We start from the raw sequence: 57671 nt of genomic DNA on the forward strand, positions 1-57671 counted from the left end.
CAGAGCCCAGAGCCCAGAGCCCAGAGCCCAGAGCCCAGAGCCCAGAGCGACCATCGTTTGCGAAAAAAATTACAGATATTCATATTTATATTTAATATATATAGAAGTTAACAAAATAACCTCCATACGATCATCGAAGAAACATCCCGCAACAAAGGGGTTGTTATGTTATAACGTTTCACTTAATCTGCCGCCGAAACCAACGCCGTACCGGATGTCTGCATGAGCGCGCCTTACTCCACCGTTCGTCTTCCTGTTCTTGCCGCGAGCGCGCTTCTGCTCGCCTCCACGACGCTCGCACGCGCACAGACGCTTTCGCCCACAACCGCAGCAACGCCTACGCACGCAACCACGAAAAGCGTAACGAAAGCAGCAACCCAAACGGGAAGCGACGGCGAATCCGCATCACACTCTTCGTTCATCGACGGCCAAAGCCGCGAAATCACGCAGACGACGCGCAATACCCTGGACGCAAACGGCGAAGAGCACATCACCGTAAATGCGCATCTCGACGCGCTTCGCTCCGCCATGCAGCCGTCCACAGGCGCTACCGTCTATCGTTTTTCCCGTAAAGATATCGAGACGATTCCAGGCGGCGATAACGCGCCGCTCAACACGGTGCTTTTGCAGGCCCCCGGCGTAGCGCAGGACAGCTACGGTCAGATTCATGTCCGCGGTGATCATAACGAAGTGCAGTTCCGTCTCGACGGCGTGCAGCTGCCTGAGGGACTGAGCGTGTTCGGCCAGAGCCTGATGACGCGTTTCGCGCATTCGATGTCGATGACCACAGGCGCCTTGCCGAGCGAATATGGTTTCCTTCAGGCTGCCGTGATCGACATTACCACCAAAAACGGCAGCGCTGATCGCGGCGGCGACGTCTCGATTTACGGCGGCGCGCGAGATTACTTCTTTCCGTCGATCCAATATGGAACACATGCTGGAAAATGGGACTTCTTCGCCACCGCTGACTATGTCCATAACCGCGTGGGAATCGAAAACCCGACCCCCAAATTCAACGCGATACATGATCTGAGCAACCAATATCATTTCCTCGGTCATCTGCGTTACACGGCCGACGAGAACACGCGGATCAGTTTGATCGCCGGCGTCTCCAACGCAGAGTATCAGCTTCCGAACAACCCAGGACAACAAAGGCAGTTCGCAAACCCTGATTTCCTGAACAGTTCCCTGTCACAACAGGTTTACGGCAGCGTCAACAGCGCAAGCCTCAACGAACGGCAGAAAGAAATTACCGATTTCGGCATTCTTTCCCTTCAGAAGGAAATGGGAAAGTTCAGCCTGCAATCATCCGTCTTCACTCGCTACAGCTCTCTTGGCTATTCTCCAGACCCGGTCGGGGATCTTGTCTATAACGGCATCGCCCAGCGCGCGCAGCGTTCGGTCATGTCCACGGGCTCCCAAAGCGACGTCACATGGCGCGTGAACGGCCAGCACACCGTTCGTTTTGGATATCAGGTTTACGTCGAACGAAATTCCTCCAAAACAGATTCGACCGTCTATCCGCAAACCGGAACCGATTCAAACGGCGATGCGGTGTACAGTGGTTCGACAATCTCGATTCATGACGGTTCCGGGCGCACCGGATGGATGTACGGGCTTTACGCGCAGGACGAATGGCGCGTAACGAAAAACCTGACCATAAACTACGGCCTTCGCTTCGACGGCGTCGATGAATACACCCACTCGAAACAGGTCAGCCCCAGACTGAACATTGTCTACACTCCATGGCATGGCGGCACATTCCACGCTGGATATTCACGCTACTTCACGCCCCCGCCGTTCGAACTGGTGGGCGGAACGCAGCTCAACAAGTTCGCCAACACGTCGGCGGCGCCCGGCACCTTGCAAGACACGACCGTGAAGGCGGAACGCGATCATTACTTCGATATGGGGTTTGCTCAGGCGATTACGCCGCACTGGCACGCCTCGTTCGACGCTTATCTGAAAATCGCGAAGAATATGATCGACGAAGGTCAATTCGGTTCCCCGGTCATCCTGTCGGCTTTCAACTATCGTCGTGGTCAGGTCAACGGTTATGAATTCGCCACCGATTACGAAGCTGGGCCCGTCACCCTTTATGGCAACTTCGCGTGGTCGCGGGCGATCGGTAAAGACATTACGACCGCACAGTGGAATTTCGACCCCGACGATCTTGCATACATCAAGCAGCACTGGATCCATCTCGATCACGACCAGCGCTGGACGGCATCCGCCGGAGGCAGCTACACCGCCTTCCGCCGAACCGGACACCCGACGCAGATTTCAGCGACTATGGTGTTCGGCAGCGGTCTCCGGGCGGACAGCAACATCCCCAACGGTCGTTCGGTGCCCATCTACGCGACATTCAACATGTCCGTCGTGCAGTCGTTCCAGGATCTGTTTCGCATACCCTTTCTCAAGCGCACGCAACTCCGTCTCGACGTGATCAATCTGTTCGACAAGCGTTACGAACTGCGCGACGGCAGCGGTATCGGAGTTGGCGCACCGCAGTACGGCCTTCGTCGTACAATTCTCACCGGAATATCTCAGCGCTTTTAAATCTCTCCTGATCCTGAGATTTTTACTCGGACTTCTTTAAGCAACCGCTCCGTTGCCTCTGTTCTCCATATCGTGACCACCGCGCGCCGTGACGCGCGGTTTCCCACCATGCCAATATCTCGCCCGACTTTCAGTGGCCGCGTTTTCTTCCTGAACGCGGCGTTTCTCAAGCTCCCCCAATCGGGCAGGAACGCTGGTGAGCCCGGACGTAAAGAGACATCGCATGGTCGCATCTACTCAATCCCTGACCACTACGGGTGTGGCGGGGCACGACCGCAAGACGGCGGCGCATGTCGTCGCCGCGTCCTTTCTTGCGTGGACACTCGACGCCTGCGATTTTTTCATTGTTCTATTCACGCTGGACAATGTGGCGCGCAGTTTCAACGTATCCCTTGAGAACATACTGCTCGCCCCCACACTCACCCTGATCACCCGCCCGATCGGCGCATATCTGTGTGGACGCGCCGCCGATAAATACGGGCGCAAGCCCATCATGATCACAACCATACTCGTCTACTCCGTCATCGAAGTCGCCTCCGCCGCAGCGCCAAACCTCTTGAGCTTTCTGGCGCTGAGAACGCTTTTCGGGGTAGCACTCGGCGGCGAATGGGGCGTAGGAACCTCATTGATCATGGAAAGCGTGCCGGCGTCATGGCGCGGCCTATCGTCGGGGCTTTTGCAAGCAGGTTACCCGGCGGGCTATCTGCTGGCGTCACTCGCGTTTTTGCTCCTTCCGCACATCGGATGGCGTGGACTTTTTATTCTTGGCGGCAGCGCCGTCTTTTCGGCGATCTATATCTGGCTGCGTGTTCCGGAGAGCCCGGACTGGCTCGCGCGCAAGCGCTCCGGCGTCGACACTGCTGAAGATGCCCCAGGTATGTGGCGAATCGTTTCCAGCAACGCCGCGCTGTGCATTTTCGCCATAACCCTCATGGCGTCGTTCAATTTCATGAGCCACGGATCGCAGGACTTGTATCCGAAGGTATTTCTTGGGCTTGAGCGTAAAGTTCCCTACCCATCCATCACGCTGATGGTCGTCCTTTACAATATAGCGGCTATCGCAGGAGGACTCTTTTTTGGCTTTCTATCCCAACATATAACACGACAATACAGCATAGCGCTTGCGGCGTTGCTCACCCTGCCTCTCCTTCCATTGTGGACGCTGCCGCATTCCGCCGTGTGGCTTACCATTGGCGCTGTTTGCATACAGTTTTGCATCCAGGGTGCATGGGGTGTCGTACCCGCCTATCTCAGCGAACTGTCTCCGCCTGCAATCCGCGCCACTTTCCCCGGCCTCGCCTACCAGTGCGGCAACCTGATCGCGGCGAGCAACGCGTTACTACAAACAGCTATCGCATCAGCACTTGGAACCGGACTGGGTCCGGCGATGATGCTGACTGTCGGCGTCGCTGCGTTCAGCGTTCTGACTCTGACGCTTCTGAACGCTCGACGAGTACGTCGTATGGGTGAAACTGCGCGCCCTCGTATTTAAAGAACGCCCGGACGATTTCATGCGTGCGTTTCACGAGCCAGTTCTGCCCTGCTGACGGCAGAGTTGTTCCAGGGGTCCTGACTGTAACACTTCCGTGACGCAGATCGATTAACGTTCGTGGAAGCGACGTAACATCCTCAACACACACTGGAGGCGTCGCCGATCATCAGACCACCGTCGCGCTCTTCAAATCGAAAGTTTGTTGGCCAGCGCCAGCCAGCCTTCAGGCTCATCTATCAAAGCGAGCCAGTCATATTGATGTCCCTGACTGCCATAGGTGGAACTGAACACCGTCTTGATAATGCGGGTGGCTGGCCCGGCATCGGCCCGCCCGGCCTCTTCTTTGGCGTAACTCGCCCCAGCCTGCGCCACAACATCACGTCGCTGCGCCTGATAGGCCGTTTTCGCGAAATGCCGCGTCAGAAGCCCTCCAGCACCCTTGTTGCGAGCCAGGTATTGCGCCTCCTGCTGGGATTGCTGCGGAATATGCCGACGCGCAGCCCCGGTCGTGTTCTGGTCCAGATCGTGATTGAACTCAGCCTGTTCGATCGTCGCACGAAAATGAATGTAAGCCGCAGCCACGTAGATATTCGTCGATTCATCCGACGGAACCGGGCTGTTGTGATTTTCCTGATCGAAGATTTTTTTGAAGAATTTCAGCCAATCCGGAGAGAGTTTATCGAGAGATTTATATGTGCTGGCCGTAATCTGCACACCTCCGCCGACCTGTTTGGCGACGGTGCTGATATCCACCCCCTGCCCGTAGACGAGGCCGGCGCCATGCGGGGAAGCTCCGGCGAAGAAATCAGCCGTCTTTTTGAAGATTTTTTTTGTCTTTGATTCCTTTACGTTATTCAAGGAATCTTTCAGTTTTTTATCTTCACCCGCATCTAACTGGATATTGTGAAGTTTATAACGTTTTACGGAAGTACTCGTGAGCGACAGCATCGCCTTGGTCAACTGCGCGACATCGACCACAGTTTTTGGGCGCAGAAAAATACTTAGCAGCGACGCCAGAGAACTTGCCGTCTGTCGCTTCGAACGACGCTTGAAATACGAAATGGTGTTGTATGGCGTGGAAGACTGCGCTCCCTTATACGGCTCCATGCTGAGATAAGGGTTGGGAATATATATTTTGGCGTCACCATAGATCGTGGCGTGAGCCCATCCACCTTTGCAATACCCACGAACGCGAGTGTATGCATCTTCGAATGCGGTAAAGACTCCCAGACCGGACGAGGACATATTGAATGCAGTGGCCACCTGATCCGGCGTCTTGCCGAAAAAGCTCGCGAATCCGATAATGCTAAATACCTGCGAAGAATAATCACAATAATCGATGATGCGCTGATTAATGTCGCCACGCTCCGCCATCACGCTCTTATGTTTGATGATGCGTTCGACAATGGCCTTACAGTCCGGCGCGGTCGTCAACGTCATTCCGGGCGTGAAGGCCGCTTCCAGAGCCCCTACCTTCCGCGGCCCTGCATTGATGGTTCCCCACGCGGAACTGCCGCCGATCGTGCTGACCATCCTGTCTCTCCCGCTATCTATCGGACCGTTTTCACAACTCGGTGCGCAGCTTAACGACACATTATCGTAAGCTGCTATTGTAATTGCGTTACAATCGTCAGATTCAGAAGATTAATGATCTCAACGGGAGACTGGAGCGCCCACTGCCGAAGGGCCGGTGAACCGCGACGGTCCATAGACCTCTCGCGCACGACGAATGAATGCCGAGACCATCAAGCGCACAGCCTCGTTGAACACCACGCCGATCGCCGCCTGCAACAATCTCGAACGAAACTCGAAGTCGACAAAGAAATCGACCAAACAACCGTTCGGATCCGGCGAAAACGTCCAGACGTTGTTCAAATACCGAAATGGCCCCTTCTCATAGGTCACTCGGATACATTTTGGCCGGTCAAGCGACACACGCGACGTGAACGTCTCACGAAACGGCCCGAAACCAACGGTCAGATCCGCGACAAGCTCGCTCGTCGTGCGCGTACGCACGCGCACATTGACGCACCATGGAAGGAATTGCGGATAACGCCCAACATCCGCAACAAGATCGAAAACTTCTTCAGGGGTGTAATTAAGAACCCGCCGCTCGGCATGCGTAGGCATCAGACAGCGCCCACCCCCGGCGCTGTCTTCCTGTCACGGAGCAGCGCCTCGCGTGCGGCGCGCAGGGCGGCGAAATCGGCGTCGGCATGGTAGGAAGAGCGCGTTAACGGGGTCGCGCTGACCTGCAGGAAGCCTTTTACCCGCGCCATGGTCGCATACTCGCCAAACTCATCGGGCGTCACGAACCGGGCGACGGCCGCATGCTTCACTGTGGGCTGCAGATACTGACCCATCGTGATGAAATCGACGTCCGCGATGCGGAAATCGTCCATCACCTGCGCCAGTTCCATTTTCTCTTCGCCAAGCCCGAGCATCAGGCCAGACTTCGTGAAAATCGACGGATCGATCTGCTTGACGCGATCGAGCAGGCGCAGCGACTGATAATAGCGGGCGCCAGGGCGGATGGTCGGGTACAGGCGCGGCACCGTCTCGATGTTGTGGTTGAACACGTCCGGCTTCGCCGCGACGACCACTTCCAGCGCGCCGGGCTTGCGCAGGAAGTCAGGGGTCAGAATCTCGATCGTCGTTTCTGGCGACGCAAGACGTATCGCTGCGATCACCCGGGCGAAATGCTCTGCTCCACCATCGCGCAGATCGTCGCGGTCGACAGAGGTGATGACGACATGGCGCAGACCGAGTTTGGCGACCGCATCGGCCACCCGCTGCGGCTCGTCATGATCCAGCGCGTTCGGCAGGCCGGTCGTGACGTTGCAGAAAGCGCAGGCGCGCGTGCAGATCTCGCCCATGATCATCATGGTCGCGTGACGTTGCGTCCAGCATTCGCCGATGTTCGGGCACGCAGCCTCTTCACAGACCGTCACGAGCTTGTTGTCACGCATCAACTTGCGCGTCTCGTGATAGGTCGGATGATTCGGCGCCTTGACCCGTATCCAGTCCGGCTTACGCGCAATCGGGTTGTCGGGCCGATGCGCCTTCTCGGGATGCCGCGCGCCAGCGCCGCTCTTACGATGATCGATCAGAACGCGAGTGCTCATGAGACCCCAGTTGCCGCAACGCCAATCCAGCCTGAGAAGTGCGGCGGCGGGCGTCGATCGTCAAGCGCCGACTGGACCGCAAGTGTTCGCCAGCGCATTGCCGCTGCGCCCAAGACGCCCACAAGCCGCGGAATTCCGCCGCCCGGCAGTGCTCCGGCGTAAAGTCGCGCACGCAAGCTTGAGCGGTTCGCCGAGCGCGTTCGCGTCGTTTGGCTCCCGCCCTCGGCCATTCTATAGTGCTTGAGTGACTACGCCATCCCATCTTGATCGCCTGAACCCGGAACAACGCGCCGCCATTGAAACGACGGAAGGGCCGCTGCTCGTCCTCGCAGGCGCGGGAACCGGCAAGACGCGCGTCCTGACCACCCGCTTCGCCCATATCCTCCTGTCGGGACGGGCCAAGCCATGGCAGATTCTCGCCGTCACCTTCACCAACAAGGCGTCGCGCGAAATGCGCGAACGCATCGCGACGTTGCTGGGGGAGCCGGTCGAAGGGCTCTGGCTCGGCACGTTCCACGCGTTGTGCGCGCGCATGTTGAGGCGTCACGCCGATTATGTCGGACTGACAAGTTCATTCACGATCCTCGACACCGACGATCAGCTCCGTTTGCTGAAGCAGGTCGTCGAGCCATGGCGCGTCGACGTGAAAAGATGGCCCCTACCGGGCCTGCTTGGAGTCATCCATCGCTGGAAAGACCGCGGCCTGACGCCCGAGCGGGTTACACCCTCCGAAGATACTGAATACGCCGACGGCAACGCGCGGGCGATCTACGCCGCCTACCAGACGCGGCTGCGGGAACTCAACGCCTGCGATTTCGGCGACCTGATGCTCCATGTGACGGAGATCCTCCGCTCCCGTCCCGACGTGCTCGAGCAATACCAGCGCTCTTTTCGCTATATTCTGGTGGACGAGTATCAGGACACCAACACGATCCAGTATCTCTGGCTCCGTTTGCTCGCCAAACGCCCGGACGGATCATCCAACATCTGCTGCGTCGGAGACGACGACCAGTCGATCTATTCCTGGCGCGGCGCCGAGGTCGAAAATATCCTACGCTTCGAGACCGACTTTCCCGGCGCGAAGATCGTGCGCCTCGAACGCAACTACCGCTCCACCGCCCAGATTCTCGGCGCTGCGTCCGGGCTGATCGCCCATAACGACGGGCGCTTGGGCAAGACCCTTCGTCCCGGACGCGACGACGCCGAAGGCGAACCGGTTCGCATTGTCGGCGTATGGGATTCCGACGCCGAAGCGCGAACCGTGTGCGAACGCATCGAAGCCTGGCGACGCGAGGGGCACGCGCTGGGCGAATTCGCTATCCTTGTTCGTGCAGGGTTCCAGACCCGCGCCTTTGAAGAGCGGCTGGTCCAGACCGGTATCCCCTATCGTATCGTCGGCGGCCTGCGTTTCTACGAACGCGCCGAAATCCGCGACGCAATGGCCTACATGCGCGTCATGCATCATCCCGCCGACGATCTGGCCTTTGAGCGCATCGTCAACACGCCGAAACGCGGCGTCGGGCCAGCGGCGTTACAGAAGCTGCACGCCGCCGCCCGTCCTGCCCGCATGGGGTTGACGCAGGCGGCGCGCGACCTGATCGGCGGCGGTGCGATGCACGGCAAGACGGCCGAAAACATCACAGCCCTGCTCGACAGGCTCGACGAGGCGCGGACACTGATGGAACGCGAGGGCCACGTGGTCGCGATCGGCGCGCTGCTTGAAGAAAGTGGCTATCTCGACATGTGGCGCAACGACACGTCTCCTGAAGCGCCCGGACGTCTGGAAAACCTCAAGGAACTTGTACGTGCGCTGGCGGATTTCGGATCGCTGGGTGAATTTCTGGAGCATGTTGCGCTCGTAATGGACGCGGAAGGCGCGGCGGAAGAAGCCCGCGTCTCCGTGATGACCCTGCACGGTGCGAAAGGCCTCGAATTCGACACGGTGTTTCTCCCCGGCTGGGAGGAAGGCGTCTTTCCCTCCCAGCGAACGCTCGACGAGGGCGGCGAAAAGGGACTGGAGGAAGAGCGCCGCCTCGCCTACGTGGGCGTCACTCGCGCCCGCCATCGGGCGATCATCCTACACGCGGCCAACCGGCGTATCTACGCGAACTGGCAGGAATCAACGCCAAGCCGCTTCCTCGACGAATTGCCTGACGAGTATGTCGAGCGCGAAGGCGAGGTCGCCTCCCGGCAGGCCCGACGCGATTACAGCGGCTATTTCAGCACCAGCGTTTTTTCGGACGGCGGATCCACATCCCTGTCCCCGCTTGTCGCCAAACGCCGCAAGCTGGCGGAGGCGCTGGCCGCCGAAGCGCCGACGCTTGAAATAGGCTCACGCGTGTTTCACCAGAAATTCGGCTATGGCGTCGTGATAGACGCTGATCGTGGCGCCGCCGAGGTCGCGTTCGAGAAATCAGGGTCCCGCCGCGTCATGGCGTCGTACCTTGAACTCGCGCCCGATTAAACGCTGTTTTTCGTATACTTCCCCCGATCGTTGTTCCGTTTCACCAACAAGGAGCCTTCCATGACTGTCACGCGCCGGCGGCACGCGACCGAGCTTGAGACCATCGCAGTGACCGTTCGCGAGGCGTCCGTCGAGGCGTATGAGAGCGCCATCGGCATGATCTGCACGACTGTCGGCATATTCGAAGTCGACGAGGCTGAACGCTTCTGGCGCGTCGAGGGCGTGAAGGACGTGGGGTATGGCGAAGAGGAACTCGCGTCGGCTCTGGCGATCGCGGCGCTGACCAGCGGTGAAGACGCCACGCTGGAGCGGACGCGTACCGAGACTGAAGGGTGGCTGGCGCGCACCTATGAATCCTTCCCAGCCCAACCGGTGGGAAACCGTTTCCTTGTGCAGGGGTCGCACCTCGATACGGCCCCGGAGGCCGGGCGCATCACCATCACGCTCGACGCGGGTGTCGCCTTCGGGTCGGGAGAGCACGGCTCCACGCGCGGGTGTCTTCGCGCACTGGAACTGATCGCATATCGCAAACCTCGCCGCATTCTCGATCTTGGTTGCGGTTCCGGCATCCTCGCCATGGGCGCCGCCGCGCTGCTAAAACGGCCAGTTCTGGCGACGGACATTGATCCGTGGTCGGTGCGCGTCTCGGCGGAAAACGCGGTGCGCAACCAGTTGTCACGCCGCGTCACCTGCCGCCTCGGCAATGGGTGGTCCACCCCAGCGATCCGCCACGCGGCGCCATACGATCTGGTGTTCGCCAACATCCTCGCCCGCCCGCTGTGCCTGATGGCCCATAGCCTGGCGGCCAATCTGGCGCCCGGCGGCACCGCCATTCTCGCCGGGTTGCTGAACAAGCAGGTCCGCATGGTGCTCGCCGCTCATCGGCGACAGGGGCTGGTTCTTGAGAAACACCTGCGCGAGGGCGACTGGGGCACGCTGATCCTCCGCAAACCCTATGGCAGGAAACCCCGATGACCGTCACGACGCGACCAGCGACGACCGAGGATGTCGCCGACATCCTGTGGCTGACCAATCAGGCGATCAACGAGACGACCGCCATATGGGTCTCCACGCCGATGACGTTGGAACAACGTCTCTCCTGGTTCGAACAGCGACAGCGCGACGGATTTCCTGTAATTATCGCGGAAGAAAACGGAAAAACCCTTGGCTTCGCGTCATACGGCGCGTTCCGCCCTTACGAAGGTTACGCCCATACCGTCGAACATTCCGTCTACGTCCACCCGGAATCACAGGGCAAAGGTGTGGGGCGCACGTTGCTGGAAACGCTGATCGCCGAGGCGCAACGCGCCGGGCTTCACGTCATGGTGGCCGCGATTACTGCGGACAATGCGGCGTCAATCGCGCTCCATGAACGCTGCGGCTTCGAACACGCCGGGATAATGCCCGAGGTGGGAACGAAGTTCGGTGGCTGGCTGGATCTTCTGTTCATGTATCGCCGCCTGTCGACGCCATGACCACTCCCGCCCCTTTTCGTTGCCGGTGGGCGGAAACGAACGACCTTCTACGCGTCTATCACGACGAGGAGTGGGGTGAGCCGGTGCGGGACAGCCGGGCGCTATGGGAAACCCTCATGCTCGAAGGGTTTCAGGCGGGGTTGTCGTGGCTCATCGTGCTTCGCCGTCGGGAAACCCTGCGCGCGGCCTTTCGTGGTTTCGATCCAGAGATCGTAGCGCGCTTCGGGCCTGAGGATGTCGAACACCTGATGGGTGATCCCGGCGTCATCCGCGCGCGGGCGAAGATAGAGGCCGCGATCGGCAACGCGCAGGCCTATCTCGCCATGCGCGAGAAAGGCGAGGATTTCGCCGCTTTCACATGGGGCATGGTTCCTGACGCGCCAATTGTAAACAGGACGGGTGTCGTCCTTGCCCAGTCGCCCGCGTCCGTTGCTATGTCGAAGGCGTTGAAAGCGCGCGGGTTCCGTTTCGTCGGACCGGTGGTCGTCTATGCGTGGATGCAGGCCGTGGGCATGGTGGACGACCATGACCCGAACTGCTTTCGCTGCGAAGCGAACCGCGTGAAGCACGCCTAGGCGCTTTTTTTCGAAACTATCGCGACCCGACCTGGGCTGTCAGTTCAATAATCCGCCTCAAAACAACGCCCACCGGAACAGCCTGAACCACGCTCCAGACTGCGTGCTAACTGGGCACACAGGAAAACATAGCTTACGTCAGCGCAATCCCAAACGAGGCCGTGTCACCCATACTGCATGACGACCATCCACCCGCTCCCTCCGTCACCGCCATTCTGATAAGTTGTGCCCGGAGACACGCAAGCGCCGGAACCGCCCGAACCCAATTCGCCCGCATTACCGGTCTGGCCCGCTCCCGCTTCCTCTCCGCCACTATAGGGAGAACGATTGCCTCCCATACCGCCATATCCGAAGAAATAATTTTCGGAAATGCCAACAGCAAGCCCAGACTGCCCGCCCTGCCCCTTGGACGATACGATAACGGTGACGCCTGATGTCGTAACAACCTGCGGGTTTCCGCCCACGCCCGCACCGCCGATCACTGCCTCTCCGGATCCTGTGCCAATCACGCCCCCGAAACCGCCGCCGAGCGTTACGAAGCTGCCTATGGACGAAGGACCACCACTGTTACCGCTCATCGCGCCCGCGGAAGACTGCCCGCCCCGACCACCGCAACCAAGCGATACGGTCAGGGGAAATGAGACAAGCGACGGGTCGATCGCCAGCAGAGCATAAGCGCCGGCGCCGCCGCCGCCGCCGATCCCCGCCTGCGTAGCAGTACAGGTCGGGCAACCGCCGCCCCCGCCGCCGCCTGCCGACACAGCGATGATAACCCTCTTGCAGCGCGACTGAACGCTCAGCGAAAATGTATTCGCACCGCCCGTCGTCGCAGACGGACCGACATACGACTGAATGCTCAAAAGATTTCCCGAAGCCCACGACCCGACGAAAGCGGTCGTGGCCAGTAAAGTGGACTGGTCGCCTGCAGTCGGCGTCGGCGCACGCGGCGAACCAGTGAACAACGGCGAGTCTTTTGGCGCCAATTGCGGAATTGTGGGATAAAACAGCGCACTATTGGCCAGAGAAATCATGGACTGCGTCACCGCAGTCGCATTCGCAGGCAGCACAACGCTCCAGATCAGAATGCCGCCATCAACCGGGGGCGCTGTCGTAACCTCCAGAGTAGCGATTGCTGCCCTGATCGTCGCCTGTGAAGCGCCGTCTCCATTCTGTCCCGCAAGTGTCAGACTGTCGTCCGACGCATCGACATAACGCAGTAAAGTCGCGTTCGTATCTGCTGATGACAACGATGCAGAAATATAAAACGTCTGGGCTGCGCTCGTAGCGCTGAGCGTGAAGGAGGCTCCGGGGCTCACATATTGCCGGACAACCTGCGCGCTGTCCGCCGCCATAGATCCATATGCATCAGCGTCAATGACGGCGACTTCGTTGATGTGACCACTCGCAACAGTAACGACAAGATCCTGCCCGTTGCACGTCGCGGCGAACCCGACGGCAAAAGGCCCCGCCGTTCCGATTGTTGCGCTAAGCGCGTTTCCTATAGCAATTTCGGCGTTGCGCTGAGCGATAAGCGTGTCAGTATCGGATATCACCTGACCTGGATAAACGATTACGCGATCCATGTTATCTTTAAATCCACTATAAAAGGAAAATTTTATGGAAATCGCGGTTAAGGCCAGCATAACCAGCACCGCAGAAATTCTTGGAAATATTTATTAGCAGTACAGAGGGAGGTTCTTGAAATATTTCTCGGCCTGAGCAATCTCAATCAGCGTTCTGTCTCCGAACTTGACCGCCGAAATTTTTCCCTCTGCGAGCAACTTGTAGCAAGACGTTCTACCAATACCAAATATTTCGCAAAACTGCCTAACGGAACAGTATTTCTTATAAATATCATTGGAAGCAACTTCAATCATCTGAATCTTTCCGGTGAAATGAAATGACCGCAACCTTCCGGTCGCCCCAAATTCCGCGCACATGTTGCTGACGTTCAGGCAGCGATTATTCTCGAAAAAATCAGCCATGCCCGAAGCGGCCAAACGCGACCGCACCTGTATATTGAACGTCCCTAACGGGCAGTGATGAAAAAACGTTCGATAGCGGACAATGCCGGAAACATCCGATCACGTAACCACAGGCGAACGGCGCCTTGCTGCCCTTGAAAGAAGGCAGCGCCCCCTCAACCGGCCATCAGCAAAGCCACGCCAGCTTTACGCTGCTTCAAACCCAGTTTCGCCGGATGATTCGGCGATGCTCACAACACGCCACGAAGTCGAGAAATCTCTTTATCAAGATTTATGATTACTCATACGGCGATAAATCAACGGCGCATCGGCGCTCTCGGCGATCGCGGCGTCGATCAGACCTCTGTCTGGTGAACGGCGACAAACCGGGTCGGTAGCGCTCGCGTCTCCCAACAGGGCAAGAGCCTGACACCGGCAACCACCCCAGTCTTCCTCTCGCCTGTCGCAGGTGCGACACGGCGCAGGCATCCAGTCTACGCCGCGAAAGCGGTTGAATAGATCAGACTTTGTCCAAATGGATTCGAGACTATCCTTAAGAACCGTTGGGAAGCTGACGCCCGGAATCGTTTCCGCGGCGTGACAGGGCAGCACACGACCGGATGGGCTAATGTTGATGAAGCGCTGGCCCCAGCCACCCATGCATGGCTTGGGCTCGTCCGCATAATAATCCGGCGTGACGAAGTCGATCGCCATCTCCCTGCCGAAGCGCGCTCTCGCGGAAGCGACGTCCTTTTCGCTCTGCTCGAGTTGCGCCCGCGTTGGCAAGAGCGTCGCGCGATTCTTCAACCCCCAGCCGTAATACTGCGTGTGAGCGATTTCCACCCGACGCGCGCCCAATTCCCCCGCCAGATCGAACATCTGCGGAATACGTTCCACATTCAGACGATGAACAACAAAATTCAATGTCAGCGGCACGCCCTGAGCGACAATCACCCGCGCCGCCTCCAGCTTCCGCCCCTGTGCGTTTTTCATGCCCCCGATCAGATCTGCGCCTTCCGGCGTGACGTCCTGAAATGAAAGCTGAACATGATCCACGCCCGCATCGACCAGCGGAATGAAAGACGCCTCATCCAGAAGAATACCTGACGTGATCAGGTTCACATACAGACCTGCTTTCGCCGCCCCTCGCACCAGTTCTGGAAGATCCTTCCGCGCCATTGGCTCGCCACCGGAAAAATGCGCCTGAAGAACACCCAGATCCGCCGCTTCGTTCAGGACACGCATCCACACATCCGTCGGAAGCTCGTTCCGGACGTTTTCAAGCGCGAGCGGATTGGAGCAATACGGACACTGAAGCGGGCAGCGATGCGTCAGCTCCGCCAGAAGACTCATAGGAAACGGAATTGTCATGATTTGCACACGAGGACCTGACGCGCCGTCAGGTCCTCAACCATGTCGATTACATCACGCGCAATCACGTCTCGAGGCGCATCGTAAGCCGTCGCCAGAGCGTCAATGATCGCCGCCAGCGTTGCGTCCCCGTCAACGCGCTGAAGAATAGAAGCCGCGATAGTATCGACAATGAAAGCGCGCTCCGGCGCCTGCACAATCCATTGGTCGCGAACCCTGTCGCGCTGCAAACGAACGCCCCGCAGAAAACCGGGAATTCTGGCCTCCAGATCAGCGCTCATCGTATGGACTTACCCTGCGTTCGGCGCGAACGCGCCGGGCGGGACCAAGCCAGGCGTCACATACGCATAATCCAGAGCGTCCAGCATCGACCACAATACGCCGCACTTGAAGCGCAACGCGTCCATTACCGCCTGCTGCCGCTCGATCGTCCGGGCATGCTCCTTCACATAAAAAAGCGCAAAATCAGAATCACGGGGCGCCTGAGTCAGACGCGGCGTGAAATAGGCGAGCGTTTCTTCTGTGATGAAACTGTAATTTCGCAACATCCCCGACACACGTTCGCTGATGATGCTCGGCGAGAAGAGTTCAGTCAGAGACGACGCAATCGCCTCGAGTGTGGAGCGTTCTCCGACGAAATGGACGTATGCGTCGACAGCGAAACGCGTACCCTGCAAAAGACCGTCCAGCGACTCAACATAGTTCCTGTCCAACCCCAACCCGTCGGTCAGACGCAGCCAGCGCGCGACGCCGCCCGTTCCGGGCTCCGTGCCGTCGTGATCTTCGATGCGGCGGCGCCACTCCCGCCTCAACTCAGCAGTCGGCAAACGGGCCAGTAACGTGGCGTCCTTGGCCGGAATACGGGCCTGATAATAATACCGGTTGAGCGCCCAGGCCTGCACCTGCGCCTTGCTCAGCTTGCCGTCATGCAGCGCCCGGTGAAACGGATGCAGGTTGTGATAACGTTCGGCGCCGATGGCGCGAAGAGCGGCCTCGAGTTCGTCCGGGGTCAGAAGTCTGTCACTCACAACTCGATCCTCATGCCATCAAAAGCCACGTCCCAACCATCGCTTTCCACTTGCGTCCGTTCAGGCGAGTCCGCAAGCAGGATGGGATTCGAATTGTTGATGTGGACAAAAACCTTGCGTTTCACATCGAGATCACTGAAGGCGTCGATCACGCCATCCTGTCCACTCACCGACATATGCCCCATACGGCGCCCCGTCTTCTGCCCCAGACCAGCACGGATCATTTCGTCATCCTGCCAAAGCGTGCCATCGAACATCACAAGGTCCGCGCCCTTGACCCTCTCGCGAAGCGCATCGGTCATACGCGCGCAGCCCGGTATGTAAAACGCCCGAACATCTCCGTCGGTGATTTCCAGACCGGTCGTCTCGCCATTTTCAACCACGGCCGCCGGATTTTCGCCCTTCTCCGCATAAAGCGGCACTTTCCCCGGAGCCGCGAACAGGCGAGCTTCTAGGGTCTGCAACGTCAAAGGCTCGTCGAGCGCCATGGCGTGGCGGCCAACGATCTCCCGGCTCAAAGCTTCAAAAATGGGATTTGCGTCGATTTGTTCAAGAACCTGAGCCGTCGCAAACAGATCAAACGGTTCGCGCTCACGGAGCGTCAACAACCCCGCAATGGTGTCGACCTCCGCGCCAGTCAGAACGACGCTGGCGATAGGGGTAGACCGCAGTCCATGCTTCGGCTGCAACTCCCGCGTTGAGTTGATCTGTTGCCGGATATCGGGAGAAGCGTTCACCACATGCCACCGCTCTCCATCACCAGAAAAAGCGATTGATGCCTGTGTTCTGGCCGGCGCGGCGGGATCGCCCGATCGCGCACGATTGCAGGGGGAAGCATTGGAGTTCCACTGGGGGAAACCGCCTCCGGCGGCAGCGCCGAGCACAATCACTTTAAGCATGCCGGTGGCTATAAACGTAAAACGCCGCCAGCGCGAGGCGCCGACGGCGTTTCAAACCTTAAACGCTGTGTTCGGGTCTTACTTCTTCTGACCGCAAACATAGCTGTTGATCTCCGCGCCCAGGGGCACTTCGGTGATCTTCGGTGTGTTCCATGCCATAGCTGTGATCCTCCTTCGAAGTTAAACTCCAGCGAACTATAATCCGCCGCCTGTCGGCATGGCGTCACGAAGTCGTGAACTCTGTCGAATACTCCCCACCCCACACTCAACAACTCACAACACCCTCAACGACAAGACGGTCAGACCCGACACATCGCCACGCCTCTCCCCTTTGCTCTAGGGTCTTGTCATGGGGCGCTTCCGCGCCTGATCTCGCTTTGCCGTACCAGGAGTTGACCCACCGCCATGCCCGACGCTTCACCGGCCCGAACCACCGAACTTTCCCATCGGCTCACCGCCTTGCGAGCCATTATCGCTGAAGAGGGGCTCGACGGGCTGATCGTCCCGAGGAGCGACGAGTATCTGGGAGAATACGTACCGGCCAGCGCCGAGCGACTGGCGTGGATCAGCGGCTTCACCGGCAGCGCCGGTGTTGCCGCGATTTTGAAGGAGCACGCCGCCGTTTTTTCCGATGGTCGCTACATCACCCAGATGGATGACGAGGTCGACGCCTCCCTTTGGGAAAAGCAGCATATCACGGAGACCCCGCCCCGTGACTGGCTGTCCTCCCAGACTCAATCGGGGGAGTTGGCACGGATAGGTTACGACCCGCGCGTGATGAGCCGCGCCGCGCGCGACGCCTTGCAAAGCAGCCGCATCGAACTCGTCCCCACGTCCCGCAATCTGATCGACGCTATCTGGTCCGATCGCCCGACGGAACCGCTCTCGCCTGCCATTATCCAGCCTCTGGAGTTCTCCGGAGTAAGCAGCGCCGAAAAGCGGGCCGAACTGGCGGAGGCGCTTGCCGCCTCGGAGCACAATGTCACGGTCATCAGCGATACAACATCTATTGCTTGGCTACTCAACATCCGCGGCGCTGACGTGCCCAGTACGCCCGTGACCCTCAGCACCGCGTTGCTTCACCGCGACGGTCGGGTCGACCTGTTCATCGACGAGCGGAAGCTCAGCCCGGAAATTCGCCAATGGCTTGGTAATGAGGTCGGCATCCGTGCACCGAAAGAGTTGGCCGAAGCGTTGTCCGCACTATCCGGCAAGACGGTCGCTCTCGATCCAGCCGGAACGCCCGTCTGGTTCGAGCAGACCCTCGCCGCCGCCGGGGCCAAGACTGTCGACGTTCCCGACCCGTGCGCATTGCCGCGTGCGCGTAAAAATCAAGTCGAGCAGCAGGGCGCGCGAACAGCTCACCTCCGCGACGCGGTAGCGGTCTGCCGTTTTCTGCACTGGCTTGAAAGCTCCGCCGTTGGCTCCACGGAGTTGGACGCCGCCGCACGCCTGCAGGCTTTTCGCGCAGAGGCGCCGGAATATCGCGACGATTCTTTCACGGCGATCTCCGGCGTAGGGCCGAACGGCGCGATCATGCATTACCGGGTGACGCCGGAGTCCAACCAACCGATTGGCGCGGACATGGTCTACCTGATCGATAGCGGTGGGCAGTATCCGGACGGCACGACCGACATCACGCGCACGGTCTGGATCGGCCCGAACGAGCCGCCAGCGGAGATCAAATCCTGCTTTACCCGCGTTCTCAAGGGTAACCTGCTGCTGGCGCGCGCCATATTCCCAGTCGGAACCACGGGACATGCGCTCGATTCGCTTGCGCGCTACGCATTGTGGCAGGCCAGACTCGATTTCGACCATGGAACCGGTCATGGCGTCGGCAGCTACCTTTCGGTTCACGAAGGGCCACAGAGAATCGCAAAGGCGCCTAACGCCATCGCGCTGGCCCCGGGCATGATCGTCTCCAACGAGCCCGGGTACTACCGACCCGGCTCCTTCGGGATCAGACTCGAGACCCTGCTTCTGGTCTGCGAACCGGAGATAGGTCCGGACGGCAAAGCCTTCCTTTCATTCGAAACGCTGACTCTCGCGCCCTTTGATCAGCGTCTGATCGACATCGACGTTCTTGGTGAGGAAGACGCCCGGATCCTCGACGCGTATCACGCTCACGTCCTCGCGAGCGTTGGGCCGCTTCTGCCATCCGGCGAACGGTCGTGGCTCGCGCATGCCTGCTCTCCCATCAAGAGGAAGTGAAAACACGCGATTGCGCATCGCGCTCCGACGCGATGCAAGGCAGAACAGGCGGCGGATGCAAGGGAGCTTATAGATGACGAACACCAAGACTATCCCCGCCACGCTGATCGCCGGCGATGGCATCGGCCCCGAGATTATGGATTCGGTGGTCGAAATCCTCGACGCGGTCGACGCGCCGTTCGCTTGGGAAGCCCACCTGGCGGGCATGGCCGGCGTTGACGCCGTCAACGACCCTCTGCCGAAGCAGACGATCGAAAGCATCCGCAAGACAGGTCTGGCCATCAAAGGCCCGCTCACCACCCCGGTCGGCGGCGGCTTCAAGTCCATTAACGTCACGCTGCGTCAGGAGTTCGGCCTTTATTCGAACCTGCGTCCGACGAAGTCCATCATCCCGGGCAGCCGCTTCGAGAACATCGATCTGGTGATCGTCCGCGAGAACCTCGAAGGTTACTACGCAGCGATCGAGCATGTGATCCCTCTGGAAGGCGATCCGCGCGCCATCGCGATGAGCGGCGGCTTCCTCTCCCGCAAAGAGTGCAACCGCATCGTCCGTTTCGCCTTCGACTACGCCCTGAAAAACGGCCGCAAGAAGGTGACGCTGGTCCACAAGGCCAACATCATCAAGCAGATGTGCGGTCTGTTCCTCGAAGAAGGCCGCAAGGTCGCCGAAGAGTACAAGGGCCGCGTCGAGGTTGACGAGCGTATCGTCGACGCTTGCGCGATGCAGCTCGTCACAAACCCGTGGCAGTTCGACGTTATCGTGACGACGAACCTGTTCGGCGACATCCTCTCCGACCTGACGGCGGGCCTCGTCGGCGGTCTGGGCATGGCCCCGGGCGCGAACATCAGCGAGAAGGCCGCGATCTTCGAGGCCGTCCACGGCTCCGCTCCTGACATCGCGGGCAAGGGCGTCGCGAACCCGCTGGCGCTCCTGCTTGCCGCCGTCATGATGCTCCGTCACGTCGGACGTCAGGATCTGGCAGATCGCATCGACGCTGCGATCGCCAAGGTCATCACCGCCGGTGAAGTTCGCACCCGCGATCTGGGCGGCACGGCCGGAACGAAGGATCTGACCGCAGCACTGAAGCAGGCTGTGTCCTAAGCTTTTTCGCCACGGCCAAGCCTACTTTGAAGCCGCGTCGACGTCTGTCGGCGCGGCTTCGTCGTATACGGCGCCTGATTGCCGCATCATCGATCCGGGTCGGCCAAATAGATGAAAATCAAGCATATTTACCTGACGGTTACGCTTCCGTGACAGGCTTTCGCCACATAAGCGACACGGAGCCTAAAGTCAGTGAAGACCGCCCACGGGCTCACCGGATCATCGCGTAGACGCCTCACGCGCTTAACGTCCGCCAGTTCCGAAGATCGTTTCCTTTCGCCGATGCTGGCCCCACGGTTTGCTCTGGATACAAAGACGCTTAGCGGCGCCGACCTTCACCTCGATATCGCCGGACTGACGGCGCGCAGCGCACGGCGAAAACGGCGCGACGCGTTGTGGGCCTCCATAGTTGAAAGTGGCTGCTCCATCGCTGCGCGACTTCCGCCTCACTGTCGCCTTGCGCTGCCACTCGACTCAGTTGAGACGCCACCTGACGACCTGATCCTTCATCTTGCGACCTCACTCACCGCCACGAAGCTGGACGCCTCACGGCTTGAACTCGAATTTGGTGAAAACACTCTCGCGTCTGAAAACGACACCCTGTTCTACGCTTTGGCGGCCCTGCACGACCTCGGTGTGGGGTTGGTGTTCGCCGGACTGGGCGCAGGCGTGACAAGCCTCACTCTTTTACGAGACCGTGCTTTCACCGGTCTGCTGAGCGCTCTGAAACTCGACCGGCAGATTCTCCTGCGGCTTCATACCGTCGCGGAAGCCGAGCCGCCGCTCATCCGCGCCATTGTCCGATTCGGCGCCGACTTCGGACTCACAACCCGCGCAGACGGCGTCGATTGCCCCGAGACACTCGCCTTCCTGACGGACATCGGTTGCGCCGAAGGACGGGGCGCGGCGTTAGGGCGTGCCGAAACTGTGTCCCGCTTTCTCTCCACCCATGGGTTCGGCGACAAAGCGCACGACGAAGGGTGAAGCCACACGGCTGATACTGGACAGGGCGAATGACGCTCTCTATCCCCGCCGCCCATGAACGACATCGCATTCTCTGAAAAAACGCGGATCGGGATCGACTTCGGCACGACGAACAGCGTCGTCGTCATACGTCAGCCCGACGGCACAACACGCACCGCAAGCTTCAAAAGACCGGACGCAACGTCCGCAGAGACATGCCGCACTCTGCTATGCTTTTGGCATGAGGAAAGCCGAGGCCGCTCGACGCGCCAGCACGCCATTGGCGCGGAGGCGATCGAAGCCTATCTCGACGATCCCGCCGAGAGTCGGCTGATCATGTCGATGAAGTCCTATCTCGCGCAGGCGAGCTTTCGCGAGACGCAGATATTCGGGCAGCGGATGACCCTTGAAAGTCTGATCGCCTCGTTTCTGCGTGAGCTGATGGCCCAGGCTGGCGTCTCCCCCGATTCTTGCGCCGTGACGGTTGGTCGACCGATTCGCTTCGTCGGAGACGGCGCGGATGACGCGCTGGGTGAACGCAGATTGCGCGAGAGTTTCTCGCAGGCCGGCTTCACCGACGTCTCCACTCTTATGGAGCCTGAAGCCGCCGGGTGGAAATTCGCCCAACGCCTCACCAGCCCCGCAACCGTGCTGGTCGCCGACTTCGGCGGCGGCACAAGCGATTTCTCCGTCATGCGCTTCGACCCGGCGTCCGGGAAGCCTCCCGAAGCTCTGGGCCACGCTGGCGTGGGACTTGCCGGGGACCAGTTCGACTATCGGATCATCGACAACATTGTCTCGCCGCTGCTCGGTCGCGACAGCGTCTATCGCGTCATGGGCGGCTCTCCGTTGCCTGTCCCCATCGAATGGTACACCGCGCTGGCGCGTTGGCATCGGCTGTCGCTGATGCGCACCCCCAAAACTCTCAACGACATGGCGGAGGTGGCGCGCGGCGCAGCCGAACCGGAATTGATTGCGCGACTGATCGAACTGGTTCGCGAGCAGAATGGTCAGTCCCTTTACCGCGCCGTGTCCGACGTCAAAAGCGCGCTGTCCTCATCCGACCGCGCGACTCTCCGTTTCAGTCAGAAAAATTTCTCCATCGAGCAGGAAGTGACGCGAGAGGCGTTCGAGCAGTGGATCGCACCCGACCTTGCACAATTTGAAGATAGCGTATCCCGGGCTCTGGCCCGCGCCCAGATCGACTCGAACGCTATAGACAGGGTGTTCATGACAGGCGGAACGTCCTTCGTTCCGGCAGTTCGGGCATTGTTCACACGTCGTTTCGGGGAAGAGAAGGTCGAACTGGGCGGGGAGTTCGTCTCGGTTGCGGAAGGGCTGGCTCTGGCGAACCACGCGTAACCATTCCGAAAGCCCGACTTATGCACAACGGTGACTGGCGCCGGACGACGGTTGCCAAGGCCGAGCGGCGCGGGCGAAATTGCCCGCCATGAGACTCGCCGCCCGACTTCGCTCCCCCCTCCTCCGCTACTGCCTTATGGCGCGGCGCCCCTCGAACCAGCGTCCTTCAGACCTGAGATTTTCCAGCCCTAACGGTGCGAGGCTCGTCGATCTGGATCAGAGCGCCTTGGCGCGAATCTCGCCACCTCAACATGATCAATGCGGAAGCATCCCGGCTAAAGCCACTATGCTCACGAACAGCCGGTCTCCGATCAGACGGCTTTCGAGCCTGTGGCTGCCCGACACACGCCCACGAGCCTTCCGCTCTTCGGGCGCTCTGGCGCTCGTGGCTAGCGCCGCAGTGGCCACACTACTCCCGACGGACGTCCACGCCGTGCCTATGCCAACTGCGCCTGAGGCCGCGGCAGCAGACCTCACGCCCGTTTTTACTTCCAGCTCCCAGCTTTGGGACGCGGTTGTGGCCCTGCCAGATGGACGCGTGGCGTTGCAAGCTCCGCGCTGGCTCGGCGGCAATGGCCCGCAACTCAGCATCGCGCGCGAGAGCGAAATGCCTGCGGCCTACCCGAACGCTGCATGGAACGCCTCTGACGGCCCGGTCGACGAACATTTCGTGGCTTTGGCCGGGATAACTCTAGCTCCAGACGGACAACTCTGGGCTGTGGACAGTGGCGTCCCTGACCGCGAGAAACCGCCGACCGCTGACGCCCGGCTGGTCGAGATCGACACGCACAGCGACAGCGTCACACGCGTATTGTCCATCGATCCGGCTGTACTGCGCCCGGGCAGCGTGCTTGGCGGCATAGCTATCCATGGACGGACAGCATACGTACTCGATTCCGGTGCCGCAGGTCTTCTCGTCATCGATCTGGGAAGCGGCGTCGCACAACGCTTCATGGACCATCATCCTGCGCTGACCGCAGGACGGCCGATTCAGACCAGGGACGGCGTCGTCGCGGCGCCGGATGGACGCCCCATCGCCATCGACGCCAGCCTTATCGCCGTCAGCCCCGATGGAAAATGGCTGTATGTTCAAGCCTATTGCGGACCGCTCTATCGCGTGAACACCGCTTTCCTTGACGATCCCGCGTCCACCGGAGCGGCGTTTCAGGAAGCGGCGACCCTTTGGTACAAAACCGGCGCCCTCGGAGGGTTGGCGGTTGGTCACGACGGAACGCTTTACTGGTCAGACGTCGCTACAGGCAGCGTCGACAGTTACACGCCCGGTCGTATCCCTCATCATCTGATCACCGATCCTCGTCTGACATGGCCGGGCGGCCTTGCGCTCGCGCCTGACGGGCGGCTCATCATTCCAGCGGCGCAACTCGATCGCGCCCCGCGTTTCCATCAGGGACATTCCACGGTCGTGTGGCCTGAAACAGTATACGCTCTTCGCACCCCGGCGGACGCGACCTCCGACGTCCTGCGTAAATAGGACGTCACCGCCTATTCGCGGGCGAGGCCAGACGGGTTATATTGGAGCCATGCGTTATCTCTCCACCCGCGGACGCGCGCCAGTTCGCTCCTTCTCCGACGTTCTCCTCGCTGGCCTCGCCGATGACGGAGGGCTCTACATGCCCGAAAGCTGGCCACAGTTTTCCGCCGAGGAATGGCGGGACATGCGCGGCCTGCCCTACCCGGAGCTGGCGGCCCGCGTCATTGCGCCTTTCGCTGAAGGCTCCATCTCGCACGAGACCCTTCTGGAGCTGTGCCGCGACGCCTACGCGCGGTTCGACCATGCCGCCATCGTGCCGCTGGTGCAGGTCGAGGACGGCCTGTTCGTGCAGGAACTGTTTCACGGCCCGACCCTCGCGTTCAAAGATATGGCGATGCAGTTGCTCGGGCGGCTGTTCGACCATGTGCTGACGGAGCGTGACGAACGCGTAACCATCGTCGGCGCGACTTCTGGCGACACGGGTTCGGCGGCGATCGAAGCTTGCCGTGGTCGCGACCGCCTCACCGTCGTGATTCTGCATCCGGAAGGAAGGACGTCGGAAGTCCAACGGCGGCAGATGACGACCGTGCTGGACGCCAACATCGCGAACATCGCCGTGCAGGGCACGTTCGACGACTGTCAGGATCTGGTGAAGGCCATGTTCGCGGACGCTCCGTTCCGCACGGAGATGCGCCTTTCCGCAGTCAACTCCATCAACTGGGCGAGAATTGCAGCCCAGATTCCCTATTACGTATACTCCGCCCTCGCGCTCGGTGCGCCGGACCGGGAGGTGTCGTTCGCCGTGCCGACCGGCAATTTCGGGAACGTCCTCGCCGCATGGGCAGCGCGTCAGATGGGGCTGCCGATACGGCGCCTCTGCGTCGGTTCGAACCGGAACGACATCCTGACCCGCTTTCTCAATGCGAACGACATGTCCACGCGAGAAGTCGCGCCCAGCCTGTCTCCGTCAATGGACATTCAGGTCTCTTCGAACTTCGAGCGCCTGTTGTTCGAACTTCTGAACCGCGACGCCGCAGCGTGCGAACGTCTGATGACCGGTTTCAGAACAACAGGAAAGATGGACGTGCCTGACGGAGTGTGGGCCTCCGCGCGTGAGCTGTTTTCAGGCCTCGCCCTTGACGATCAGGCGACCGAAGCCGAGATTCAACGTCTCTACAAAGACAGCCTCTACCTTGCCGACCCGCACAGTGCGATCGGCGTCGCTGCGGGCCGCAAATATCGGGAGGCAGGCTGCCCCATGGTCGCCATGGCGACCGCGCACCCGGCGAAATTTCCCGACGCGATGCGTTCGGCTATCGGCGTCACCCCGGCGCTTCCTCCGACGCTCGCCGATCTTTACGAGCGGGAAGAGCGCTATCGCGTCGTCACCAATCGCCTTGACGTCGTGGAAGACGCCGTGCGGATCGGCGCCCTGCACAACGCCCGTTGATTTCCCCGAGGCGGCGCGCCGCTTCTTTCAGGATCACCATGACCGACCCTATTCAACAGACCCGCCTGCCTTCCGGACTGACCGTCGTCACCGAGCGCATGGAGCGCGTCGAGACGGTGTCATTCGGAGCTTACGTCGCCACCGGAACCCGTAACGAACGTCAGGAAGAAAACGGCGTCTCGCACTTTCTGGAACATATGGCGTTCAAGGGCACGGCCTCCCGTTCGGCGGTGCAGATCGCCGAAGAGATCGAGAATGTCGGCGGGCACATCAACGCGTACACCGCGCGGGAGCAGACGGCGTATTACGTCAAGCTGTTGAAGGGCGACCTTGCTCTGGGCGTCGACATCATCGGCGACATCCTGACGCACTCCTCGTTCGAGGCCGAGGAGGTGGAGCGTGAGCGCGGCGTCATCCTGCAGGAAATCGGACAGGCTAACGACACGCCCGACGACATCATCTTCGATCATTTTCAGGAAACGGCGTTTACAGCGCAGCCCATGGGCCTGCCGACGCTCGGCACCGAGGACCTCATCCGCGAGATGAGCCGCGAAACGCTGATGTCCTACATGCGTACGCATTACACGCCAGAAAATATCGTGGTCGCCGCCGCCGGCAATCTTGAGCACGAGCGCGTCGTCGATCTCGTCGCGCAGCATTTCGCGGATCTGCCGACCTCAAGCCTGCCTCCGCGCCTGCCCGGCCTTTATACCGGCGGCGAGTTCCGCCGCGAAAAGGATCTCGATCAGGCCCACATCGTGCTGGGTTTTCCGTCGGTTGGCTACGGCGACGACGACTATTATCCGGCGCTCCTGCTCTCGACCCTGCTCGGCGGCGGCATGTCGTCGCGGCTGTTTCAGGAAATACGCGAGAAGCGCGGGCTCGTGTATTCGGTGTATTCCTTCAACGCACCTTTCCTCGACAGCGGCCTGTTCGGCATCTACGCCGGAACGGGAGAGAAGGAGGCGAGCGAACTTCTTCCCGTCACCATGGCTGAACTCCGCAAGGTCCAGCGTGAGGTAGGCGAAGGCGAACTGGCCCGCGCGCGCGCGCAGCTCAAATCCTCCCTGCTTATGTCGCTGGAAAGCACCGGCAGCCGCTGCGAGCAAATCGCTCGACAACTCCAGATTTTCGGCCGCCTCATCCCAATCGACGAAACAGTACGCAAGATCGACGCCGTGACGGCGGCGGACGTCTGCCGTGTTGCGACACGAATATTCGGCGGCTACCCAACCCTGGCCTCCATTGGCCCCGTGAGCGGCGTGCTTTCGCTCAGTGCGCTTCAGGAGCAACTCGCCGCATGACCGACGCGCCTCTTGACCTTGCCTGTGACCTTGTCACGCGCGCGAAGAAAGGCGGCGCCGACGCGGCTGACGCCGTATTCATCGGCGGAACGTCGCTGGGCGTAGGCGTCCGCAACGGCGCTACTGAGGAATTGGAGCGGTCGGAGACCACTGACCTTGGGCTACGTGTATTCCTTGGGCGTCGCGCAGCCATCGTCTCGACCTCAAACCTCGATCCTGCCGGATTCGATGCTCTTGTCGAGCAGGCTCTGGCGATGGCGCGTGTCCTGCCCGAGGACGCCTATGCCGGTTTGCCGGACAGTTCAGCGCTGATTGGGCGTATCAACCAGAACGACCTCGATCTCGTCGACGCAACTGAGCCAACGGTCGATGCTCTTCTTGACCGCGCGCGTGCAGTCGAAGACGCGGCGCGCGCCATTGACGGCGTAACCAACACGTCAGGCGCCAGCGCAAGCTGGGGCCGTAGTGAAGTGGCGCTGGCGAGCACTCTTGGCGCCGCCGGTCACTACGCCCGCACGAGCCATTCCATCTCCATCAGCGTTCTGGCAGGCGAAGGTACGGGCATGCAGCGGGATTACGATTACGATTCCGCCGTACATCTCAACGATCTTGGCGACCCAATCGCCGTCGGTACGAGCGCGGGCCGCAAGGCAGTTGCTCGTTTGAATCCTTCGCGACCGCGCACTGGCGCATTTCCCGTCGTCTTCGACCCCCGTGTCGCAAACAGTTTCCTGGCGCATCTGAGCGGCGCGATCAACGGGGCTTCGATCGCACGCGGCACATCCTTTCTCAAGACGAAGCTGGGAGAGCGTATTTTCGCAGAAGGCGTCTCCGTCATCGACGATCCGACGCGCAGGCGCGGCGCGCGCTCTCGCCCGTTCGACGGCGAAGGCCTTCGCTGTGAGAAGCTGTCGCTTGTCGAAGATGGCGTCCTGCAAACCTGGGTGCTGGACAGCCGCAGCGGCAGGCAACTGGGATTGCGTAGCAATGGCCGTGCTACGCGAGGGGCTTCCTCGGCTCCCTCGCCGGGATTGACGAACCTGTTCTTTGCGCCCGGTCAAGAGACGCCCGAAGCATTGATGTCTGATATCCAGGAAGGCCTTTACATCACCGAGATGATGGGCTCCGCCATCAACGGCATTACCGGCGACTACAGCCGTGGCGGCACAGGTTTCATGATCCGCGATGGGCAACTGGCGGAACCGATTGCCGAATTCACAATCGCCGGCAATCTTTTGGACATGTTCGCCCGTATAAGATTGGCCAATGATCTTCGTTTCCGCTTCGGCTCTGACGCGCCTACCTTGCGGATCGACGCACTGAGCGTCGCCGGGGCCTGAATTTCCGTGAGCGAACGTCTTGTTCGTAATACATGCGAACAAGACGTGACGTTGTATCGGACGCTTGCCCCTCCTGCGACCACGAAGTTCCCTGTTTAATTCCTGAGGAGACCTCCACTGTTCGCCTTTTCCCGCCGCAGTTCCGCCCTCGCGGCAGCGCTTCTCGTTCTGGTGTCCATCTCACCGTCAATGGCGCGTCCGGGCGGCGGCGGATCAATGGGAAGCCGAGGCGGCAGGACCTGGTCCGCGCCCGCGCCGACCCGCACAGCGCCATCCGGGGCCATGCCTATGGACCGCACCATTGCGCCTCCTGCCTCCACCGGCTCCGCCATTCCTGGCTACGGCGCGACCTACAGAAGCGGCGCGACCTCGATGATGGGCGCGCGGCATCCGTTTCTCCGCGGTTTTGTAGGCGGGATGCTGGGCGCAGGACTGTTCGGTCTCATCACAGGGCACGGCTTCTTCGGAGGAATCCACGGTCTTTTCAGCTTTATCTGGTTTCTGCTCCAGATCGCCGTACTCGTGATCATTGCGCGTTGGTTGTTTGGAAAGTTTGTCGGCCGCCGTGCTTCGGCTCCGTCCCCTTTCGGCGCCTCCCCCTTCTCAACAAGCAGGAACGGCGGCGGTGCGCCTCTCCAGATAAGCTCCGAGGATTATCAGGCCTTCCAAAGGCTGTTGCTCAACATTCAATCTGCGTGGAGCCAGCAGAATATTCGTGCGCTGCAAGGCATGGCGACGCCCGAAATGGTTGGCTACTTCAACGAACAACTCAGCGGACTGACCAGCCGTGGCGAGCGCAATATCGTCTCTGACGTTCAGTTCATCCAGGGCGACCTTGCCGAAGCATGGTCGGAAAATGGATATGATTACGCCACCGTAGCGATGCGTTACAGCCTGATCGATCTTACGACGGATATGACCGGACGCGTGGTCGAGGGCAGCTCGACCGAACCGGTGACGTTGACCGAACTTTGGACATTCATTCGACCGTCACGCGGCGGTGCATGGCTTCTGTCGGCGATTCAGCAAACACGGTAATTTTTTGCAACTATCCTGCAGCCTGCGGGAGGCAAGATAGTTGTTAAATCTTTTATGCGTTTGCCACGCCTTACTTCCTCAGGCACTGGCGTGCCTTATCCAGATCTGCGGCGAAACTTAAAACGTGAATCTCCCAATCCAAAGGCTCATGTGATCGCTGCAGAACTGTCCTGAATCACTACTTCAACAGTTTTCGTTTTGAGTATTTGAAGAACGGCAGCACATCCGAAGACAAAGCTATCGGGGGGCGGCCTTAGGACATGGGCAAACACGGGTTTTATCTTCCTGGACGTCCTATCTCTGATACGAGATTTTTACTCAGAAAAACTCCTGCATTCAGTTCGCTGCGTCATGTCACTCCAACACGCACTCCGCCTTCTGCACGATCATAGCCAGATCCCTGCCTTGAAGGTTATCTGCGTCCAGCTTCCGGCTTGACCTCCCCGCCTTCAAAAGGCAGGGGGTCATGATCCCACTCGTCAGAAATTTCATTGAGGCGGCGGGTAATTTTATTTTTTTCTTTGCTGGACTTGTATTGCTTCGAAAACTTGGCGACGAGCAGAGCCGCTTCCAGAACGAACCACCCCAGTCCTGCAGACAACCATGCCGTAATTAGTACAACAGGGTCCATCAGAAGACGAAGCGCCGTGTCGACCGCCCCTTCTGAAAGCCATAATTGATGCATAGGGCTGATTGTCGCCGCAAACTCATACGGCAACATCATTCTAACCAAGGCATGATCCTGCGATCGATCAAAAAAATATGCTATAATCAAAGGAAGAAAAAGAATTACTACCAAAAGCGAATAACCCGGCAGCCATGCGAGGGCCGCGCCACAGGCCAACCCATGGATCCATTTCATGGAGTGCCCTACCCGCGCCGCCACGGTCACGATATGACTTCCAGACACAGCGAGCCAATGGCTGCAAGGGCGCCCAGCGCCGTCGCCACCTGCAGCATTTCCGCGCGAAGCATCGGAGGCACGTCAGGCAATTTTTTTCCCAAATCGATCTGCTCCTGCGTCAAGCGACGCATTTCGTTTTGGGCGACGAGCCAGTCCGAGCGATCTTTTGCGACCGAACGCGGATCAGCGATAATCTCCGCCATGCGCGTAAGGTCTCCGCTTTCCGCGGCAGCAGCGAGATTCTCACCACGACGGGTTCGCGTGGTCCGATTTCGCCACAACTTCAGGGCCGGCGTCAGATGCGGGAGAATTTTTCGCGCAATCCCCAAAAGGGGGCCGGCCTGGTATCTTGATTGCATCTGTGCGAGAAGAGCCAAATCCTTCAACCACGGCGAATGGCCATCGCCGCTTTCGTTCCCAAGCTGCTCAATCAAGCCGCTACGATGTCCCCGAGCCAGAAGAAAAGCCGTCATCTGACGATCGAGAAGCCCTCTCGTCGCAGAGTTCGTCGGTGTGAATTCACCATTTAACCATTGCAAGAGCGCCCACGCGGCCGACAACCGCTTCCCTGCGCAATCCGACGATAAACAGGCCTGACCCGGATTGAGCAAGTAAGCCAGCCTGCCGATATCCGCTACTCGCTCCACCCGCCCGTGGTGCAGGGCCGCATGAACAGTTTGCGCGGCGACATTTTGGCTCGCAATCGACGTCGCTTGCGCAAAGCGCAATAGCGCTCCCCCTTGCGCCGCCTCCAATATCAATCTTGGAAATTCCGGCGCAACCTGCCCACCACCGGGCACGAGCGAAGAAGTCGCAATCATGCCGATGGCGTCTACCCAGAACCATTCGCCCTGCCAGTGCAACGGCAAACCTGGATCAAGAGCCGCGATGATCTCCATCAAGACGGGCGGCGACGGGGCGGCATCCTCCGTGATCGTCAGTTCCTTGCCGATCGCGGTCATCCGAGCGGCGACCGCCGTCAACCCGAGTTCATGCGTCAACCAGCGCTCGATTACGCCACGTCGCACGAGATTGGCCAGCGCGACAGGATTCCGAGCGCCGTGCCACGCCAGCGCTCGGGTCGTTCGCACCTGCGCCGACCCTATGCGAATTGGAGCGCCTGCTGAAACCTGCTTTCTTGCTGTAAAAGCTTTCCGTTCCGAGGCATTCAATAAATCTGTTGGCGACGGGCGGGCGTCCGGGTCATCCGCCAGCATCGCAGCCAGCAGCGCGGCGACTTCGGGTGAAAGAGAAAGATGACCGGCAAGGACGTCGAAACTCCCTCGAACAATACGCTCTTCTATATCAGCATCTGAATATATCGGAGACTGGAGCCCGCCGCCTCCACCGAGCAACCAGGCTGCAAGAGCGCCCAGTGAAAATACGTCATCCGCTATCGTACCCGCCCCACGTGCCGCCGGCGAACATAGCAAAGACGACAGCGGCTCGAATTGCCCTGGCTGAAGGAATGCAGGGGGAGCGGCAAGGCCAGGTCCAAGCTTTACGGGCGCCCGCCCGCCTGGGTCGAAGACGTTATCAGGCCGGATTGCTCGATGTGTTATTCCTGCGGCGTTATAGGCATGCAGAACTGCAGCGATGGGCTGTATCACCCGTTCGAGAAGCGCACTTTCCGACCAGGCCGTGTTCTGCGAAAGCGGCGCCCCGGTCGGCGCGTCGCAAATTATCCAGACCGAACCGCTGGTTTCATCAACTACATGGGCAGCAAGAAGATGGGGCGAGCGGACGCGCGCCATCTGTGATGCTTCGGCTCGGGCTGGCTGAAAAGCCGGTGGGGCCAGCGCGACAAGGGTCGCCTGTGCGGAAAGTGCATCTTTGACCGCATAAGCCGGACACCCGGCCAGATCGGGCAGGCGCCGAGTGGCGTCGATCACATAGCGATCTTCAACTGTAATACGATCGGAATCGGCGCTGCGGCCATCGTCTATACCCGGGCTAAAATCGTCCCCCGCCATACCGCCCTTCGCGTCTTCTGCAACGCAACGGACTGTACGGCGGCGATCTTAACAGAATGCTTATGCTACGGAGCGAACGCTGCAATGTTCACCCGCGCATTACTTCATGCGTCAAACGGGTCGCGCACCAGAATCGTGTCGTCGCGCTCGGGACTGGTCGAGAGCAACGTCACCGGAGCCTCGACCAACTCCTCAATACGACGAACATATTTCACAGCCTGCGCCGGAAGATCCACCCAGCTCCGGGCGCCCTTCGTCGAACCAGCCCAACCTTCGATCGTCTCATAAACAGGCTTTATGCGCGTCTGCGCAGCTGAGCCGGGCGGGAAACGGTTAATGACTTCGTCGTCCAGTTCATAGCCGACGCAAACACGAATTTCTTCCAGCCCGTCCAGCACGTCCAGCTTGGTCAAGGCCAGACCGCCGACCCCGCCGACGCGAACCGCATGACGAACAAGCACGGCGTCGAACCAGCCGCAGCGGCGCGGACGGCCTGTGACGGTGCCAAACTCATGTCCACGCTCTCCGAGCCGACGACCGACATCGTCGTGCAGTTCACTCGGGAACGGCCCCTCGCCTACACGCGTCGTATAGGCCTTGGCGATGCCAAGCACGAAACCTGCCGCAGACGGTCCCATTCCCGAGCCTGTGCCGGCGTTCGAGGCGACCGTGTTCGAACTGGTGACGAACGGATACGTGCCGTGATCGACGTCGAGCATAACCGCCTGCGCGCCCTCGAACAGGATCCGACGGCCGGCCTTCCGTTCGCTCTCAAGAAAATCCGCGACCGGCGCCATGAAAGGCAGAACCCGAGGCGTGAGGCGCTCAAGATGTGCGATCAGATCGGCCTTTTCAAAGGTCGGGGCGCCCAGCCCTGCGAGAAGCGTGTTGTGATGCAGCAAAAGCTCGTCGAGCTTCCAGTCCAGCGTCTCAGGTTCAGCCAGGTCGCAAAGCCTGATAGCACGGCGCGCCACCTTGTCTTCGTAAGCAGGGCCGATCCCGCGCCCGGTGGTGCCGATCTTGCGATCACCACGAGCCGCCTCACGCGCACGATCGAGAGCACCGTGCACAGGCAGGATCAGCGGCGCGCTCTCTGCGATCTTCAAGGTTTCCGGAGTAACGTTCAGCCCCTGCGCCGTCACGCGGTCGATCTCGGTCAGCAGCGCTTCAGGATCGACGACGACGCCGTTGCCGATGACGCCCATCTTGCCGCGTACCAGCCCTGACGGCAGTAGGGAAAGCTTGTAGACCTGATCTCCGACGACCAGCGTATGGCCAGCGTTGTGACCGCCCTGAAAGCGCACGACGACATCGGCGCGGCTTGCCAGCCAATCGACGATCTTGCCTTTTCCTTCGTCACCCCACTGGGCGCCGATGACGGTGACATTGGACATGACGCAGTTTCTCCGCGATGTGCACCCTTCCCCTCAGGGGCGGGTGGATACCGGCGTCGCCAGCGCCTGAAGAGACGCCGCCGAACAGCCGCAACAGGGTTGAACGAAATTGATCAGACGACTGGAAGCAGGTTACCGTCTTGCGCAATGTAAGAACAGGCAAGACGCCGAGCCTCTTCATCCAGACGGTCGTGCGGCTCAAGAGCCGCAACGGTCACGCGGCCGCCTTCTCGAACGGCTTGCGCGAACGCGGAATCCGTCCCAAATGGAAGATAGACACGGTCAGGACGCGCCCTACGCGGCGCAGCGCGAAACAGCGCCCCCGGGCGAAAGGTCAGACCGCAAGCCGGCTCATTATCATTGCAAAGGTAGCGCCCGCCGCGCCCCAACTCCTCGCGCGAACCGGCTGCATACACGGTGACGCAAACGCCCGTGTGGTATTTCCACCCACGGAATTCAACAGGATCCACCGTCAGGCGCAACTCCGGTGATCGTACGCGAACAGAGTCGACAGACGCCTTCAGGCGCTCGCTATACGCCCGCGCCGCCGCAGGCAAAGAGGCCGCGTCAAGAGCGGCAAGCGCCCGATCGGCTTCCCCCGCCGCGTTGAGCAGAGCGATGAGCGTGTCGGCGGCCGATCCCGCGTAACGCGCCACGGCGGCCGCGTCCTTGCGATCAAGCGCATGCATCAACGCCGTCCGCGTCGCCGCGCTCAACCCAAGTCCGTCGATCAGCGACGGCACGAGAAGCGGCATCGTGAGGTCAAAAGAGACCCCCGGCACACCAAGCCGGGAAAGAGCCTCAGCCGCCACGCACACGACCTCTGCATCGGCCACCGGGCTGTCCGGCCCAATCAGCTCGATCCCGGCCTGCCCGATCTGGCGCTCGCTCTGCCCCGCCACGCCGCCGCCGACAACCACCGTCTGTCCGGCATAAGAAAGACGAAGCGGGCGCGGAGCGCCATCGAGGCGCGTGGCCGCGATGCGGGCGATCTGCGGGGTAATGTCCGGTCGGAGCGCCATCATGCGTCGCGTATCCGGGTCCATCAGGCGAAACGCCTGATCGGCCACAGCTGCACCTGACGCCGACAGAAGAGAGTCTTCGAATTCCAGCAAAGGCGGCGCGACCCGCTCGTATCCATGTCCACCGAACACGGCGAGCAGAATCTCCGTGCCTTCCGCTTCCGCCTCGGCGTCAGGGGGCAGGAGATCAACGAACCCGGCGGGCAGCAGCGCCGGGGATAGGGGCGGATCGAACGTCATGCCGGGGTCATATCACCGCATCAGGAAAACGTCATGCCCGAGGCGCGCCCGACCAAGTGGGTGTGGCGGGCGCTCCTCGGACAGTTGGGCTCAGGAACGAAGCGTCGCGCCCGTCGCCTTGACGACAGCCGCAACAATCCGGGCCGCGACGGCCTCGATCTCCGCATCGGTCAGGCTCGCGTCACGCGGCTGAAGCGTCACTTCGACGCCAATCGATTTCGATCCTTCCGGCACTTTCGGCCCTTCATAGACGTCGAAAAGCGACACGCCCACGATCAGATTCCGCTCCGCGCCACGCACGGCGCGCAGAACATTCTCCACCGCCGTCTCCTTGTCGGCAAGGAAAGCGAAATCACGACGGACGGGCTGGAGCGGCGACAACGCCGGAGCGTTTTTGCGGCGACGCTTCGGATCGGCGATGCGATCGAGGAAAACCTCGCACGCCGTGACGGGGAAGTCGACGCCCGCTTCCTTCAGCACCGACGGATGCAACTCGCCGAACCAGGCGAGCACAGCCTTCGGACCAAGGCGCAGCGCGCCGGAACGACCCGGATGGTAATAGGACGGCGCATCGGCCGTCGTCGTCAGCGCTTCCGCCGCGACGCCGAGCGAGAGAGCAAGATCGATCGCGTCCGCCTTGGCCTCCGCGAAAGTCATCGGCGCGCCGCCGCCGCCGGGCGTCCGAGGCGTACGACCAGCCCGAAGCGCCGCCGCAACCGTCGCCTGTCCGTTCTCGTCGAACGCGCCGCCGATTTCGAACAAAGCGACGTCCGGCCACCCTCGCGCCGCATTGCGTTTCGCCGCCGAGAGAAGTCCGGGCAGCGGAGACGGCCGCATCTGATCAAGATCCGCCGCAATCGGGTTGAGCAGACGCAGGCTTTCGGGCGCTCCGCCAAATCGAAGCGCCTCTTCATGCGAGATGAAGGAGAACCCGATGGTTTCCATCAACCCACGCGACGCGAGAACGCGACGAGCGCGCGCCACACGCCCCAGAGCGGGGCTGATAGCTGCCGCAGGCACTGGCGAGAGCGCAGGCAGAGCGACCGGCGTAACGTTTTCCAACCCCTTGATGCGCAGGATTTCTTCGATCAGATCGCATTCCGGCTCAATCGCCGCCACGCTGGCGAACAGTTCGACCTGTCGTTCCGCTGAAATGCCGGGATCGGGATCCAGCAGGACCGGCTGCGCCACGTCGTTGCGCCAGGAAGGAACCGCGACCGTCACGCTTTCCTCGTCACGCCGCAGCGCCTCGAACCCCAGATGCCCAAGGATCGTCACACACTCATCGGGCGGCACAGCGAGACCGCCGAGCTCGGCGACGCGCCGGAAACGCAACCGGGCGTCTCGCCGCCACTCAGGCTGCGCGCCCGCCGATACGACCTCGCTCGCTTCGCCGCCGCACAGGTCGATGACAAGGCGCGTCGCCGCTTCCAGCGCCGCCACGGGCAACGCCTGATCGACGCCACGTTCAAAGCGGTGACGGGCGTCGGAGTGAATGCCAAGCCGACGTCCGCTCAGGGCGATTTTCACCGGATCGAAGATAGCGCACTCGATGAAAACGTCGGTCGTGGCGTCGGTCACTTCCGTCGCCTCTCCGCCCATGATGCCCGCGATGGATTGAACGCCAGCGCCGTCGGCGATCACGCAGTCATCGGCGTTCACAATATAGTCGCGGCCATCGAGCGCGCGGATCGTTTCCCCGCCACCACGGCAAACCGTCAGCACGCCGCCCTTGATGCGGTTCACGTCGAAGACATGCAGAGGCCGACCGAGGTCGATCGACAGCAAATTCGTGACGTCCACCAGACGCGAAATGGATCGCAGGCCGATCGCCTCAAGCTTCTCGCGCAGCCAATCCGGGCTGGGACCATTTTTGACGCCGCGGACGGTTCGTCCCAGCACCCACGGACAGGCTTCGGGATAGGTGATCACCCATTCGACGGGAGACGCGAAAACGCCCTCAACCGTCTCTGCGAGAAACGTCTTGAGCGTGCCGACACCAGCCGCAGCAAGATCCCGTGCGACGCCATGAACGGAGAGCGCGTCGCCACGGTTTGGCGTCACGGCGATCTCGATCACGGTGTCGTCGAGGTTGGCGAAATCCGCATAGGACTGGCCCGGCAGCGTATCGACAGGCAGTTCTGCGATGCCGTCCGTGTCCTCGCCCAGACCAAGCTCCCGAAGCGAACACAGCATGCCGTCGCTGGTCTCGCCGCGAATCTTGCCAGCCTTGATGGTGATGTCGAGGCCCGGGACGTAAGCGCCCGGAGGCGCGAAGATGACAGATATCCCCTCGCGCGCATTCGGCGCGCCGCAAACGACCTGCACCTCCCCAATACCGGGACCGGCGTCGACCTGACACACGCGAAGACGATCCGCGTTGGGATGATGAACGGCCTGAAGGATGCGAGCCGTGCGGAACGGCGCCAAAGCCGCGCCAAGTTGCTCGACTGACTCGACCTCAAGGCCAATCCGGTTAAGCGCCAGGCAGAGCTCGTCGACAGAGGCGCGCGTGTCCAGGTGGTCGCGCAGCCATGAGAGCGTGAATTTCATCGATCAGAACCCCTCGTGCAGCATCGCCGGCGCCAGCGGATCGACGCCGTAATGGCGCAGCCACCGCACATCGCTTTCATAGAATGAGCGAAGGTCGGGAATGCCGTTCTTCAGCATGGCCAGACGCTCGACCCCCATTCCGAAGGCGAACCCCTGCCACTCGCTGGGGTCGAGACCGCAATTTGCGAGAACGCGGGGATGGACCATCCCGGAACCGAGAACTTCCAGCCAGTCTTCGCCCTCGCCGATCTCGCCGGTTGTGCGCGACCAGCCGATATCGACCTCCATCGAAGGCTCGGTGAACGGAAAATATGACGCCCTGAAACGGACCGGCAAATTGGGCTTGCCGAAGAAGACGCGAAGAAACTCGATCAGGCAGCCCTTAAGGTGCCCCAGCGTAATCTCGCGATCAACCACGAGCCCCTCGCACTGATGGAACATAGGCGAATGGGTGGCGTCGTGGTCTGCGCGGTAGGTACGGCCGGGCGCGATGATACGTATAGGCGGCTTCTGCCCGAGCATCGTGCGGATCTGCACACCCGAGGTCTGGGTGCGCAGGACCCGCTCGACGTTTGGACCACCCGGAGACGGCGGCAGGTAGAACGTGTCCTGATCAGTGCGCGCGGCGTGATGAGCCGGGGTGTTGAGCGCTGAGAAATTATGCCAGTCGGTCTCGATTTCCGGCCCCTCGGCGACGGAAAACCCCATCGCGCCGAAAATCGCGGTGATTTCTTCGATGGCGCGGCTGACGGGGTGTACCCCGCCGCGCTCGGTCAACGCCACCGGCAGCGAGACGTCGACGCGCTCCTCCGCGAGACGTGCGTTCAACGCTTCGGTCTCGATTTCACGCCCACGGGCCTCGATCGCCTTGCCCAGCTCGTCGCGCAACTTGTTCAGTCGCACGCCCGCCGCTTTGCGCTCGTCCGGGTCCATACGGCCAAGTTGTTTAAGCAGTTCAGTCAACCGGCCCGACTTGCCCAGGACGCCAACGCGCACCGCGTCCCAGTCCCGGACGTTCGAAGCGGCGGAAAGCGCAGCCAGACATTCCTGACGAAGTGTGTCTACGTCGTCGCTCATTATGACCTCGCTTGCCTGTGGACCCGCGCGGGCCTCGTTCTGTGTCTAGGGGCGGATAGCCTCTCCGCGTCGCCGAGAAAAGCCCTGAGGCCAAAAGCCGTGTTGCGTCGGCCCAGGGCGCGCGACAGGGATAGCCGACCCAAGCGCTCTGCCGCCCCGCCCCGTGGTCCATCGTCGTTCCCCGGGCCTGGGGACGGGACGCGTATGATTTTGCCGTTTCGCGATCTCCTTCCGCACGTCCCGGAGGTGATGCCGAAATGCACATCTATGGACGACGAGATGCCCCCTTTCAGATACCGACACATCGTGAAGCTCACGACATCCACGGCGCTATCAATGCGGGTCGCGCCCGCATTGATAGGACTGCCGCTTCTTCTTTCCCCTGCAGACGCCGCCCGCGCGGCCTCGACATTACAAGTCACGTCCATCAACGCCAGCGCACTTATCGCCGGGACGGGCCAGACGCTCGGTGGCCTGGTTACAGCCGAATCTCAAGCAGCCGCGGCCGTCGCTACAGCCCAGAGCACGGCGACGCAGGCAAACGCCAGCGCCAGCGCGGCCATACCGTTGTCCCAAAAGGGTTCCATAGGCGGCGTCGCCACACTCGACGCCTCTGGCAACGTGACAGCGCCACTCTCGACGACTTCAACCGCTGCATCCGTTAGTTCGACTATCGGATGGAATTCGGCTCTGACATGGGCGATAAACTCCGGAACCGGCACACAGTACGCCAACCCGAAAATAGCGGCCAACCAACGGTGGCAAATGGGTACGGACTCGTCAGGAACGGCAATCTACGACGATTACCTCCCTCCCACACATCTGCGTCTCGGCGGGTCACAGGAATTCGACGGCGTTCCGCTCTTTGTGCACAACGTTCCCTATGGCCCAGACGATATGGGCGTAGTTGATGGCGTGTTCATGCAATCTGAAAACATGCGCGGTTCAGAGGCTGGCGTAGGACCTGATGGAGCGAGCGGCATTGCGTCATACGACAATTTCGACGCCGTGGCGCGCTACACGTTCGCCGGGACCAACTCTCCGGTTTTCGTCACCACCGGCAGCACGGTCACAGCTCCGGATGGGCTGACACATACACCAACATTTTCCGCAAACGGAGCCACCTTCGCAAATCCGCTTCCCTCGTCTTGGTCCACCTGGATTATCAGCCATCCGCATGTGAGGATGATGACCAACGAACTGGGCTCGTCGAGCGGATATATCAAAACCTATGCAGGCCAACTCACGGGCTACACGACGAACTCCGCAGGGCTCGTAACCGCAATCAGCACCGACGGCTGGCGTATTTTCAACGCATCCGCCTCGACAACCAATCAAATTCCCGGAACAAGCACTATAGACGGTTCTACCCCCGCGCTGGATACCGTGTGGTCTAACTTTCAAGCGCCAGCGATCATGTTTGGAGTCTACACAAAAGCATTTGGCGAAAACGTCATATGCTCACTTCCCGGCCCTACTCCGAGCGCATCCCCCGGGGATATCAATTATCCCACAGGCAACGCCAACAACCAAGTACGTAGCTGCGAAGGTATCGAATACGATCTCTGGAATAATGACACCACAGGCAACACCGCATATATGCACGGCATAACCGTCGCGTACAGCGGAAACACCTCGCCCACAGCGGACAGCTACGACATGGATCTCGCCGGCGGCAATGCAACTATGCTCAACATCGCAGGTGAGTGGTACTCGGCAAATATTTCCTCGCGCCCCTTCTCATCCGCTGGCTATGGCGGGCCTGCCTACGCAGCAGGCTCGCAGTCGGTCATTGCCGAGTTTGATCAGTCTAATCGCCCAGGATGGGATGCTGACTCCGCATTTCCCACGTATTCACACAATATGAGGGTGACTTTGTGGAACACACGCAACACAAATGACGCCTCCAATACTAATGATTACAGCGATATCACAACAAACCTCGGCGTACAGGTCGATGGCCATGCCAGCTCGACATTATCCATGGATGGAACTGTACAAGAACATATGGAATTCAATCCCGGCAACTTCCCGAACGGTATCGCATTATGCGGGTACCAGATTTGCGGCTTCGCTATAAATGGCGCCGGTAGCGCACAGTTTAGCGCCGATGCAAATATATTATCCGGAAAGTCACTTCTGTTCACGAATACCGCAGGAACACAGACAGGCTCACTTTACGGCGGCACGGACGGCGCGATACATATTAATTCCACAACTGGAAGCGCCGGAATTTTCGCGGTCACCGCGACAATTCGGGCAAGCGGAGCTATTAATGCTGGAAACGCCACCTACTCTACTTTACCTGCATTCAGCTTAGCCGTGGGTGACCAAGAATACTGCATCGATTGTTACTCCACCTCAAATTCATCTGCCACTAAAGGCATTCCCGTGTGGTGGAACGGATCCAATTGGACTGATGCCCTCGGCGACACAGTAAAGCATTAAAGATATAAATGTTAAACAACCAGTGAGAGCGCATTGCCGCGCGCCCTCACTGGTTGTTTATTATCACAACATATTTTATAAAAAACAACTTCAATATTTGCATTTTTATTTTACAATAAAGACAATTTTCATATTAATTACATTGCGCAAAAATCTCAATATACTTCATTTTCCAACATAAACGGGATCACCCTGATGGAGCAATCTCGAGATCAAATATTCCGGAGTAAATCGCTTTAATCCTCCGACAATATTCGAACTGACGCCCGCTTCCGTCAACGCCAAACCACATGCGGCTGCGGCAACAATGTTGCCAATACGCCGACTTTGGTCTAACTTTGTCGCAATCATCATTCTTGTTCGAGCTTTTTGAAATATCTCTGCTATATCAGCTGACTCTTCAGAGTCCATACCGGCGGGAAGTACAAGACATAATTGCGCCCCTGCAACTGCACGAATTTCGACAAGAATAGCGTGAGCATCAGCACCGTAAACGTCTATCGCCTCGGTATCTATTAAAACGGGTTGTCCGTTCTTACGTTCGCGTAGAATCAATTTTAAACTCGAAGCATCAACAACAGAAAAGCAATCAATCTTCAGTTGCGCCATATGAGCCCGCAGCGCATGAGCGCCAACCGAGGTCGCGCGTTCAACACTTACGACAAACGGCTGCAAGCCACCAGCTTTCAAACGAGCTGCCAGTTTGGCGACCGTAAGTGTTTTACCAGAACCTGCGCCACCTACCACAGCCACGGGATATTTCCATGGAAGAAAAGAAAATTTTCCAAATGAAATTATACTACGTAATGAATCCTGTAGAGGCTTCTGATCCAAATATGACGTCAAAATTTCCGGCACACCATGCCACAATAATTTCTCTACGATCTCAAAATTTTCACTATTTCTACACACGACATACCTTTCGCATTTTCAGACACGAAATCCATTATTGATTTCGCCATTGACAATTTTCCGAATTCAAATTTCGCGCCAAAATAGGGCACATCCGCAATTGTATTTATTAACGCGACATTTAATTGAAATTACAATTTTTACTATACACAGCAACTTTCTCACTTTGATAAGCACCACAGAACCGCTCAGCACACCCCAACTTGACGAAAAAAAGATCTATGTATTTGGAATAAACAAAAAATATAAATTTATCGTAAAAGCATTTTCATATATAAATAACCTAAAATACAGCCCCTCGTTCATATACAAACACAATCTGAAAACGAAATTCAACTAATCGTTGCAATGGTTTTTATTTTGGCACGCGGTGCGATTTCAGTTTGAGCCAAGACTGGAGTGGCCAACCTCAATCTATCCAATATAGCATGAACAGCAACCCTAATACTTCCGCCCACAATCAGAACAGGCGCCTCGCCCATCGCGACCGCTTGATCCAAAACGACCTTCAAACGAACAATAAATTCATTCAATTTTGAGGGGGCAATCGCCAATTGTCTGTCATCTGGAGGGCCGACCATACTATCCTGAAGCAACGACTCCCACTCCGGACTTAGGGTGATTAAAGGAATGTAACCATTGGGACCGGTAAAAGTAGCACTAATTTGCCTACACAATCGCGTCCGAACGTGTGAAGTCAACAGCGACACAGAGCGCATACCCTGACCACATCCCTCTTGTATGCTTTCAAGAATTGCAGAGATATCTCTAATTGAGATCCTTTCGGAAAGTAACCCCTGCATTACACGCTGCACCGCATTCAACGAAATTTGAGACGGAATAAGGTCTGAAACCAATTTCTGTTGATCTCTGGGCATTTCATCGAGAAGCTTTTGCATTTCTGCATATGTTAGCAAATCTGCAAGATTTTCCCGCACCAATTCACTTAAATGAGTGACGATAACGCTAGCAGGATCGACGACTGTATAATTTTTAAATGTAGCTTTCTCACGCAGACCAACGTCAACCCACATTGCCTGAATACCGAACGCTGGTTCCTTCGTTTCCTCACCTGGCAAATCAGGCATACCCCCCTTAGAATTCATAACCAACAAACGATTCGGTCGAACTTCACCACTCCCAACTTCAATTTCTTTAATTTTTAAAGAATATCTATCTGAACCAAGATGTAAATTATCTTGAATCCTAACAGAAGGCAATATAAATCCCATTTCTGTAGCGATGGTTTTTCTCAATATTTTTATTTGCTCGGCAAGTTGCGGATTTTCTCCGCCAGCCAGACCCAACAAACCAAAACCCAGCTCCAAACGAATCATGTCAATTCTAAGAGAATCTGCAATTGGAGGCTCAGTGGGCGAGAGAGAAGCCTGCACAGTCGAAGATATATCTTCGTCTTCATTGACCGGACACTTAAATCTTGACCACGCAGCCATCCCACACACCCCCCCCAACGCCAGAAACGGAAGCGTTGGCAAGCCAGGTATGGCCGCAAGTATCATCGCCACGCTTCCGGCAAGAGCGAGCGGCTTCGCCCCCCCCCCCAACTGCCGTACCAACGTAACATCAGCACCACCCTCAGTGCCTCCTTTTGTAACCACGATACCGGAAGCAGTCGAAACCAACAGCGCCGGAATTTGAGACACAAGACCGTCGCCAATGGTTAACGTTGTGAACGCGGACGCGGCATCCCTGAGCGGCATCCCGTGTCGAATAACACCGACCGCCAGCCCTCCGAGAATATTGATTGCGGTAATAATCAGACTCGCAATAGCATCACCTCTCACGAATTTAGCAGCACCATCCATCGAGCCATAAAATCCGCTCTCCTCCTCCAATTCGCGACGCTTTTTACGGGCCATTTTGTCCGAAATTGCGCCAGACGCCAATTCCGCATCAATAGCCATTTGTTTTCCAGGCATAGAATCTAAAGAAAATCGAGCCGCGACTTCCGCTATGCGGCCGGATCCTTTTGTAATCACCATAAAATTTACAATAAGAAGAATCGAAAAGAGAATTCCACCTATAACAATGTCACCTCCCATCAAAAAACCACCGAATGCGGCCACGACATGCCCAGCCGCATACACTCCATCGCTCCCATGCGCCAAAATTAAGCGGGTAGTGGCAACTTCAAGAGAGAGCCTCAATAAAGTTGTCAACAGTAACAATGTTGGAAATGAAGTAAAATCTAATGGTTTTTTTAGAAAAAGAGCCACCATCAGAATCAAAACTGAAGAGGTAAGAGAAATGGATAGACCGGTATCTAGAATTAACGTTGGCAACGGAATGATTAAAATAGACAAGAGGGCCGTCACTCCCAAAGCCAGCCCTATGTCGGTTCCAGGAACGAGGCTCTTCCACGCTCCGGATTTTAGGTTTTCTACTTTAAATAACTTACCTATATCCTGATAAATTCCCCAATTCATTTACTTTTCCCGTCGCGTTTGTGTATCATGTCAATCACTGCTGCGTGGCCAACCCTAAAGATGGCCGAGGAACATTAGCTCCTTTTTCAGCATAATTTCGCAATTTGTTGCGAAGCGCGCGGATGGAAATTCCCAGAATAGACGCTGCATGCGTTCGATTTCCATCAGTATATGTAAGTGTATCTAAGATTAAAGCTTGTTCGACATCATCAACACTATTACCTACCCACGAATTTGTGTTTATTATCGACTTTTCGCTTTTTACTGAAGAAGAAATTTCGGCGGCGTTGAAGTCCTCGACATTGATTACATCACCTGACGATAAAAGAACCGCTCTGTGCACCGCGTTTTCTAACTCTCGAACGTTACCCTTCCAAATTCTACTTGTAAGGATTTCATTAGCTTTATCGCTAATGGTTCGCAACGACAGGCCGTTCAATTCGCAGTATTTCTTACTAAAATGCTGTGCCAGTGGAACAATGTCGAGCCGTCGTGATCGCAATGGTGGCACAGTAAGCGAAACGACGTTCAATCGAAAATACAAATCCTCACGAAATCGCCCTTGTTTTATTTCATTTTTTAGATCTCTATTAGACGTTGCTATTATCCGGACATCGAGTGGAATCGATGCATTACCACCAAGCCTATCTACTTCGCGTTCTTGTATTGCACGCAGAAGTTTTGCCTGCATCCGCACATCCATTTCACTTATTTCATCAAGAAGCAAAGTCCCGCCATTGGCCGCTTCAAAGCGTCCGATTCGACGCGTGGCTGCGCCGCTAAAAGCCCCTTTTTCGTGTCCAAACAGCTCAGACTCAATAAGAGTTTCTGGAAGAGCTGCGCAATTGAACGCCACGAATGGCCCCTTAGATCTCTTAGATTTTTTATGAATGTATCTTGATAAAATCTCTTTGCCAGTACCGGATTCTCCACACACAAGCACAGAAGCGTCAGAGATAGCAACCTTTTGTACCAGACATAGCAACTGCGACATACCAGGATCAATACTGATCAGTTTATGTGATTCAAACGCGACATCTTGTAAAAAAGAAGCCACCAAATCTGTATCAGGAGGAAGAGGCAAGTAGTCTTCCGCCCCGTCCGATATAGCACCTGCCGCCAATTCTGCACTCGCGGGTCCACAAGCCAATACGGGGACATGAACGCGCTGACTTGCAAGCCCATTCACAAGTGAGCGGATTCCGCACTCAACCTCGCAAATAACAAGATGATGGTTCCCATCGGAACACGCCCGGTCTATCGCCTGGGAAACGGTCCCCACGTGATCTACCTGCGCGCCTCGACTGATGACAATATTCGCAGCTTGTCCAAGTCGACTTCCGAGATACCCAACGATAAGAACACGCATATTCAATTTTCACGTCTTTTTTTCTGATTTTATTATCTCGGTCATGGTCACACCAAGTCTGCTCTCATCAACCATAACGACTTCGCCGCGCGCGATGAGTCTATTATTTACATATATATCGATTGCCTCTCCCACTCTCCGATCCAACTCCACAACCGCTCCTCTTCCAAGTTTCAGAAGTTGGCTTACTTGCATCGTTGACTTTCCCAGAACAGCGCTAACTGTTACCGGAATATCGTACACGGCTTCAAGATTATGCACATGAATGCCACCGGCATCCGAGGCGTCAATGCCAAGGTCAGTCAGCTCGTTTAGCATGGTCATATCATTCATTTATTACACCTATTTTTGACATTATTTTTCGGCCTCATCCGCAATATACATTAGTATATCTTTCGAAATAGACTCAAGGTTTCTGGTTAGGCATCCGTCCGGCCATGTTATTTCGATATCAGATCGACCCAGAATGGCGGACTTTTCAACAATGATCCACGGAAATTGAAAAATTTTTAACGTTTCATCCCGTTCCATAATTTCGTCGAATGTCAGTGAATTAATATTCACGGTAACTTTGAAACTATTTTCCAATAAAGGTAATACCTTACGACAAATCCCAGCCACCACATCTGCAGCGACAACTTCCTCAGCGACAGGATACGTTGCAAAAAATGAATCGAATAGAGATCTCGAAATAGACTCGGAGTACATTTGCATTTGACTTAGGAAAAATTTGTTTGATTTGTAAATTTTTTCGTTTATTTTTCTTACAATACAATTTATTTCTTCTTCTTGATTTTTTGATATTTCTTCAAGAATTTTCGCATTCGCCATCTTTACAGCAACAGAAACAGTCTTATCTAAGTACTCTTGAGAATAAGCCAATTCCACGTGGTGATCGACGGGAACATTTCCCGTTGTTTCTTCCTCTATTTCATTTTCCAAGACGTTTTCCTCCGAGGAAACCTCTGAAAAATCTTCTCCATAAGTAAATTTATTAAACAACGTCCTTTCACTGTACTCTGTCCGCATCACAGAATCACTTCATTATTGCCTGACGTGGGCGTTATATCTATCTCTCCTTGATTGGCCAATATTTTGACCGTTGCGACTATTTCTGCTTGAGCAGCATCGACATCTTTCACTCTCACAGGGCCGAGTGATTGAATTTCGTCTTGCAAAATTTTTCCCGCTCGTCCGGTCATCGCCGACAAGAATAATTTTCGTATATCTTCTGATGCGCCTTTCAATGCTAAGGGCAGACGCTCTCGATCCGCATCTCTCATGACTCTCATGATGGACTCCGGCGAAAGTCTCTTCATATCCTCGAATGTGAACATGAGAGCCTTGATACGCTCTGCATCTTCGAGATTTCGCCGTTCCAAGGCATTCATAAACTGGCCTTCGATTTTTCTTTCGAAACTGTTGAATATTTCAGCAAGAAGTTCGTGGCTATCTCTTTTTGTCGATCGCGCCAAATTCGCAATAAATTCAGAACGTAGCGTGGCCTCCACACTGTCGATCACGTCACGTTGTACGTTTTCCATACGCAACATACGAAGCATTACATCGACTGCGAATTCTTCCGGTATAAGCGATAGCACTCTGGCTGTATGAGCGGGATTCAAACGACCAAGAATTACAGCAACGGTCTGTGGATATTCGTTTCTCAGGTAGTTCGCCAAAACATTTTCGGGAACATTGGCCAACTTGTCCCACATCGTTCTGCCTGCGGGGCCACGTATCTCTTCCATAATCTGGCTGGCCCGGTCATCCGACAAGGCCTTGCGCAGAATTTTTTCCGTAGTCTCATAAGTCCCGACGATCATGTCGGTTGAGGAAATTGATTTCGTAAATTCTTTGCATACAGACTCAACAGTTTCAGCTGGAACTGGACCTATTGTCGCCATTGCCGACGAAATTTCCCTGATCTCACTTTCATGCATTAGAGCAATTAGTTGCGCAGCGCCTTGATCGCCCAGCGCCAACATGAGTATCGCGGCTTTTTGGGGGCCTGTTGCCTCTAATGTGCCAAGCATAAGACTAACCTTCAAGCTGAGGCGTAAGCCACGTGCGCATGATATTCAAACTTTCTTCGGGATTCGATATCGCCAGATCGCGCACTCTCTTGATTGCTGACGCCTTGAGACGACCATCTATTCCGGCCAGACTGACGAACTCTGCGGCGCCTTCATCTGGCCCCGTCAACGCAAGTTGCGTGACCGGTTCGTAGGCGAGCGCTCGAGAATCTTGAGGAACCGAGTTGACCAGGGCGGAGCCGCTTACGTCCTGCCCATTCTGCGCTCTTTCAACACTCGCTTCCACAGTCGCGGCGGCAATACTCTTGCGCAGTAGTGGTCGCGCGAAAAATACCAACGCCAGAAAGACCAGAAGCCCAGGAAGAACTGACTGCACCATGTGCATGACGTCGCCTCTGTCGAGCGACGTGCCCAGCCACCCGCGAATTTCAACCGGCGGGGGCGCTTCTTCACCAAACTTCATTGAGACGACGTTGACGACATCTCCACGCTTCTCGTCGTAACCGATCGCCGACTTGGCGAGCGTGGTCACGCGGTCAATAGTCGCTGCGTCCAGGGGCATCCAGATCGGCTTGCCATCTGCGCCAGGTCGAGTGACCCCATCGACTATCACGGCCAGACTGATGCGTTGCAACCGCGGCTGCGTCTGCACCAGCGTCTTCACCCGTTTACCTATTTCGTAATTGTTAGTCTCTTCTCTACGGTCGTTCTGACTGCCACTTTTAGCCTGACCCGCATTCGCGTTTGGAAGATTATTGGAAACCGTAACGTTTGGCTGAGCCTCCGTATTAACGCTCTTGTCGGTCGTTGTCTGTTGGGAACGCAACACTTGCTGATCAGGATCATAACTCTCCTGAGTGTCACGCACTTCGTCGAGGTTCATCGTTACCGAAGCTTCCGCGCGGACATGGGACGCCCCTAACGCAGGAGCCAACATTGTCTCAACCGTCTGCGCGAGGTGCGTCTCCATCGCCCGCCGCTGCTCTTCGACGGTCTGAATTTCTCCTCGCGCACCCGATTTGTCGCCCGCCTTGGCAAGAACATTGCCACGATTATCCACGACCGAAATGTTGTCTGGGCTCAAGTCTGGCACGGCAGCGGCAACGAGGTTAAGCACCGCCTGCACACCTTCCGCATCCAGCCTAACGCCTCCCATTGTCAGGAGAACGCTCGCCTGTGCGGCCTGTCGTTCGGTCGAAAACAGCTCTCGATGAGGGAGCACCAGATGCACGCGAACGCCGCGAACCCCACGGATTAGCCGTATCGAGCGCTCCAACTCACCTTCCAGCGCTCTGGTTTCCTGAATGTTCTGCTCGAACTGCGTCGTCGTCATCGAGTTTGCGTGGTCGAATATCTCGTAGCCGACAGAGCCGCCAGACGGCAGACCGTCACGCGCCAGAAGCAGACGCGCCGCCGCGATTTGATCACGCGGAACCTGTATACTGTCCCCTTGAGGCGAAACGACGTGCTGGATATGCGCCTTGTCGAGATCTTCGGCCATTTGAGCCGCTTCATGGAGATCAAGATCGCGATACAGCAATGACAACGGTTCCTGAGAACCGCGGAGCGCCAAAGCGCCCAGAAGCCCTAACAACCCGACGGCGACGACACCCAGCGTAATCAGACGCGGAACACCGAGCGACCTAAGGCTGGCAAGAATATCTTTCACGTAAGGCTTTCCGATCGGAAAGCCTTTAAGTGGTTCGACCCGCTGGGCTGTAATAACGTAAAGGAAATGTGGCGCACGATCGTCCGTCTCGGCAAAGCGTGATTTGACTGGACGATTGTGCTTGCCGGGCCTTACCCGACGGTTAACGCCTCGGCATTTTGTGCCGGGTAGGTCGTATTCGAGCGGGCTTGCGACGCAATGCCTGACAGAACATCAGTTGCAATCCGCGTCCGCAGAAATACGACGCCCCTCCACCCAGGAAGGGCTAACTCTGTGTATCGGCGGTCAGACGTGAAAGCTCTGTCCGCAGCCGCATCGGCCCTTCTCATTGGGATTGGCGAACACGAAGCCCGACTCCATTTCCCCGCTGTGGTAATCCATCTCGGACCCGATCAGGAATAGCGTAGCCTTGCGGTCCACGAGGACTGTAACGCCTTTGTCCAGTATCCGCTCGTCCCCGCTCTCCCCCTCCTCGGGCACGAACGTCATGTCATACGCTTTGCCCGAACAACCCTTCGTCGTCACTGAGATACGCAGCAACTGTCCCGCATGTGCGCTGGCGTAAAGAGTTCTCAGACGCTCCGCCGCGGCGTCTGAAACCGTCATTAATGGCGGCAACGCGCGCCGGGCGGTTTGTTTCGCTTCTGGAGCCACTACGGAGTTCTGTTCGGCGCTCATGTCCATACTCCCGGTCAAAACATGTTCAGCATCAGACGGGCCTCGTCGCTCATGCGCGACATATCCCACGGCGGATCCCACACGACTTCAACATCCGCCGACGCTACGCCCTGCACTTTCTCGACGGCGTCCTTCACCTGCAACGGAAGTTCCTGAGCGCTCGGGCAGTTCGGTGCGGTCAGGGTCATCTCCACCTTCACCTTACCATCATCGTGCAGATCGATGGCGTAGATCAGCCCCAGTTCATAGATATTCACCGGGATTTCCGGATCATGCACGGTCGCAATCGCCTCGATCACCGCATCTTCCGACGGCGCGCCCGAACTTTCTGGCGCCGGCGCTTCGCCATCCGGCGTCCAATGCCTCAGTTGCGACGAGTTCTCCACCTCAGGGCGCTCCTCGGGCTTCGTGGCGTCCAGGGCCGCAGGTGTCTGGTCCAGATCAGTCATGACCGAGCGCCTCCTCCAGCGCAGTCCAAGGCAACGTCGCACATCGCAGGCGCGACCGATGAGTCTTCAGTGGCAAAAACGCAGCCATGGATTCTGGCAGGTCGTTCAGTTCAACAGCAGAACCATTACCGAGCATGTGGTGAAACCTCCCGGCCATATCAAGGGCCTCTGATAGCGTGCGTCCCTCTATCGACCCCGCCATCAGGTCCGCCGAAGCAGCGCAGATCGCGCAACCCTTCGTGACATGTCGAGCGGCGGCGATGCGACCGCCATCCACACGCACGCCCAGAGCGACCCTGTCACCGCAGAGCGGATTGTTTCCTGCCGCCTGAGCCGTCGCGTCAGCGAGTTCTCCCGCATGATGCGGTTCACGCGCCCGACGAACGATCAGTGAGTCGTACAGAGAATCTCCGTCCACGGCCCGCCCTTAGACGAAAAAGCTGCGGACACGCGTAAGCGTCTCCGCCAGTACGGTTATCTCCGCCTCAGTCGTATACACTCCGAAACTGGCGCGGGCCGTGGCATTCAGGCCGAGACGCCGCATCAGCGGCTCCGCGCAATGATGTCCCGCTCGCACAGCAATGCCGTTCCGATCAAGCAGGGTCGCAATATCGTGCGGATGGACGTCTTCCATCGTAAACGACACCACACCCCCACGATCCGCCGGACGGCCAACGATCTTGAGGCCAGGAACCTCCGGCAGCACCCGCAAGGCGTGCGCCGTCAGCGCCGTCTCATGCGCAGATATGGCGTCGAAACCCACGCCCTCGACCCAGTCGATCGCAGCGCCCAACCCGACAGCTTCGACGATTGCGGGCGTGCCAGCCTCAAACTTCGCCGGCGGAGGCGCCCAGGTTGAATGCTCAAAAGTGACTGTCGAAATCATGTCGCCGCCACCCATGAACGGCGGCATTTCCTCCAGCAACTCCCTGCGCGCCCAGAGCGCGCCGATCCCGCTCGGGCCGTACAGTTTATGCCCGGTGAACACATAGAAATCTGCGTCGAGCGCACGAACGTTGACGCGACGGTGCACCACGGCCTGACTGCCGTCGAACAGGATTTTCGCGCCAGCCGCATGCGCCATGTCCGCCAGACGTCGCGCAGGCGTTACAGTACCGAGCACATTCGACATGTGCGTTATCGCCACGAGAGCGACCTTCCCGTCGGACAGTAAGTCACCGTATGCCTCAATATCGAGATCACCGTCATCGGTGACAGGCGCAACGCGCAGTTCCACGCCCAAACGATCACGCAGTAGCTGCCACGGGACGATGTTCGAATGATGCTCCATCTCGGAGATCAGAACGACCTGTCCGGGCTTCAACAGAGAGCCGTACGAATAGGCGACCAGATTGATCGCCTCCGTGCTGTTGCGTGTGAAGACGATCTCCTCGCGCGCATTAGCGCCGAGCAGCGTCGCCACCCGACTGCGTGCGATCTCGTACGCTTCAGTGGCGCGCTCGCTCATCCAGTGCAGACCGCGATGGATGTTGGCGTATTGCGTCCGCATCATCGTCGACATCGCGTCGATGACGGCGTCAGGTTTCTGCGCTGAAGCCGCGCTATCGAGAAACACCAGCGGCTTTCCATGCACAGTTTCCGAAAGGATCGGAAACTGGGCGCGCAGATGGGAAAGATCCGCCGTGTTCTTCGTGTCGAGCGTCGTATCTCCCATCATTCCGAGACCTCCCCGGCAGCTTGTCCCGGAACCTGCTCACGTCCGATCCGCAATGAAAGAGCCGCGCCGAGCGCTGTGTCCAGAAGCGCCCGTCCAGCCTCGTCTTCATGCAGATCAAGCACTTCGAGCAGAAACGCCTCAACCAGAATGCGCCGCGCCTGCGCTTCGGGCACACCACGGCTGCGCAGATAGAACAACTGCTCGTCGTCCAGCGCCCCCACAGTGGCACCGTGACTGCACTTGACGTCGTCAGCGTAAATCTCAAGTTCCGGCTTGGCGTCGATCTCGGCGTGCGGCGACAGCAGCAGCGCCTGGTTCATCTGATAGCCGTCAGTTTTCTGAGCAATCTGATGAACGTGCACCTTACCCTGAAACACGCCGCGCGCGTGATCGGTCAGCACATTGCGGATCGTCTGCCGGGAAATGCAGTCGGGCGCCGCGTGCGTGATGACGCTCGTGATGTCGCCAACCTGTTTCTCGCCCAGCAGCTGTGCGCCGTTTACATGGACAGCCGCCTTCGCACCGGAGAGACGCGCGTGGACCTCATGCCGTGCAAGATCGGAGCCAAGTCCCAGCGTGAAGCTGTCATAGGCGCCGCGCGCCGCGATATTGGCGTAAACCGTGGCGAGATGCGTCGCCCCGGCTGCTTCTTTCTGCACCTTCACATGCGTGAGCTTCGCGCCCTCCCTGACGTCGCAGGTCAGGACAGGGTTGTGAAAATACGTCGCCGCGCCTGCGCCACTTCCGCTCGAAACGGCGAGTTCGATCAGTTCCAGCGACGCGCCAGCCCCGAGAGAAACACTATGTCGAGGATGGAAAGAAACGGCCTCATCGCCCGCACATGCGACCGATACGAGAACGATCCGCTCTGCAGCCACGCCTTCCGCCACCGACAGACGCACGCCATCCGTCGCCAGCGCCGTGTTCAGCGCCACGAGAGGCTCGCGCTCTGGCGTCGCAAGCGCGTCGAATTCCGGCGACGCCGAGAAGCGTTCGAACGTCACACCCTCTGGCAGGGCCACGCCATTCGCTGGTGACGACAGTTCTGGAGCAAACCTTCCGTTGACCAGAACAAGACGCGGCGTGGACGCCAGCAATCCATCGCGCGGCAAGGACTCGTCGAGCGCGCGCCCGACCGGGTCGGCGTCAAAAGACGCCGCGGCCTCGCGAAATTCATGCCCTGCGAGCGGCCGCAGATGCGTGTAGCGCCACGCCTCCACGCGCGGTCCCGGCAGGCCTACGCGCCGCAGCTCTCCAACCGCCGCGTGGCGGATCGGATCCTCAATGCCGTCCAGTCGCGCCTCGAATGGCGCCAGACTGCGGCCAACAGGCGCTATCGCGTTCATGCCGCCTCCGCCAGGAACGACGCGTAACCCTGCACGTCGATTTCCTTCGCCAGTTCCGCGCCGCCGCTGTGAACAATGCGGCCACGCGCCATCACGTGAACGCGGTCGGGGTTCAGATAATCCAGCAAGCGCTGGTGATGCGTGATGACCAGCGCCGAAAACGTCGGAGACCGGAGCGCATTCACACCGTCAGCCACGATGCGCAGGGCGTCGACGTCCAGACCGCTGTCCGTCTCGTCAAGAATAGCGAGACTGGGCTGCAGCATTGTCATCTGCAGCACTTCGTTGCGCTTCTTCTCTCCACCGGAAAAACCGACATTGACGTTGCGCTTCAGCATCTCGTCAGACATCGAGAGCTTCTTCGTCGCCGCGCGAACGGTTTTCAGAAATCCGACCGCGTCCAGCTCCGCGTCGCCGCGCGCGCGGCGCACCGCATTCACCGCCGTACGAAGAAAATTGGCGTTGTTCACGCCGGGAAGTTCGATCGGCGCCTGAAAAGCGAGAAACACTCCGGCTGCTGCACGCTCTTCCGGCTCCATCGCCAGCAGGTCCTGTCCTTTGAAGGACACGGCGCCGGACGTCACCTCGTAGTCCTCGCGGCCGGCGAGAACATAGGAGAGCGTCGACTTTCCCGATCCGTTCGGCCCCATAATCGCATGGACTTCGCCCGGCGGAATGACCAGATCCACGCCACGGAGAATTTCCTTCGGCGCGCCATCGGCGTCGATTCTGGCGTGCAGACCGGAAATATTCAGAAAATCACTCATACCATGGCTCCCGGAGCGATCGTCTGGCCAAGTGCGCCAAGACGATAATCTATCCCTACTGTGTTTGCTTGCGACCGCCCGGAGCGATCGCCCGATATTTTACCCGACGCTGCCTTCAAGGCTGATCTGAAGAAGTTTCTGCGCCTCGACAGCAAACTCCATCGGCAGTTCCTTGAGCACGTCCTTGCAGAACCCGTTGACGATCAGACCGACCGCGTCTTCTTCCGAAAGCCCGCGCTGACGGCAGTAGAACATCTGGTCTTCGGAAATCTTCGAGGTCGTCGCTTCATGTTCCACGCGCGCCGCCATGTTCCGGTTCTCGATATACGGAACCGTGTGCGCGCCGCATTTATCGCCGATCAGCAGGCTGTCGCATTGCGTGAAATTCCGCGCTCCAGACGCTTTCGGCAGGATGCGAACCAGACCTCGATACGTGCTGTCGGAATGACCGGCGCTTATCGTCTTGGCGATGATCGTGGAGCGCGTGTTGCGCCCGATATGGATCATCTTCGTACCGGTGTCGGCCTGTTGGCGATTGTTCGTGACGGCGACAGAGTAGAACTCACCCACGGCCCCTTCGCCCTGCAGAATGCAGGAAGGATATTTCCATGTGATCGCCGACCCCGTCTCGACCTGAGTCCACGATATCTTCGATCGCGCACCGCGGCACGCGCCGCGTTTCGTGACGAAGTTGTAGATGCCGCCAAGACCGTTCTCGTCGCCCGGATACCAGTTCTGCACCGTGCTGTATTTGATGGAGGCGTCCTCCATCGCGACAAGTTCGACAACCGCCGCGTGAAGCTGGTTCTCGTCACGCATCGGCGCGGTGCACCCTTCGAGATACGAGACCGAAGCCTTGTCCTCGACGATGATCAGCGTGCGTTCGAACTGCCCCGTGTTGCGGGCGTTGATGCGGAAATACGTCGACAGTTCCATCGGGCAACGCACGCCCTTGGGAACGTAAACGAACGATCCGTCCGTAAAGACGGCGGAATTCAGCGCGGCGAAGAAATTGTCGCCCACCGGCACGACGCTGCCGAGATACTGGCGCACCAGATCGGGGTAGTCCCGAACAGCCTCCGAGATCGGGCAGAAGATCACGCCAGCTTCGGCCAGCGTCTTGCGGAAAGTCGTTGCGACGGACACGCTGTCGAACACCGCATCGACCGCGATCGGCATCCGGGCTTCCTCACCCTCCGGAACCTCGACGCCCGCGAGCAACGCCTGCTCATGCAGCGGAATGCCCAGCTTTTCGTAAGTCCGCAGAAGCTCGGGGTCGACTTCGTCCAGAGACTTCGGGCCAGCCTTCTTCTTCGGCGCGGCGTAGTAATATGCGTCCTGATAATCGATCGGCGGATGCGAGACCTTGGCCCAATTCGGCTCTTCCATCGTCTGCCAAGCTGCGAACGCGGCCAGACGCCAGTCAAGCAACCATTGCGGCTCTTCTTTGCGCGAAGAGATCAGCCGGATGGTGTCTTCGTTGAGCCCCTTGGGCGCGAAGTCCATCTCGATGTCGGTCTCAAACCCCCATTTATAGGAGGATTGCCCGAGCTTCTCGACCTGTTCGCGGGTCTCTGTAACAGCTGGCATCTATCCTATCCTCCCACCGCGCCGGTAAAATCGGCCACTCTGCCGCGCGTAGCGGCCATATCTGCGCATGCTTCGTCTGACTTCACGCGCGCGCCCCTCGCCCGTCCGCTCGTCTTCGCCATACGGGCGAGGGAGATACCGGACAAGGCTTCGTGAATCGCGTCGTTCACCGGGTCCCAGCACCCATAAAGCGCGCAATCCGGTCCGATCTCGCACCCGGCTCCACCGCTTACGCAAGCTGTCAGGGAAATCGGGCCGTCGATCGCTGCGATGACGCGCGCAACGGAAATATTCTCGAGCGGCACCGCCAGACGGTATCCACCGCGCGCGCCTCTCTGGGACGCAAGCAAGCCATCCCCTGCCAACGTCTTGAGAACTTTCGCCACAGTCGGTTCCGGAACGCCGGTTTCCGCCGACAACGTGGACGACGTCACGACGCCATCCAGTCGTCCCAGTTCGACGAGCGTCCTGACGGCGTAATCGGTCAGTTTCGACAGCCTGAACATACGAAGGTCACCTGCTGAAACGGCTTCGCTGCCATTAAGGACCAAATCAGTCCTGTTTCAACGAGACAGATGCTTCGCCGACCTCGATCCGTCAAGGGGGCACACCATTACGTGACGCGCCCTGAACGGTATCACAGCAGGCTTTAGCCGAACGCGCCTACATTATGCGCGATGGCCACGCTGATCTCCCGCACGATATCGAACATCGCGCGCATGGGACGGAAAATGTAGTCGTGTTCATAGGTGTAGGCGTTTTCCACCTGCGGCCCGGCAGGTTCATGGAAATCGAATTCCGGCGCGCGGTCGCCCCGGGGAAACACCGCATCCAGTTCACGAAGCACCGACGGAATTTCAAGGCAGAGTATCCGTCGCATCATGACGTCCCGCGTGAAAGCGCCACGCGGCATGAAGAACGGGATCTGCGTCGCCAGAAGCCAGATGCGCTCAATCATCGCGATACGGATCGCATGCAACCCGCGTTCGGTCGGACTCATGGACGGCGCATCCGGCCATGCCGCACGCAACGCCAGATGGTCGGCCTGAATACGCCGGAACATCGACTGCGTGTCCGCCCAGAAGTCGAGCTTCTCCAGATCGTGCATCACCGCAAGATAGGGGCCGCGCCGTGCAGCCTCATCCTCCGCTGTCGCACGATCCAGCCAGTACCCCGGATCAAGCAGAGAGATCACGCTACGCAGCACCTGATCGTCCGAATGCGCCAGCGCGTGCGCGGCGAAGTCTAGCGCACGGTGAAAGCGCGGGCTGCCGTCTCGGAAGGAATCGAACGTCTCCGGATGCCGGTGCGCAGCCGATCCCAGCCCCTGAATGGTGTTGGCGCACCAGCCGAGTTGTTGAAGTATCGCGTTGTTGGGGATCGCACGAAGCTGGCTCGGATGCGTGATGCGCGGGGTCGCCCCGCCGCCCTCGCTCTGTCGGGCCGCCGGACGCGAGCCTGTCTTGTCGATCAATGACGGACCGAACGCCCCGAGCAGATCAGCGTAGCCCGGATCGTCCACCAGAGACGTCATACCCTCTGCGATGGTGGAGAAAAAATCGGACGAGAAATCAGGTTCGTCATAGACGGGATCTCGCTCCCGACGCGGCGGCGTGAAAACATGCTCCGCGATGGTCGCGATGCAGGCTCCCGCAAGTTCCGGTGTGCCGAACAGCAGGTAGCCATCACCGCCCTGAAAGGCGCTCTCTTCCCGATATCGCAGTCCCAGTTCCGCGAAGCGAGCGCGAACGTGCGGCGGCGAGAGATAATCGAGCCTGTCAGAGAGCCTGAACGGGTGCGCGCCACGCCCAATGCTTTCGCCGTGGGTGTCGAACAGGATGACCTCGACGTCCTGCAGATCCCATTTCTGCAACAGATCCGCGATCTTCAAACGAAGACGTTCGA

General features: G+C 58.6%; 48 protein-coding genes (1 of these 48 running past the window's edge). 17 read left to right on the forward strand and 31 right to left on the reverse strand.

Going from position 1 to position 57671, the window contains the following annotated elements:
• Positions 1–222 precede the first annotated feature (222 nt).
• Positions 223–2559 carry a TonB-dependent receptor gene (locus HK28_RS02135; RefSeq protein WP_086642980.1) on the forward strand — a complete coding sequence of 779 codons (2337 nt, stop codon included), beginning with the start codon at positions 223–225 and terminating at the stop codon, positions 2557–2559.
• A 223-nt stretch (positions 2560–2782) separates the two neighbouring features.
• Entirely contained in the window at positions 2783–4051 is a 1269-nt protein-coding gene (locus HK28_RS02140) for an MFS transporter (RefSeq protein WP_086642981.1), read from the forward strand.
• A 186-nt stretch (positions 4052–4237) separates the two neighbouring features.
• On the opposite strand, the gene HK28_RS02145 is transcribed toward HK28_RS02140, so the two are convergent.
• A complete protein-coding gene (locus HK28_RS02145; RefSeq protein WP_158093359.1) occupies positions 4238–5485 on the reverse strand; it encodes a hypothetical protein in 1248 nt (415 codons plus the stop codon).
• Here HK28_RS02145 and HK28_RS13655 point away from each other — a divergent pair.
• A complete protein-coding gene (locus HK28_RS13655) occupies positions 5457–5654 on the forward strand; it encodes a hypothetical protein (RefSeq protein WP_143217286.1) in 198 nt (65 codons plus the stop codon). The two genes, HK28_RS02145 and HK28_RS13655, sit on opposite strands and share 29 nt — an antisense overlap.
• Before the next feature lie 50 nt (positions 5655–5704).
• Here HK28_RS13655 and HK28_RS02150 read toward each other — a convergent pair whose 3' ends face one another.
• Positions 5705–6181 carry a type II toxin-antitoxin system RatA family toxin gene (locus tag HK28_RS02150; protein WP_086642983.1) on the reverse strand — a complete coding sequence of 159 codons (477 nt, stop codon included), beginning with the start codon at positions 6179–6181 and terminating at the stop codon, positions 5705–5707.
• The gene (lipA, locus tag HK28_RS02155; protein WP_086642984.1) at positions 6181–7176 is read right to left on the reverse strand and encodes a lipoyl synthase; all 996 of its coding nucleotides are present in this window, start codon (positions 7174–7176) and stop codon (positions 6181–6183) included. Before lipA ends, HK28_RS02150 begins: the two co-directional genes overlap by 1 nt.
• A 244-nt stretch (positions 7177–7420) precedes the next feature.
• On the opposite strand from lipA, the gene HK28_RS02165 reads away from it, so the two are divergent.
• From HK28_RS02165 to HK28_RS02180, 4 genes are read left to right on the forward strand one after another with little or no spacing between them, the layout of a single operon-like run.
• Complete coding sequence (locus HK28_RS02165) at positions 7421–9640, forward strand: ATP-dependent helicase (RefSeq protein WP_086642986.1); 2220 nt, start codon at positions 7421–7423, stop codon at positions 9638–9640.
• 60 nt (positions 9641–9700) lie between these two features.
• A complete protein-coding gene (locus HK28_RS02170; RefSeq protein WP_086642987.1) occupies positions 9701–10615 on the forward strand; it encodes a 50S ribosomal protein L11 methyltransferase in 915 nt (304 codons plus the stop codon).
• Positions 10612–11115 (forward strand): GNAT family N-acetyltransferase, encoded by a 504-nt coding sequence (locus tag HK28_RS02175; protein WP_086642988.1) that lies wholly within the window; start codon positions 10612–10614, stop codon positions 11113–11115. Before HK28_RS02170 ends, HK28_RS02175 begins: the two co-directional genes overlap by 4 nt.
• A complete protein-coding gene (locus HK28_RS02180; RefSeq protein ID WP_086642989.1) occupies positions 11112–11690 on the forward strand; it encodes a DNA-3-methyladenine glycosylase I in 579 nt (192 codons plus the stop codon). Before HK28_RS02175 ends, HK28_RS02180 begins: the two co-directional genes overlap by 4 nt.
• 164 nt (positions 11691–11854) lie before the next feature.
• Here the strand turns inward: HK28_RS02180 and HK28_RS02185 are convergent, their stop codons facing one another.
• From HK28_RS02185 to pqqA, 6 genes are all read right to left on the reverse strand, one after another.
• Positions 11855–13273: a hypothetical protein gene (locus tag HK28_RS02185; protein WP_086642990.1), complete on the reverse strand. Its 1419-nt coding sequence runs from the start codon at positions 13271–13273 to the stop codon at positions 11855–11857.
• A gap of 666 nt (positions 13274–13939) precedes the next feature.
• A complete protein-coding gene (pqqE, locus tag HK28_RS02195) occupies positions 13940–15025 on the reverse strand; it encodes a pyrroloquinoline quinone biosynthesis protein PqqE (protein ID WP_198945766.1) in 1086 nt (361 codons plus the stop codon).
• Positions 15022–15306 (reverse strand): pyrroloquinoline quinone biosynthesis peptide chaperone PqqD, encoded by a 285-nt coding sequence (pqqD, locus tag HK28_RS02200; RefSeq protein WP_086642992.1) that lies wholly within the window; start codon positions 15304–15306, stop codon positions 15022–15024. Before pqqD ends, pqqE begins: the two co-directional genes overlap by 4 nt.
• Positions 15307–15315: 9 nt before the next feature.
• Positions 15316–16053 (reverse strand): pyrroloquinoline-quinone synthase PqqC, encoded by a 738-nt coding sequence (pqqC, locus tag HK28_RS02205; RefSeq protein WP_086642993.1) that lies wholly within the window; start codon positions 16051–16053, stop codon positions 15316–15318.
• Positions 16050–16952 (reverse strand): pyrroloquinoline quinone biosynthesis protein PqqB, encoded by a 903-nt coding sequence (pqqB, locus tag HK28_RS02210; RefSeq protein WP_086642994.1) that lies wholly within the window; start codon positions 16950–16952, stop codon positions 16050–16052. The genes pqqC and pqqB overlap by 4 nt, the downstream gene beginning before the upstream one ends.
• Positions 16953–17030: 78 nt before the next feature.
• On the reverse strand, positions 17031–17111 hold the full coding sequence (gene pqqA / locus HK28_RS02215) for a pyrroloquinoline quinone precursor peptide PqqA (RefSeq protein WP_010666882.1): 81 nt from the start codon (positions 17109–17111) through the stop codon (positions 17031–17033).
• Between the two features lie 246 nt (positions 17112–17357).
• Here pqqA and HK28_RS02220 point away from each other — a divergent pair, with 246 nt between their 5' ends.
• From HK28_RS02220 to HK28_RS02260, 9 genes are all read left to right on the forward strand, one after another.
• Positions 17358–19163: an aminopeptidase P family protein gene (locus HK28_RS02220; RefSeq protein WP_086642995.1), complete on the forward strand. Its 1806-nt coding sequence runs from the start codon at positions 17358–17360 to the stop codon at positions 19161–19163.
• A 73-nt stretch (positions 19164–19236) separates the two neighbouring features.
• Positions 19237–20265 carry an isocitrate/isopropylmalate dehydrogenase family protein gene (locus tag HK28_RS02225; protein ID WP_086642996.1) on the forward strand — a complete coding sequence of 343 codons (1029 nt, stop codon included), beginning with the start codon at positions 19237–19239 and terminating at the stop codon, positions 20263–20265.
• Positions 20266–20457: 192 nt separating this feature from the next.
• Entirely contained in the window at positions 20458–21249 is a 792-nt protein-coding gene (locus tag HK28_RS02230; protein ID WP_143217287.1) for an EAL domain-containing protein, read from the forward strand.
• A 54-nt stretch (positions 21250–21303) separates the two neighbouring features.
• The gene (locus HK28_RS02235) at positions 21304–22590 is read left to right on the forward strand and encodes an Hsp70 family protein (RefSeq protein WP_086642998.1); all 1287 of its coding nucleotides are present in this window, start codon (positions 21304–21306) and stop codon (positions 22588–22590) included.
• Positions 22591–22876: 286 nt separating this feature from the next.
• Positions 22877–24082: an L-dopachrome tautomerase-related protein gene (locus tag HK28_RS02240; protein ID WP_086642999.1), complete on the forward strand. Its 1206-nt coding sequence runs from the start codon at positions 22877–22879 to the stop codon at positions 24080–24082.
• Positions 24083–24131: 49 nt separating this feature from the next.
• Complete coding sequence (gene thrC / locus HK28_RS02245) at positions 24132–25532, forward strand: threonine synthase (RefSeq protein WP_086643000.1); 1401 nt, start codon at positions 24132–24134, stop codon at positions 25530–25532.
• Between the two features lie 38 nt (positions 25533–25570).
• On the forward strand, positions 25571–26836 hold the full coding sequence (locus HK28_RS02250) for a pitrilysin family protein (RefSeq protein ID WP_086643001.1): 1266 nt from the start codon (positions 25571–25573) through the stop codon (positions 26834–26836).
• Positions 26833–28176, forward strand: coding sequence for a TldD/PmbA family protein (locus HK28_RS02255; RefSeq protein WP_086643002.1), 1344 nt, complete (start codon positions 26833–26835; stop codon positions 28174–28176). Before HK28_RS02250 ends, HK28_RS02255 begins: the two co-directional genes overlap by 4 nt.
• A 189-nt stretch (positions 28177–28365) precedes the next feature.
• The gene (locus HK28_RS02260; protein ID WP_086643003.1) at positions 28366–29214 is read left to right on the forward strand and encodes a TIM44-like domain-containing protein; all 849 of its coding nucleotides are present in this window, start codon (positions 28366–28368) and stop codon (positions 29212–29214) included.
• A 412-nt stretch (positions 29215–29626) separates the two neighbouring features.
• Here the strand turns inward: HK28_RS02260 and HK28_RS02265 are convergent, their stop codons facing one another.
• The 6 genes from HK28_RS02265 to pheS all read right to left on the reverse strand — a co-directional run bounded on the left by HK28_RS02265 (position 29627) and on the right by pheS (position 38377).
• Positions 29627–30106: a hypothetical protein gene (locus tag HK28_RS02265; RefSeq protein ID WP_143217288.1), complete on the reverse strand. Its 480-nt coding sequence runs from the start codon at positions 30104–30106 to the stop codon at positions 29627–29629.
• Positions 30103–32091, reverse strand: coding sequence for a hypothetical protein (locus HK28_RS02270; RefSeq protein WP_086643005.1), 1989 nt, complete (start codon positions 32089–32091; stop codon positions 30103–30105). The genes HK28_RS02265 and HK28_RS02270 overlap by 4 nt, the downstream gene beginning before the upstream one ends.
• Before the next feature lie 104 nt (positions 32092–32195).
• Positions 32196–33485 (reverse strand): adenylosuccinate synthase, encoded by a 1290-nt coding sequence (locus HK28_RS02275; RefSeq protein ID WP_086643006.1) that lies wholly within the window; start codon positions 33483–33485, stop codon positions 32196–32198.
• A gap of 113 nt (positions 33486–33598) precedes the next feature.
• A complete protein-coding gene (locus HK28_RS02280) occupies positions 33599–34747 on the reverse strand; it encodes an ATP phosphoribosyltransferase regulatory subunit (protein WP_086643007.1) in 1149 nt (382 codons plus the stop codon).
• Between the two features lie 90 nt (positions 34748–34837).
• Entirely contained in the window at positions 34838–37300 is a 2463-nt protein-coding gene (pheT, locus tag HK28_RS02285) for a phenylalanine--tRNA ligase subunit beta (RefSeq protein WP_086643008.1), read from the reverse strand.
• A 3-nt stretch (positions 37301–37303) separates the two neighbouring features.
• The gene (gene pheS / locus HK28_RS02290) at positions 37304–38377 is read right to left on the reverse strand and encodes a phenylalanine--tRNA ligase subunit alpha (protein WP_086643009.1); all 1074 of its coding nucleotides are present in this window, start codon (positions 38375–38377) and stop codon (positions 37304–37306) included.
• Positions 38378–38656: 279 nt separating this feature from the next.
• Here pheS and HK28_RS02295 point away from each other — a divergent pair, with 279 nt between their 5' ends.
• Positions 38657–40825 (forward strand): hypothetical protein, encoded by a 2169-nt coding sequence (locus tag HK28_RS02295; RefSeq protein WP_158093360.1) that lies wholly within the window; start codon positions 38657–38659, stop codon positions 40823–40825.
• Between the two features lie 165 nt (positions 40826–40990).
• On the opposite strand, the gene HK28_RS02300 is transcribed toward HK28_RS02295, so the two are convergent.
• The 16 genes from HK28_RS02300 to HK28_RS02375 form a co-directional block, all read right to left on the reverse strand.
• The gene (locus HK28_RS02300; RefSeq protein WP_158093361.1) at positions 40991–41578 is read right to left on the reverse strand and encodes a hypothetical protein; all 588 of its coding nucleotides are present in this window, start codon (positions 41576–41578) and stop codon (positions 40991–40993) included.
• Between the two features lie 491 nt (positions 41579–42069).
• Positions 42070–44184, reverse strand: a complete 2115-nt coding sequence (gene flhA / locus HK28_RS02305; protein WP_086643012.1) for a flagellar biosynthesis protein FlhA — start codon at positions 44182–44184, stop codon at positions 42070–42072.
• Between the two features lie 34 nt (positions 44185–44218).
• Positions 44219–45553 (reverse strand): sigma-54 dependent transcriptional regulator, encoded by a 1335-nt coding sequence (locus tag HK28_RS02310; protein WP_086643013.1) that lies wholly within the window; start codon positions 45551–45553, stop codon positions 44219–44221.
• Positions 45554–45562: 9 nt separating this feature from the next.
• Positions 45563–45871 (reverse strand): flagellar motor switch protein FliN, encoded by a 309-nt coding sequence (gene fliN / locus HK28_RS02315; protein WP_086643043.1) that lies wholly within the window; start codon positions 45869–45871, stop codon positions 45563–45565.
• Positions 45872–45907: 36 nt separating this feature from the next.
• A complete protein-coding gene (locus tag HK28_RS02320; RefSeq protein WP_158093362.1) occupies positions 45908–46585 on the reverse strand; it encodes a hypothetical protein in 678 nt (225 codons plus the stop codon).
• On the reverse strand, positions 46582–47589 hold the full coding sequence (gene fliG, locus HK28_RS02325; protein WP_086643015.1) for a flagellar motor switch protein FliG: 1008 nt from the start codon (positions 47587–47589) through the stop codon (positions 46582–46584). Before fliG ends, HK28_RS02320 begins: the two co-directional genes overlap by 4 nt.
• Before the next feature lie 4 nt (positions 47590–47593).
• Positions 47594–49258, reverse strand: a complete 1665-nt coding sequence (fliF, locus tag HK28_RS02330) for a flagellar basal-body MS-ring/collar protein FliF (protein ID WP_086643016.1) — start codon at positions 49256–49258, stop codon at positions 47594–47596.
• Positions 49259–49543: 285 nt separating this feature from the next.
• Positions 49544–49936 carry an iron-sulfur cluster assembly accessory protein gene (locus HK28_RS02335; protein WP_086643017.1) on the reverse strand — a complete coding sequence of 131 codons (393 nt, stop codon included), beginning with the start codon at positions 49934–49936 and terminating at the stop codon, positions 49544–49546.
• A 14-nt stretch (positions 49937–49950) separates the two neighbouring features.
• On the reverse strand, positions 49951–50385 hold the full coding sequence (locus HK28_RS02340; protein WP_086643018.1) for an SUF system Fe-S cluster assembly protein: 435 nt from the start codon (positions 50383–50385) through the stop codon (positions 49951–49953).
• Positions 50378–50803 (reverse strand): Fe-S cluster assembly sulfur transfer protein SufU, encoded by a 426-nt coding sequence (sufU, locus tag HK28_RS02345; RefSeq protein WP_086643019.1) that lies wholly within the window; start codon positions 50801–50803, stop codon positions 50378–50380. The genes HK28_RS02340 and sufU overlap by 8 nt, the downstream gene beginning before the upstream one ends.
• A gap of 9 nt (positions 50804–50812) precedes the next feature.
• Positions 50813–52063: an aminotransferase class V-fold PLP-dependent enzyme gene (locus tag HK28_RS02350; RefSeq protein ID WP_198945767.1), complete on the reverse strand. Its 1251-nt coding sequence runs from the start codon at positions 52061–52063 to the stop codon at positions 50813–50815.
• Positions 52060–53409, reverse strand: coding sequence for a Fe-S cluster assembly protein SufD (gene sufD / locus HK28_RS02355; RefSeq protein WP_086643021.1), 1350 nt, complete (start codon positions 53407–53409; stop codon positions 52060–52062). The genes HK28_RS02350 and sufD overlap by 4 nt, the downstream gene beginning before the upstream one ends.
• Positions 53406–54176 (reverse strand): Fe-S cluster assembly ATPase SufC, encoded by a 771-nt coding sequence (gene sufC, locus HK28_RS02360; protein ID WP_086643022.1) that lies wholly within the window; start codon positions 54174–54176, stop codon positions 53406–53408. The genes sufD and sufC overlap by 4 nt, the downstream gene beginning before the upstream one ends.
• A gap of 99 nt (positions 54177–54275) precedes the next feature.
• Entirely contained in the window at positions 54276–55766 is a 1491-nt protein-coding gene (sufB, locus tag HK28_RS02365) for a Fe-S cluster assembly protein SufB (RefSeq protein ID WP_086643023.1), read from the reverse strand.
• 5 nt (positions 55767–55771) lie between these two features.
• The gene (locus tag HK28_RS02370) at positions 55772–56272 is read right to left on the reverse strand and encodes an Rrf2 family transcriptional regulator (RefSeq protein WP_086643024.1); all 501 of its coding nucleotides are present in this window, start codon (positions 56270–56272) and stop codon (positions 55772–55774) included.
• A 143-nt stretch (positions 56273–56415) separates the two neighbouring features.
• On the reverse strand, positions 56416–57671 hold the final stretch of the coding sequence (locus HK28_RS02375) for a phosphoenolpyruvate carboxylase (protein WP_143217293.1). Its footprint extends 1543 nt past the window's final position; only the last 1256 of its 2799 coding nucleotides appear in the window; the start codon falls outside the window, past its right edge; its stop codon occupies positions 56416–56418.

Source organism: Acetobacter sp. DsW_063 (assembly GCF_002153745.1).
Lineage (GTDB): Bacteria > Pseudomonadota > Alphaproteobacteria > Acetobacterales > Acetobacteraceae > Acetobacter.

Excerpts from the sequence above, each read along its gene's own strand:
- HK28_RS02135 (WP_086642980.1), top strand. The coding sequence starts at position 223 with ATGAGCGCGCCTTACTCCACCGTTCGTCTTCCTGTTCTTGCCGCGAGC.
- HK28_RS02140 (WP_086642981.1), top strand. The coding sequence starts at position 2,783 with ATGGTCGCATCTACTCAATCCCTGACCACTACGGGTGTGGCGGGGCAC.
- HK28_RS13655 (WP_143217286.1), top strand. The coding sequence starts at position 5,457 with ATGGCCTTACAGTCCGGCGCGGTCGTCAACGTCATTCCGGGCGTGAAG.
- HK28_RS02150 (WP_086642983.1), bottom strand. The coding sequence starts at position 6,181 with ATGCCTACGCATGCCGAGCGGCGGGTTCTTAATTACACCCCTGAAGAA.
- lipA (WP_086642984.1), bottom strand. The coding sequence starts at position 7,176 with ATGAGCACTCGCGTTCTGATCGATCATCGTAAGAGCGGCGCTGGCGCG.
- HK28_RS02170 (WP_086642987.1), top strand. The coding sequence starts at position 9,701 with ATGACTGTCACGCGCCGGCGGCACGCGACCGAGCTTGAGACCATCGCA.
- HK28_RS02175 (WP_086642988.1), top strand. The coding sequence starts at position 10,612 with ATGACCGTCACGACGCGACCAGCGACGACCGAGGATGTCGCCGACATC.
- HK28_RS02180 (WP_086642989.1), top strand. The coding sequence starts at position 11,112 with ATGACCACTCCCGCCCCTTTTCGTTGCCGGTGGGCGGAAACGAACGAC.
- HK28_RS02185 (WP_086642990.1), bottom strand. The coding sequence starts at position 13,273 with ATGGATCGCGTAATCGTTTATCCAGGTCAGGTGATATCCGATACTGAC.
- pqqE (WP_198945766.1), bottom strand. The coding sequence starts at position 15,025 with ATGACAATTCCGTTTCCTATGAGTCTTCTGGCGGAGCTGACGCATCGC.
- pqqD (WP_086642992.1), bottom strand. The coding sequence starts at position 15,306 with ATGAGCGCTGATCTGGAGGCCAGAATTCCCGGTTTTCTGCGGGGCGTT.
- pqqB (WP_086642994.1), bottom strand. The coding sequence starts at position 16,952 with ATGCTTAAAGTGATTGTGCTCGGCGCTGCCGCCGGAGGCGGTTTCCCC.
- pqqA (WP_010666882.1), bottom strand. The coding sequence starts at position 17,111 with ATGGCATGGAACACACCGAAGATCACCGAAGTGCCCCTGGGCGCGGAG.
- HK28_RS02220 (WP_086642995.1), top strand. The coding sequence starts at position 17,358 with ATGCCCGACGCTTCACCGGCCCGAACCACCGAACTTTCCCATCGGCTC.
- HK28_RS02225 (WP_086642996.1), top strand. The coding sequence starts at position 19,237 with ATGACGAACACCAAGACTATCCCCGCCACGCTGATCGCCGGCGATGGC.
- HK28_RS02235 (WP_086642998.1), top strand. The coding sequence starts at position 21,304 with ATGAACGACATCGCATTCTCTGAAAAAACGCGGATCGGGATCGACTTC.
- HK28_RS02240 (WP_086642999.1), top strand. The coding sequence starts at position 22,877 with ATGCTCACGAACAGCCGGTCTCCGATCAGACGGCTTTCGAGCCTGTGG.
- thrC (WP_086643000.1), top strand. The coding sequence starts at position 24,132 with ATGCGTTATCTCTCCACCCGCGGACGCGCGCCAGTTCGCTCCTTCTCC.
- HK28_RS02250 (WP_086643001.1), top strand. The coding sequence starts at position 25,571 with ATGACCGACCCTATTCAACAGACCCGCCTGCCTTCCGGACTGACCGTC.
- HK28_RS02255 (WP_086643002.1), top strand. The coding sequence starts at position 26,833 with ATGACCGACGCGCCTCTTGACCTTGCCTGTGACCTTGTCACGCGCGCG.
- HK28_RS02260 (WP_086643003.1), top strand. The coding sequence starts at position 28,366 with ATGGCGCGTCCGGGCGGCGGCGGATCAATGGGAAGCCGAGGCGGCAGG.
- HK28_RS02270 (WP_086643005.1), bottom strand. The coding sequence starts at position 32,091 with ATGGCGGGGGACGATTTTAGCCCGGGTATAGACGATGGCCGCAGCGCC.
- HK28_RS02275 (WP_086643006.1), bottom strand. The coding sequence starts at position 33,485 with ATGTCCAATGTCACCGTCATCGGCGCCCAGTGGGGTGACGAAGGAAAA.
- HK28_RS02280 (WP_086643007.1), bottom strand. The coding sequence starts at position 34,747 with ATGACGTTCGATCCGCCCCTATCCCCGGCGCTGCTGCCCGCCGGGTTC.
- pheT (WP_086643008.1), bottom strand. The coding sequence starts at position 37,300 with ATGAAATTCACGCTCTCATGGCTGCGCGACCACCTGGACACGCGCGCC.
- pheS (WP_086643009.1), bottom strand. The coding sequence starts at position 38,377 with ATGAGCGACGACGTAGACACACTTCGTCAGGAATGTCTGGCTGCGCTT.
- HK28_RS02295 (WP_158093360.1), top strand. The coding sequence starts at position 38,657 with ATGCCCCCTTTCAGATACCGACACATCGTGAAGCTCACGACATCCACG.
- flhA (WP_086643012.1), bottom strand. The coding sequence starts at position 44,184 with ATGAATTGGGGAATTTATCAGGATATAGGTAAGTTATTTAAAGTAGAA.
- HK28_RS02310 (WP_086643013.1), bottom strand. The coding sequence starts at position 45,553 with ATGCGTGTTCTTATCGTTGGGTATCTCGGAAGTCGACTTGGACAAGCT.
- fliN (WP_086643043.1), bottom strand. The coding sequence starts at position 45,871 with ATGCTAAACGAGCTGACTGACCTTGGCATTGACGCCTCGGATGCCGGT.
- fliG (WP_086643015.1), bottom strand. The coding sequence starts at position 47,589 with ATGCTTGGCACATTAGAGGCAACAGGCCCCCAAAAAGCCGCGATACTC.
- HK28_RS02335 (WP_086643017.1), bottom strand. The coding sequence starts at position 49,936 with ATGAGCGCCGAACAGAACTCCGTAGTGGCTCCAGAAGCGAAACAAACC.
- HK28_RS02340 (WP_086643018.1), bottom strand. The coding sequence starts at position 50,385 with ATGACTGATCTGGACCAGACACCTGCGGCCCTGGACGCCACGAAGCCC.
- HK28_RS02350 (WP_198945767.1), bottom strand. The coding sequence starts at position 52,063 with ATGATGGGAGATACGACGCTCGACACGAAGAACACGGCGGATCTTTCC.
- sufD (WP_086643021.1), bottom strand. The coding sequence starts at position 53,409 with ATGAACGCGATAGCGCCTGTTGGCCGCAGTCTGGCGCCATTCGAGGCG.
- sufC (WP_086643022.1), bottom strand. The coding sequence starts at position 54,176 with ATGAGTGATTTTCTGAATATTTCCGGTCTGCACGCCAGAATCGACGCC.
- sufB (WP_086643023.1), bottom strand. The coding sequence starts at position 55,766 with ATGCCAGCTGTTACAGAGACCCGCGAACAGGTCGAGAAGCTCGGGCAA.
- HK28_RS02370 (WP_086643024.1), bottom strand. The coding sequence starts at position 56,272 with ATGTTCAGGCTGTCGAAACTGACCGATTACGCCGTCAGGACGCTCGTC.